We start from the raw sequence: 57405 nt of genomic DNA on the forward strand, positions 1-57405 counted from the left end.
TGGCAGTCGTTCGTCGCCGACCTCAAGCGCAGCGCCTGAGGCGCCTGCCGGGCCCGGGGCTTGAGCCCCGGGCCCGGACCGTATCCGGCCACCGCCTGGCCGACCCGGGTGAACGTCCACTCGGATGCGCCCTCGGCAGCGAGCGTCGTTACTGCGTGCCCCCGCGTCCTGGCCGCACCCGGACCGCCATCAGCCCGGAAGCGAACACCACTGCCGCGGCGACCGCCGCACCGACGTGGTCGGCGGGCATGAGAATGACCGTCCAGGCCCTGTCCCGGCCCGGTCCGCCTCCGCCGATGAGCGTCATCGTGATCACCCAGGCGGCCGGTACCAGCGCGGCCGCGTGATCACCCGCGGTGCGGCGGGCGCAGAGCATCAGCCCGATCAGGAACGCGGCGTTGCGGCCCGCCGTGTCGGCGTTCGGCGCGTCCACGACGAGGGCGACCAAGTGGGCGGAGGCGATCGCGGCCACCCCGGCAGCGACGACCAGCCAACGGTCGAAGCGAGCGACCGGGCGACCGGCGGCCGCCTCCGCCCCGGGCATGCGACTGCTCAGGCTGTACGCGAGACCGGCGCAGACGAGCAGCGGCGCGAAGACGATCAGCGGCCTCCCGGCACCGCCGTCGAGCGAGGGCAGACTGACGAGCATGTCGCCCGCTGCCAGAGCCAGGCAGACGTACAGGGCCAGCCCGGCCAGGAGTACGGGGAGCCGGCGGGTCTTCAGCCAGAGGTCCATCGTCAGCCGCCCGTACCTGCGTAGTCCACCGCGGTCTGCGGTGTCGGCTTGCAGGCGTCGAGCAGCTTCATGTTGCGGGTGAACCAGGCCCGTTGGTCGCTCTCGGGCAGTTTGAGGACCCGGGCTTCGAGGGTGCCGAAAACCGCGTTTCCGAGCAGCTGCTCGACATCGTCGGCCTTGATTCCCGCCTTCAGCATGAGCCAGGCGGCAAGCGTGCCGGTGTCGCCCGAGCCCGGTGGGCACGACGGCAGAGCGGTCAGCGGCGACACCGCGAGCGTGGCCTTGACCTGCACCTCGGCCATGTCGGGTTCGGCGTACACACGCCAGGTGCCCTGTTCCAGGTGAACCGCCTCGGACACGGCTGCGAGCCGTTCCGGCCGGCCCGCACCCGCGGCGGCGAGGCGCGGCAGGACCGAATGCGCGGTGCGGGCCAGGCGGTCCAGTTCGCCTCCGGCCTCTTCCGGTACGCAGATCCGGGGAGCCGCTCCGGTGCACACCGGAGGGTCCGTACGCGGCCACGGCGGCGGGTCACCCTCCCAGGCCCGCACCGGGGAAACCGCCGCCACCGTGAACACCGCGAGGCAGGAGACGCAGGCACCGGTGGAGACGAGGGCTCCCAGGAGGCGGCTGCCCCGCACTCGGGTGAGCTCCGCGGCGATCAGGACAGCGAGCGCGAACCCGACCGCCACCAGGGCGGGCGCCACCAGAGCGGACGGGTTCACCGTGGTCGTCAGGTCCCCGTGCGGCGGGTCGAGCATTCCGGTGAGCTCACGCAGCCACATCGGATCGGTCACCGTCTTGGGCAGCACCAGGGCCAGGTAGTCGGCGATGAGCACGAGCGGGGGCGCGAGCAGCCGGGGCAGCACGTTGCCCGCGGCGTAGCCGAACATGGCGTGCACCACGACGAGCAGAGCGCACATGCCCAGCACCCCGAGGTGGGGCCAGTCGTGGGCGGGCCCGCTCTTGATCCGCATGGCGAGCAGCGATGCGGCGATCGCCGCCACCCCGAGCGCCAGCACAGGTACCAGCGCGCGCAGCGCGATGGCGTACCGGTTGCGTACCGGCCCGAGCCGGCTCACCCCTGCGCGTCGCAGCCGTCCCGCCTCCCAGGCGGCACAGGCGGCAACTGCCGGGGCGTAGAAGGGAAGGCAGTAGGCGACGATGGGAGTGTTGCGTCCCCAGTACGCAAGATGCCCCGACCCGGAGGCGGAGGAGACGTACCAGACGAGGACGAGGACGAGAGGCGCCGCCCACAGGGCGCTGCTCGTGCGCCAGCCGGCCGCATACCTGCTCATTCGCCGCCGCCGGTCACGCGGTAGTAGGCGGCCTCGGCCCGGCGTCCGTACGCGGTGTCCGCCGGGGCGAGGGCGGTGAACTCCGCCACGGTTCCGGAGAACCGGATGGCTCCGGCATTGAGGACGACGACGTGGTCGTAGGAGTCCTCCAGGTCGGCCACATCATGCGTGGACAGCAGGACATGGCGGTCGAGGGTGGCCAGGATGTCGTGGAAGACGCGGCGCTGGCGGGGGTCCATACCGGCGGTGGGTTCGTCCAGCAGAAGCGCTTCGGCGTCGTGCACCAGGCACTGGGCGACACCGACACGGCGCTGCTGTCCGCCGGAGAGTTCGCCCACTTTGCGGTCGAGCTTCTCGCTGAGCTCGACCTGCCGCACAGCGCCGGGCGCGGCGTCCCAGGCGGCGCTGCGGCTCATGCCCTTCAGCCAGCCGACGTAGGCGACTTGCTCGCGCACGGTCAGACCGGGAACGGCCTCGGTGCGCTGCGGTAGCCAGGCGATACGTCTGCGGTAGGCACTCAGGTCTCCGCGCCGTGCCGTCGTACGGCGACCGTAACCGACGGTTCCTGACTGGGGCCTCAACACCGATGCGGCGAGCGACAGAACGGTCGTCTTGCCCGCGCCGTTCGGGCCGAGGAAGACGGTTCGGCCGGACGGGAAGTCGAATGTGAGGTCTCTGATCACGGGGCGGCGGCGACGGTATCCGTAGGCTGCCGCACTGAAGCTGAGAGGCATGGAGTGGGGTCCCTGTGCGGTCGTAAGCGGACGGGCCCGGCAACGTCGTTCGGCCCGTCGTGCAGCGCGGGTCCCGTTGCATGGGTGAGTGACGGGGCGTGACGCCTCAGCGCCCCTCCGGGCCGTACTCCAGGCGGGGCGCACTGATGTTGACAGACGGTGAACGGATCCTGCGGCTCTCCTCAGCCATTTTCATGATCATGTGACGAAAACGTGACGGTCACTCATGCGGCAGACCACCAAAAGGTCACATCTTCAGGGACTGACCTGCTTGTTCCGCACATCGGGCGCATCGCACGCGATGCCCCTCATCTCGACCGGCCCCGGCGGCGGACCCCGTCCCCGCCTAATCGCCCGGCAGCCACCCGGGGCTCAAGCGTCGAGATCCGAGCGCTCTTTCAGCGGAACGGTTGGCGGGATTGAATACCCACCCACCCTCCCTGCCTGGCGGGTTGACTTTTCGCGACCGACTTGCCACGGACCGTAGCCACGCTCTAGCGTCAGCCAAGACACGACGGCCCCCGCCGGTGCGCAAACACCGAACAGGGGCCTGACCACTTCGATCGTTAGGCCCGATCTCATGGCTGTCAGCCAGCTTAGTGCTGCCTCTTTTCCTGCGCGCGACCCCCTGCCCACGCTCGACCACCCGATGGCCAACCCCGGCTACGGCAAGCGTTCGGCACCGGACCAACGCCCGCGCAACGGACGCGATTTCGTCCACCTCCACCCCCGTGACGCGGCCATCGCCGCCTACATCGACGGGCTGTGCGACGGCGCCGACATCTCCGTGAAGACCCTGGCCAAGGCGCTCCCGTACGGGCAGTGCGCCCTGCGGACCACGCTGAACCGGCTCCAGGCTGCGGGGCACCTGCGCCGGGGCAGCGAGTGCGTCGCGACCGAGGAGGCGCTCCTCTGGGTGACCCGGACGTTCTTCTCCCGCACCGCGCGCGACGACGCGTGGTGGGCGGCGTTCACGCGTGGCGACGTACCGCAGGAGCCCCAACGGCCGTCCCGGTCACGCTCCTTCATCCTGCTCGCCGCCCTCGGCCGTACCGCGCCCGCACTGACGCTGTCCCAGGCGGACTGCGTCGCACTGGAGCCACAGGTCAGCGAGTGGTTCGCGCGCGGCGCCACCGAGGCGGAGGTACTGCGCGCGCTGACCGACGGGCTGCCGACGCCCGTCCATCACGCCGCCGCCCTCATCCGCAGGCGACTGCGGGACAAGCTGCCGCCCGTGCGGGTCGCTCCCCCGGCCCGCCAGGTCGTCCTGCGGACCCTGGAGTGCGGCGAGTGCCGGGCGCCCGGCAACGCGGAGGCGATGCCGGGCGGGGTGTGCGCCGGGTGCCGGGGCGACGCCGCATCCGAACCCACCGGACCCGTGGGCGCCGTGCCCGTACAGGGGGTGCGGGCGCGGATGAGCGCGGTGCGGGCGGGGCTGGTGCCACGGGCGGAGCGGGCTCCGGAAAGGCGGCGGACCCCCAGGCCGCGGTAATGGAACTGCCCCGGTGCGGGACACCCGGACCCGGTCCCCTCACTCGACGGACCGGTCGGCAAGGCCAGGCGTGAGCGGGTCGACGCTCCGAGGCGTCGACCCGCTCACCATGGGGCCCTGGTCGTGCTCGACGGATCGATCAGCCGAGCGGGATCTCCAGGACTGCCTCGTTTCCTTCGGATGAGCTGAGGGTGGTGGTACTGCCGTCGGTGCCGGTGAAGGCGTAGAGGCGGTCGCGGCTGTTGACGACCAGGGCCAGGCGGTTGCCGTCCGGCAGGTCGTAGGCGGCGGGCTGCAGAAGCCAGTTGACGGCGACGTCCGACTGCGCGGTCAGGCCGGTTGCGGTGTACGGCTCGTGGGTGATGATCTGCGCGGTGCCGTCCGGGGCGACGTCGAAGAGGTAGGCCACGAGGGTGGCGGCGTCGGCCGTGCTGCGTAAGGTCAGCCGCACCGTTGCCGTACCGCGGATTCGTCGGCCGCCGTCCAGGGGGTCGGTGGACCATACGAGCAGCTGGGGTCGCTCGAACTTGGCCAGGTCGTACGTCTTGGGGTTGCCGAACCACTCCTTCTGCCCGGTCTGCATGAGTTTGTCGTCGGCCGCGGTGGCGGCGGTGAGGCTGCCGGCGGTGAAGCTCCGGGTCCAGCCGGCGGTGGGCCTCTCGGTCAGCGAGCCGTCGCCGTTGCCGCCGGTGCCGGTGAGGTGCCAGTTCTCGGCGCCGGTGGTGACGTCCTCCCACGACGGCCTGGGTTCGCGCCGGGCGGGGCTGGTGATCCGGTGGGTGCCGTCGGGAAGAGTCTTGGTCTGGTAGGTGAACATGACCTGGTTGTTCACCGCCGCCCATCCCGGCACGTCGTTGGCGGCGCCGAGCAAGTGGTGGTCGAGCCAGGCGTACACCTCCTGGAGCGGGTCCCGCAGCCCGGGGAACGGCACACCGCCCAGCAGGCCGGACAGGCCCGGACCTTCGGGCGCGCCGTGGTCGCCGATCCACATGTTCAGGTGCTTCGGCACGTCGAGCTTGGCGAAGCTGTCGATCGTCTGGCCGGCGGGGAACAGGCTCTCGTGCCAGGTGTTCGAGAGGAAGGTCGGGATTCCCCGGCTGTTGGTGATGTCTGCGTACGTCTCCGGCGACCGCTCGGTGCCCCAGGCCACCACGTCGCCGAGGTTCCTGCCGTCGAGGAAGTCCCGCAGGATCTGCTGGGATTCCGCGTCGAACTTCTCCTCCAACGAGCCGCCGGTGAACGCGATCAGCGCCTTCACCGCCTCGACATGCCGGGTGCCGTTCGCGTACAGGCTGGTGGCCAGGTTGCCCCAGGTGCTCAGCGCGACCACGGCGGCCACCCGGTTGCCGGGGTCGTGCGCGGCGACCAGCTGGCTGATTCCCGAACCGTAGGACTCACCGAGGAATCCGACGGCGCTCGGAGCGAACTCCGCCTGCGCGTGGTCGATCACCGACTGCCCGTCGGCCCAGTCCTGAGGTCCGGCGACGTCGATGAAGCCCTCGGAGGTGGAGAGCAGCCCCGGCGTGCCGAGACCGCGCGGGGTGTACGCGAGGACGTGGTAGCCGCGCTGCGCCAGCGAGAGGTACGCGAACAGGAAGGGCAGCCAGCCGTACGGGTTCCAGCCGGCGGGCACGATCACGACCGGGTGCTCGCCCCCGTCGTTCAGTTTGATCGAGAGCGCCGACAGGTGCACGCCGTCCGACGCGGCGATGCGCGGCAGACCGATGGTGGCACGCTGCCGGACCGCGGCCACCAGGTCCGCCAGCTCTGCGGGCAGGTCAACGCTGCCCGCGCTGTCCTGGACGGCGGCGAGCAGAGCCCCGGACACGTCCAGGGCCGCCGGGCTGGGGGTGAGACCGCCCACCGCCCAGGCGCCGTTGGTGGCGATGTCGGTGAGCGTCGCCTCGTTGATCGACGGGATCGGATCCCCACTTGCAGAGGTCACATGAACCACCTTCTCCATGACGGCAAAGGCCCACCTTGAGGGGGCCATCACCCAACATCATGATCAACGAAGATGGGGCAAAACTGATGAGTTGACGGTTTCACCAGAAATGCTGATCTGTCACCGATTTCGCGCCCGGCCGACGCGGTTGTGCCTGCGTACATGAAGCCGCTCAGGCCGTGCTTCTTCTCCGCCGGCCTACAGGCGCGCAGGTCACCCCTGAGGTGGGGAAGCCGACGCACAGGCCCCCGGGGCGGTGAACCCCGGGGGCCTGCGACAGCCGTGTCTGTGGGTCAGGACGGGTCGATCGTCGCCGTGACCGTACGGCGCATCACGGAGAACGAGGCGGAGAAGCCGCCGCCTTCGAGTGCGGTCAGGCGGTCCGTGCCGTACTCGTCGAAGTTGAGCGAGACGAGCTATCGACGCCGTCGGCGTTCGGTCGGCGACGAAGATCTCCTTGCCACCCATGGCGTTGAGGGCACCGGAGGGGCGCGGCCAGGATGGTGCGAAAACCTACGAGGAGCCCGTTACTGAGCCATTACTGGCCTCTGCGGGGGAACGGCCGGCGGCACCCGGCAGGTGCTCGATACCGGGTGCCGCCGTTCAGGTGCGGGAGCGCTGCCTGCGCGTCACCACGCTCCGGGTGCGGGTGGCGGGACGACGTCGGGGCGGTCGTTGCAGGTGATCGTGTTGGGCAGCAGCCAGGGGGCGAGCCAGCCGCCGTCGTTGCTGCCCAGGTCCGTGAGGGAGAACTCCGAACCGGTTGCCGGGAAGTTGAACGAGCCGCAGTTGTTGACGCCCACGGCGCCGACGTTGCGGGCGTCCACGTTCTCGAAGGTGGCGCCGCCCGCCGCGCGGGCGCTGACGACCGAGGTGCCGGTGCCGTCGACCTTGATGTCCTTGAAGTGGACACCCTTGATGTCGTACCGGTCCTTCACGGCCCAGTCGGAGACCAGCATGATCGCGTTGTAGGTGCTGTCGAGAAAGTCGTTCCCGGTGACCCGGATGTCGGCGTCGATGCTCTTGTCGAGAGCGAAGATCCACAGGGCGCCGAGGCCGATCTTCCAGTTCAGCTCGTACGTGCCGGAGCGGACGGTGGTGTTGTCGTCAAGGTTCAGTTTCCCGGCGAACGGCTCGGCGCCGAAGCGGGAGCCGATGTGCAGGGCGCTGCCTTCCCGGATCGGGTCGGCGACCAGGTTGTTCGAGACGGTGTTGTCGGTGCCGCCGTAGATCGCGATCCCGTTGGCCAGGACCGGGGTCTGGACGGTGTTGTGGTCGAAGGTGTTCCGCGCGTTCGCGGTCTTCTCGGACCACATGGCGAGGCCGTCGTCGCCGGAGTTGCGCACGAAGGTGTGGGCCACGCGTGAGTCGGTCACGCCGGTGTGGAAGTTGATGGCGTCGGCGATCTGGTCGACGACGGTGTTGCCGGTGATCCGCAGGTTCGACATCGGGCCGTCGAACCACATGCCGACCTTGGTGTGGCTGATGTGCAGGCCCTCGATGGTCGAGTCGCTCATCGCACCGCCGATGCCGTTCACCTGGTCGGTGTCGACGCGTTCGCGTACGTCGCCCTCGATGGCGAAGCCGGACAGGTGGACGTTGCGGCTCCCGCCGTCCGCCGCGTCCTTGCCGTAGAAGCCGACCCCGGTGTGGACCGAGCCGTCGGGGGCCGGGGCGGCGAGGTCGACCTCGTGACCCTTGATCTTCGTGTACCAGTTCCCGGCGCCGGTGATCGTGACGTCGTCGACGACGATGTGCCGGCTGACCTGGTACGTGCCCGGCGGGATGTACACCTTGAGGTGGGTGCGGCGGGCGAAGGCGATGGCCTTGTCGATGGCGCCCGCCGAGTCGCGGCGGCCGGTCGGATCGGCCCCGAACGCCAGGACGTTCGCCGCGAGAAGCTCGACGTGCGGCCGGCCGACGAGCTCCGAGTCCAGCAGGTCGACCGCCGTCCACGCGGCCCGGCTCCCGGTCGGGACGGTGAGGCGCACGGTGTCGCCGGCCCGGTAGGTCCGGCCCAGCAGGAGGCGCTGCTCGTCGTAGAAGTGGCTGGGCCGGAACGGCTTGTCGATGACCGGGGCCGGGGTCGTCCCGCTGGGCACGCAGGAGCACTCAGTGATCCACCAGTCGGGGTGGAGCAGCCCGGCGCCCGGGTCGTTGGAGAACGGGTACTGGTTGTACAGCCAGGAGTACTGCGAGGTGAGCGTCATCGTGGAGCGCTTCTTGCCGTTCACCGCGACGTCGAGCGGTGCGGTGATCCCGCCGCCGCCCGGGGCGTCCGGAATGCTGTAGCGCACGGTGATCGCGTTGGCGGCGCTCGGCAGGGTGAACTCGACGTGCTCGCCGGGGGTGAGCTTGACCGCCTTACGGCCGGACGCCTCGGCGGGCAGCGTGTACGCGGTGCGGTCCGGGCCGATGACCGTGCCGTCGGTCGCGGCGTTCTCGGCCTCCTGCTCGGCGAAGGCCACCTTTGCGCCCCGGCCCGCGACGAGCGCCGGGTCGAGGGCGGCCCGGGTCACGACGGGGGCCGGGGCCGTGCCGCGCGGCTGGGCGAGCGCGGGCGCGCCGGCCAGTACGCCGAGGCCGACGGCGGCCGCGGTCATCGCGGCGACCGCGGCCGCCGGCACGGCTCTGCGCCGCGGTCTTCGCGACATCGCTTCAGCACCGGTGATGTTCCGTGACATCGCATGCCCGTTTCTCTGAGGAGGAGTGAACGACAGGGACGATCGGGGTGGAGCGGCCGCCATGGAGGTGAGCCGACAGTAGGACCCGTACGTACCGGCCCACAAGACTCCTGCGAGAAGGTTTCGCTGATTTGCTGCCCAACTGCGTGCGCTCGTTGGGTTTTTGCGTTGGGCAGGCAGTTGATTGCGATGCCGGGCAGGCTGTCAGGCCTGTGCCGCGTCCCCGGTCTCCTGCGGGAGCAGCAGCGCCGAATCGGCGTGCACGGTCAGCCGCACCGGCACGAACTCCTCGGCCTCCGTGCGGGATTCACCCGTGCCGGGGTTGCGGGCGTAGCGCGGGTGGGCGCCGCCGCTGAGCTGCCAGCGGATCCGGTGGCCGACGCCGAAGCGGTGGGCGGCGGCTCCCATGGGGACGGTGAGGTGTGCGGGTTCGCCTGCCGTGGCGCGGAGTTGGGCGAGACCGTCGCAGACGTTGGTGGAGCGCCCCTGCGGGTCCACGTCGCACAGGCGGGTGAAGACGTCGCCGTATCCGGTGTCCGTGGCCACGCTGATCCGCGCGGAGACCGGGCCGAGGACGGTGACGGGTTCGGTCAGGACCGGGCCGGTGAACGTCAGCACGTCCTCGCGCGCCTCCAGGGCGCTGTTGTCGCGGGCGCCTGCGGTGCGGGAGAGGAGGGGGCCGCCGAGGGACGGGGTGGGGGCGGCCGGGTCGTGGCGGACGGACGCGAGGGGGGCGTCGTCCGTGGGGGGCTGCCTGGCGAGATGGCCGTCGGGGGTGGGGAACCAGGAGGTGACGGCCGGGTCGAGGGGCCACTCGTCGAGGTCCCGCCATCCCGCGTCCGCACCGCCCGTGTGAACGCGTACGGGGGTGGGGCGCAGCGCGGAGGGCTCGTCACACAGGTGGGCGCGGAGCCAGGCGAGGCTCTCGGCGAAGACCTCGGGCCAGCCCTTCTGCAGGGCGGAGGTGTGGGTCCAGGGGCCGACGAGCAGGGAGGTGTCGCACCCCGCGCGGCGCAGCCTGCCGTACTGGTCGAAGGTCTGGCCGGCCAGGGCGTCGTGCCAGCCCGTGACGAGGGCGGTGGGGATGGCCGGCCGCTGCGCCGACGCGCCCGGGTGAGCGCCCTGCCAGTACGGGTCGTCCGCGTCCGGATGCGCCATCACGTCCGCCAGCCAGGGCACTTCCTGCCCGAGTCCTGAGGTGTACGCGCCCCGCAGCGGCTGCGCGGTGACGATCCGGCGCATCCGGCGCTGCAGGCGCAGCGTCGCCCTGACGAAGGCCGCCATGCCGCGGTGCTGGTAGGTCATGCCGAGGCCGACGGCGAGCGCGGTCTCCAGGTGGAGCACGCCGTCCGTGTGGAAGAGGGAGTACACATCCTGCAGGCCCACCTGGAGGACCATGGCCTTCAGCTCCGGCGGCGGGTCGAGGGCGAGCGCCTCCTGCACGTAGCCGAGGTAACTGGGGCCGACCGTGCCGAGCGTGCCGTTGAACCAGGGCTGTTCACGCAGCCAGGACACCGTGGCCAGGCCGTCGGCGGCCTCGTTGCGCCAGAGGTCGAAGCTGCCGCCCGAGCCGCCGGTGCCGCGGCAGCTCTGCACGAGTACGTGGAAGCCCTGTTCGGCGAAGAGGATGCCGTACTGGGGCGACCACGGCACCCCCCGGCCGTACGGCGAGCGCACCAGGAGGGTGGGGAAGTCGCCCTGCGCGCGCGGGAAGTAGTGGTCCGTGACCAGCGGGCTGCCGTCGGCGGCCGGCACCACCAGCCCCGGCTCCCAGCCCGCCCTGTGGCGCCGGGCCGGGAGGTTGCGCCAGCCGGCCCGCATCAACCGGGCGGACAGCGGCGGCTTCGCGGACGACGGCGTCCTGGCGGGGCGCGGCAGGGCTTGGTGCGTGGGTGTGGTCATCGTTCGCCTCCATCGTTCCCGAGCATTCTCGTACTGTGTACGAGAATAGTGGATGCTTGGATGACTTCCACAAGTCCGCAGCAGCGAGGAAGGGAGAATCGCGATCGTGACCCGTGCCGACGAGCCCGGCGCCACCGGCGTCGACCCCCGAGAACTCTGGCTGAGCCCGGACCGCCCCGCAGGGGCCGCAGACCTGCCTTCAGCCGCGAGGCGATCACCGCGGCGGCCGTCGCCCTGGCGGACACCGAAGGGATCGACGCCGTCACCATGCGGCGGGTCGCCGCGGAGGTGGGCGCGGGGGTCATGTCGCTCTACAGCTACGCCCCCGACAAGGAGACGCTGCTGGACCTGATGATCGACCACGTCACCGGCGAACTGCCCGCCTCCGCCCCCTCACCGGTGACTGGCGCACCGACCTGAAGGCCGTCGGGCACCTCCAGCGCGACCACATGCTCCGCCACCCCTGGCTGCCCGCGGCCGTCCACTCCCGCCGCACCCTGGGCCCCAACTCCCTGGCCTTCCTGGAACACGCCCTGGCCGCCCTGCGCCCCATCGGGCTGGACGGTGCCGCCCGGCTGGAGGTCTTCGCCCAGCTCACCGCGTTCGTGGCGGGGCACGTCAGCTACGAGGTCGCCCAGGCCCAGGCCGCGCAGTCGCCCGACCGGGCCGCCGCCGAGGGGCGCTACCTCGCGGCCGTCGCCGCGGACGGCCACCACCCCGAACTGGCCGAGGCGCTCTCCGCCGCCGGGCGCCCGGTCACCCCCGACGCCACGTTCACCCGCTTCCTCAACCGGCTGGTCGACGGCCTCGACGCCGCCTGACCAGGCACGAAGCGGGGGCTGCGGGGACGCCGCCGGTGGCACAGTGCCGCTCCCTGAAGACAGCCTCCTGATCACCCCGATCGCCGAGCGGCCCGCGCTGATCGCCCGGGTCCACGCGGAGCCCAACGGGTGGATCCGGCACGGCACCGGGCACCGGCCGGCCTGAGGACGGCGCCGGATCTCATACCTGGGTGCCAGGTGCCACGCCGCCGAATGAGCACCGGGGTATCACGCGCCGGGCGGGTCGCGGCAGGCATCGTGGGGGCGTCCGCACACGTCCCGCCGCACCCGCCCGCAGCGCTCCCCGCAGCGGGCCCGCGGCCGCGTGCCGTGCCGCCCGAACGGGGAGTTCCAGGTGACCGCAGTCCCGCGCACTCGTACCCACAACCGCCGGCAGGTGCTCGTCACCGCTCTCGCCGCGTCGGCCCTGCTGGCCACCACCGCCGTGCCGTCCGTCGCGGCCGGCGACCGTCGGTCGCCCGGCGCCCGGCCGGCCGCCCGACTGCCCCGGCCCACCGGCCCGTTCGAGGTCGGTTCCACCGTCCTGCGCCTCGTCGACCGTGCGCGGCCCGAACCCTGGGCGCCGGACGCCGCTCCCTGCCGCCAGCTCATGATCGGCGTCCGCTACCCGGCCGCGCCCGGCCGGTCCGGGCAGCGGGTCCCGCAGATGACGGCTGCGGCGGCCGCCCACTTCGGGGGCGCGCAGGGCGCCGCCGCCCTGAACCTGGCAATGGCCCCGGGGACGGTCGACTGGGGCGCCACGCTCAGCCACGCCCGCCGCGACGCACCCGTCGACCCCCGGGCCGGGCGGCTGCCGGTCGTGCTGTACTCCGCCGGGCTGGGCGACCCGCGCACCTGGAACACGGCCCTGGCGGACGACCTGGCGAGCCGGGGCTACGCCGTCGTCACGATCGACCACACCTACGAGGCGACCGAGGTGGAGTTCCCCGGCGAGCGCCTCGCCACGATGCGGATCTTCGACGGGGCACCGCCCACCGACCCGGACGCGATCAGCGCCCTGCTGCGGAAGGTCGTGGCGGTACGGGTCGCCGACACCCGGTCCGTGCTCGACCGGCTCCCGGAACTGAACCGGACGCGCTTCGCAGGCGTACTCGATCTGCGCCGGATCGGGATGTTCGGCCACTCCGCGGGCGGCTTCACCGCGGCGCAGACGATGCACGAGGACCCGCGCGTCCGGGCGGGCATCAACATGGACGGACAGCTGGACTACGTCGGCGGCGGGCTGCCGGACGGCAGCAGGCTGAGCACCGTGGCGCTGGAGGGGCTCGACCGTCCACTGCTGCTGATGGGCACGGCGGGTGAGGGCTCCGGCGACTACCGGCAGCAGCCGTCGTGGGCCGCGTTCTGGCGGAACACCCGCGGCTGGAAGGCGAACGTCACACTGGCCGGCTCCCGCCACGCCTCTTACACGGACGCGCAGGTACTGCTGCCGCAGCTGGCCCGGCAGGGCGCGGAGCCGGACGGCGGCCTGTCGGCGGCGCTGGGGACGGTGCGGCCGGACCGGGCGGCGGCCGCGAGCCGGGCGTACGTGGCGTCGTTCTTCGGCCGTTGGCTGCGCGGACACGACGACCACCTGCTGGACGGCCCGTCGGACCACTTCCCGGAGATGGTGTTCACGCCCTGAACAGGCTGTCCCGGAGGGGTCAGGCCAACTGCTTGTGCATGACGATGCAGGGCCGGCTGTGCTTTCGGTCGGCCCGGCGGTCGATCTCCTGCCAGCCCAGGGAGCTCCAGAAGGTCAGGGCGCCCGGGTTGTTCTCCAGGACGGCGAGACGGATGCCGTCCCGGCCCTCCTCGCGAAACCGCTCCTCGGCCCAGGAGGCCAGCAGCCGGCCGATGCCTTCGCGCCGGAGGCTGCCGTGCACCATCAGCAGTCCGATCCAGGGGTGGCCGTCCGTCGGGTGGCGATCGAGCAGGCACAGGATCCCGGCAAGCCGTTCCCGCCCGTCGCGGGCGAGCAGCACCTCGCAGCCCGGGGTGCCGGCTTCCTCGCGCAGGTCGGCCTCGACCCGCTCGGCCGGGATGTTCTCCGGATCGTACTCGCCGGCGGCACGGCAGTACTCCGGGTTGCTCGCGTAGAGGCCGGCCACCTCGGCCACCTCCTGCCGGGAGAAGCGGAGCGGCGAAACGGAGAGCGTGGGCATGCGGGCCACAGTAGCCAGCCCGCCCGGCCGGCCACTGCCGGACAGCGGTGGCGGGCAGTTCGAGCGGCGTGCCCGCGCCGCGTACGTACGACGCCGGCCCCGGGGAGCGATCCCCGGGGGCCGGCGTACGTACAGCTGTGCAGGAGCTGCTGATCCGTCAGGATCAGAAGTCCATGTCACCGCCCGGCATGCCGCCCGGAGCGGCCGCAGAGGCCTTCTCCGGCTTGTCGGCGATGACGGCCTCGGTGGTGAGGAAGAGCGCGGCGATGGACGCGGCGTTCTGCAGGGCGGAGCGCGTGACCTTCGCCGGGTCGATGATGCCCTCGGCGATCATGTCGACGTACTCGCCGGTCGCGGCGTTGAGGCCGTGACCGATCGGCAGGTTGCGCACCTTCTCGACGACGACGCCACCCTCGAGACCACCGTTGACGGCGATCTGCTTGAGCGGGGCCTCCAGCGCCAGCTTGACGGCGTTGGCGCCGGTCGCCTCGTCACCCGAGAGCTCGAGCTTCTCGAAGACGGCCGAGGCCTGGAGCAGAGCCACGCCACCACCGGCGACGATGCCCTCCTCGACGGCGGCCTTGGCGTTGCGCACCGCGTCCTCGATGCGGTGCTTGCGCTCCTTGAGCTCGACCTCGGTCGCGGCACCGGCCTTGATGACGGCCACGCCGCCGGCCAGCTTCGCGAGGCGCTCCTGGAGCTTCTCGCGGTCGTAGTCCGAGTCGGAGTTCTCGATCTCGGCACGGATCTGGTTGACGCGGCCCTGAACCTGGTCGCTGTCACCGGAGCCGTCGACGATCGTCGTCTCGTCCTTGGTGATGACGACCTTGCGGGCGCGGCCGAGCAGGTCGAGACCGGCGTTCTCCAGCTTGAGGCCGACCTCCTCGGAGATGACGGTGCCACCGGTGAGGATGGCGATGTCGCCGAGCATGGCCTTGCGGCGGTCACCGAAGCCGGGGGCCTTGACGGCCACGGACTTGAAGGTGCCACGGATCTTGTTGACGACCAGGGTCGACAGGGCCTCGCCCTCGACGTCCTCGGCGATGATCAGCAGCGGCTTGCCGGACTGCATGACCTTCTCCAGCAGCGGAAGGAGGTCCTTCACGTTGCTGATCTTCGAGTTCACGATCAGGATGTACGGGTCGTCCAGGGACGACTCCATGCGCTCCATGTCCGTGGCGAAGTACGCCGAGATGTAGCCCTTGTCGAAGCGCATACCCTCGGTGAGCTCGAGCTCCAGACCGAAGGTCTGGGACTCCTCGACGGTGATGACGCCTTCCTTGCCGACCTTGTCCATGGCCTCGGCGATGAGCTCGCCGATCTGGGTGTCGGCGGCGGAGATGGAGGCGGTCGAAGCGATCTGCTCCTTCGTCTCCACGTCCTTGGCCTGCTCCAGGAGGGCGGCGGAGACGGCCTCGACGGCCTTCTCGATGCCCCGCTTGAGAGCCATCGGGTTGGCACCCGCGGCCACGTTGCGAAGGCCCTCGCGGACGAGCGCCTGAGCGAGAACGGTGGCGGTGGTCGTACCGTCGCCGGCGACGTCGTCCGTCTTCTTGGCGACCTCCTTGACCAGCTCCGCACCGATCTTCTCGTACGGGTCCTCCAGCTCGATCTCCTTGGCGATGGAAACACCATCGTTGGTGATCGTGGGGGCGCCCCACTTCTTCTCAAGGACGACGTTGCGACCCTTGGGGCCAAGGGTGACCTTGACGGCGTCGGCGAGCTGGTTCATGCCGCGCTCGAGACCGCGCCGGGCCTCCTCGTCGAACGCGATGATCTTGGCCATATGAAGTGGTCCTCCCGGACAGGGGTGGATTCTCCGGACCGAGAGGCGCCCGCGACGGACGGCCTGCCTGCCTGTCGGTTCCTTGCCCCGTCAGGCCTGCGGGCCTCACCGGCCCGGTCCAAGTTTCTGTCACTCTCACCCGGAGAGTGCTAAGCCCAATGATTAGCACTCGACCCCCGAGAGTGCAAGCGTCCCCCTCCGGAGTGTGGACAACCGGAGGGGGCGCCCGGAGCGTGGCCAGGACGCACGGAGGGCCCGTACCCCAGGGGTACGGGCCCTCCGTGCGTGAGTAGTGTCGTTGGCCGACCGCGCCGAGCTCAGCCGACGGCGAGCTTGACCATGTCCGCCTGCGGCCCCTTCTGGCCCTGCGAGATTTCGAATTCAACTCGCTGACCCTCTTCGAGGGTGCGGTATCCGTCCATCTGGATCGCGCTGTAGTGGACGAAAACATCCGCACCACCGTCGACCGCGATGAAGCCGTACCCCTTCTCCGCGTTGAACCACTTGACGGTGCCCTGAGCCATGCCTAACTCCCCTATTACTGGCCCTTGCACAGGACCGCACTTCGCGGGCCCGGGTCAGAACTCACCCTCCGACAGGAGAGGGTGCGTAGCGCCGGAACGCGTCGACCGCGGCCGAATGTATCTGCCCAACTGCCCTCTGCAACAGGTCAATCGGACGAGAATTCTGGGCAGCACCGATCGCCCGAATATGGGGATGTCGTGAGGATTTTGGGCAAGTCGGGCCAGGCAAAGGCGACTTATGGCGCAAGGGATCAGGCACTTTGGCTGCTTCTTGTCGTGGCCGGGCGCATTCTCATATGCGGGCGGCACGGGCAGCGGAGGGGACTGCCCACACTCTACCGCGCTCAACCATGCAGAATTGCCCCCTCCGCTTCTCTCGCAGAGGGGGCAATTCCGGTGACGCGGTGGAGTCGGGCCGGGGGGCCCGGGGGCTCAGCAGCCGCCGGCGACGGCCGGGATGATCGAGATGCCGGCGCCGTCCGGAGTGACCGCTTCCAGGCCGCCCTCGAAGCGCACGTCGTCGTCGTTGACGTACACGTTCACGAAGCGGCGGAGCTTGCCCTGGTCGTCCAGGACGCGGGCGGCGATGCCCGGGTGGTCCTTCTCCAGGGACTCGATGACCTGGGAGAGGGTCGCGCCCTCGGCCGGGACCTCGGCCTGGCCGCCCGTGTAGGTGCGGAGGATGGTGGGGATACGGACCTTGACGCTCATGGTGGGTGCCCTTCCTGGAGTCTCGGGGTGGTCAGCTGGTGCCGAGGCCGGCGGCGCGGAAGGCGTCCAGGCTCGGGCGGATCGTCGCGGTCGCCTGCGAGGTGGCTGCCACGGCGTCCAGGGTCTTGAGGCCGTCACCGGTGTTCAGCACGACGGTGGTGAGCGTCGGGTCGAGCAGGCCGGCCTCGATCAGCTTCTTCGTCACGCCGACCGTGACCCCGCCCGCCGTCTCGGCGAAGATGCCCTCGGTGCGCGCGAGGAGCTTGATCGCGTCGACGACCTGCTCGTCGTTGACGTCCTCGACGGCGCCGCCGGTGCGGCGGGCGATGTCCAGGACGTACGGGCCGTCGGCCGGGTTGCCGATCGCGAGGGACTTGGCGATCGTGTTCGGCTTCTGCGGCCGTACGACGTCGTGCCCGGCCTTGAAGGCGGCGGAGACCGGGGAGCAGCCCTCGGCCTGGGCGCCGAAGATCTTGTACGGCTTGTCCTCGACCAGGCCGAGCTTGATCAGCTCCTGCAGCCCCTTGTCGATCTTCGTGAGCTGCGAGCCGGACGCGATCGGGATGACGATCTGGTCGGGCAGCTGCCAGCCGAGCTGCTCGCAGATCTCGTAGGCGAGCGTCTTGGAGCCCTCGCCGTAGTACGGACGCAGGTTGACGTTGACGAAGCCCCAGCCCTCGCCGAGCGGGTCACCGATGAGCTCCGAGCAGAAGCGGTTGACGTCGTCGTAGTTGCCCTCGATGCCGACCAGCTCACCGCCGTACACCGCGGCCATGACGACCTTGCCCTGCTCCAGGTCGTGCGGGATGAACACGCAGGACCGCAGGCCGGCGCGGGCGGCGGCGGCGCCCACCGCACCGGCGAGGTTGCCGGTGGAGGAGCAGGAGAGGGTGGTGAATCCGAAGGCGCGGGCGGCCTCGACGGCGATCGCGACGACGCGGTCCTTGAAGGAGTGCGTCGGGTTGCCGGAGTCGTCCTTGACGTACAGGCCGCCGGTGACGCCCAGCTCGCGGGCGAGGTTGTCGGCCTTGACCAGCTTGGTGAAGCCGGGGTTGATGTTGGGCTTGTCCGCGACATCGGAGGGGACCGGCAGCAGCGGCGCGTAACGCCAGATGTTGTCGGGGCCGGCCTCGATGCGCTTCTTCAGCTCGTCCGGGGAGCCGCTCGGCAGGTCGTACGCCACTTCGAGCGGCCCGAAACAGGTCGCGCAGGCGAACAGGGGACCGAGCTCGAATCGCTCTCCGCACTCGCGGCAGGAAAGTGCCGCGGCGGGACCGAGGTCCACGGAGGAACCGGTGTGTGCTTCAACAGTCTGAACAGCCATGATGGCGAGGCCCTTTCTCCTCATCTTCCTCGTGGCGCATTTCGCCACAAGACGGAATTGGCACCTTCCCCACCTGACCTCGCGGTCGGTGGCATGGTTGCCGGGACTTCAACGGGCCGTTCCCTCTGTCCCTCTGGATGAGCGCTATGGCACTGGACCATCGATCCAGGCGTTTATCGGCGGACGGACCCCGGCATGCGACGGCCATCTGCGTTGTTCAAGACTGTAACCGAAGCACCGGACTGTTGAGATAGCCGTCCGAACCGCGAGATGGATCACATACAGGGAGTATCGACCGTGCTGGAAGAGGTCGAACGCTGGCTGACCAGGCGTTCCTGGTCGGCCGCCGACCGCCCGCTGGAGCGGCTCCTGGCCGCACGGGGCCCCGGCGAGGGCGATCCGCGCCGCGGGAGCGTGAGTGTCGTGCTGCCCGCGCTGAACGAGGCGGCGACGGTCGGGGACATCGTCACGACGATCCGGCGCGAGCTCATGGAGAAGGTCCGGCTGGTCGACGAACTCGTGGTGATCGATTCCGGCTCCACGGACGCCACCGCCGAGGTCGCCGGCCGCGCGGGCGCCCGGGTGATCCACCGGGACGCGATCCTGCCCCGCATCCCTGCCGTCCCTGGCAAGGGCGAGGTGCTCTGGCGCTCACTCCTGGCCACCAGCGGTGACATCGTGTGCTTCGTCGACGCGGACCTGAAGGACTTCTCGGCCGACTTCGTCTCCGGCGTCGTCGGCCCGCTGCTGACGGACCCCTCGGTGCAGTTCGTCAAGGCGATGTACGACCGGCCGCTCGGCGACACCGCAGGTCAGGGCGGGCGGGTCACGGAACTGGTGGCGCGGCCGCTGCTCAATCTGCACTGGCCGCAGCTGGCCGGCTTCGTGCAGCCGCTGGGCGGCGAGTACGCCGTGCGCCGCTCCCTGCTCGAACGGCTGCCGTTCCCGGTCGGTTACGGAGTGGAGCTGGGCCTGCTCGTCGACGCCCTGCACACGGTCGGCCTGGACGCGCTCGGACAGGTCGACGTCGGCGTCCGCAAGCACCGCCACCAGGACGGCCAGGCGCTCGGCCGGATGGCGGCGGCCATCTACCGGACCGCCCAGCTGCGGCTCTCCCGGGGCCACCTGGTCCGCCCCTCGCTGACCCAGTTCGAACGCGGTGAGCGCGGCTTCGTCCCGCACACGTACCCGGTGGACACCGAGGAGCGGCCGCCGATGTGCGAGATCGAGGAGTACGTGTCACGCCGCGCGGCGTGACCGGTTGGGGAGTAAATATTCTTTAAGTTCCTTTCATGGCCTTCCCCTCACTGCTGACCGCACTGCGCCGGAACCACAGCCTGCCGGTCGCCCTCGCCGCCCTGACCCTGCTGAGCACCGCCGTCTCGGGCCCCGCCCAGGCCGCCCCCGCGGCGGCCGTCGCCCCCTTCACCGTGCGGTACGACGAGGGCGGGCAGGGCGGCTTCGGGACCCTCGGCAACACCGTCGCTCTCGACGACACACCCACCCGTCAGGACGGCCCCGCACTCCCGGCTCACCCGGCCGGGCAGGGAACCGGCTCGATGGCCGAGACCGGCGGGAACCGTGAGCGGCTGTGGCTGCTGGGAGGTCTCGCGCTGGCTCTCGTCGCGGCCGGGTCCATCGCCTTCGCGGTGGCGCGCGGACGCGGCCGCGACGACTGACCCGGCAGCGCCGACCGCCCGTGCGCGGCCGTACTCCTGCGGGAGGGCGGCCGCACGCACGTTTGGACCGTTCGTGATCGGGCTAGATTCCGCAACATGGTCTCCGAGCACGTCCCTCAGCCCGCCGCCGCCCAGGTACTCGTCGCGTCCAACCGCGGCCCGGTCACGTACGCACTGCGTGCGGACGGCTCGCTCGACGCGAAGAGGGGCGGCGGCGGACTCGTCTCCGGGCTGAGCGCCGTGGACGACAAGATGTGGGTCTGTGCCGCCCTCGGCGACGGCGACCGCGAGGCGGTGCGCCGCGGAGTCGGTGAGCCGGGCGTGCGGATGCTCGACATCGACGCGGACGTGCACGCCGACGCGTACAACGGCATCGCGAACTCGGTGCTCTGGTTCGTCCACCACCTGCTCTACCAGACCCCCGTCGAGCCCGTCTTCGACGCGGAGTTCCGCCGGCAGTGGGCGTCCTTCGAGACCTACAACCGGGCCTTCGCCACGGCCCTCGCGGAGGAGGCCGGGGAGGGCGCGGCGGTCCTCGTGCAGGACTACCACCTGTCCCTGGTGCCCGGCATGCTCCGCGAGCTCCGCCCCGACCTGCGGATCGGTCACTTCTCGCACACCCCGTGGGCGCCCGTCGACTACTTCCGGATGCTGCCCGACGACATCGCCGAGCAGCTGCTGAAGGGCATCCTCGGCGCCGACCGGGCGGCCTTCCTGACCCGCCGCTGGGCGGACGCATTCATCGGCTGCTGCACGGAGATCCTGGGCGGCACCGGCCACACCCGTATCGGCGTGCACGGGCTCGGCGCGGACGCCGACTTCCTGCGCCGGCGCGCGCACGAGGCGGACGTGGACGAGCGGATGGCGGCGCTGCGGGAGCAGGTGGGCCCGGGCCGGAAGACGATCGTGCGGGTGGACCGTACGGAACTGTCCAAGAACATCGTCCGCGGGATGCACGCCTACCGCGCCCTGCTCGACGAGCGGCCCGAGTGGCGCGGGCGCGTCGTCCACGTCGCGTTCGCCTACCCCTCGCGGCAGGACCTCGCGGTGTACCGGGAGTACACGGCCGAGGTGCAGCGCGTCGCCGACGACATCAACGCCGTGCACGGGACGGCGGACTGGACGCCGGTCGTGCTCCACGTGAAGGACGACTTCGCCCGCTCGCTGGCGGCGTACCGGCTGGCCGACGTGGCGCTGGTCAACCCGATCCGGGACGGCATGAACCTGGTCGCCAAGGAGGTCCCGGTCGTCTCGGACGACGGATGTGCGCTGGTGCTGTCGCGGGAGGCGGGGGCGTACGAGGAGCTGGGCGCCGACGCGATCACGGTGAACCCGTACGACGTGTCCGCCACCGCCGACGCCCTCCACGAGGCGCTGACGATGGCGGACGACGAGCGGACGGCACGCACGAAGCGGCTGGCCGCGGCGGCCACCGCGCTGCCGCCGCAGCAGTGGTTCCTGGACCAGCTAGAGGCGCTGCGCCAGGGCTGACAGGAAACCGACCACGGCTCCCGGCCCGGGCAGCAGCACATCGGCGCGTTCGGCCAGTTCGGGCACCTCCGCATGGCCGCTGCAGATCAGCAGGCCGGGGATGCCGTCGGGGCCCTCGGTGCGGAGCTTCTCCACGGCGGCGTAGGCGGCGAGGTCGCCGAGGTCGTCGCCCGCGTACAGCACGGACTCGGCGCCCGTCTCGTGCACGTACTGCGTGAGCGCGACGCCCTTGTCCATGCCCGAGGGGCGCAACTCCAGCACCAGGCGGCCCGGTTCGACGATCAGGCCGTGCCGGGCGGCGAGCTCGCCGAGGGGGCCGCGCAGCGCCTCGAAGGCGGCCTGCGGGTCCTGGGCGCGGCGGGTGTGGACGGCGAGCGCCTGCCCCTTCTCCTCTATCCAGGTGCCCTGCCAGGAGTCGAACCTGTCGAGCACGCCCGGCAGTTCGGCCCGCACTGCGGCGACACCGGGGTGCGGGGCGGGGGCGTGAACGGTGCCGGAGACGGCGTCCCAGCGTTCGGCGCCGTAGTGGCCGAGGACGACGAGGTGGTCCAGTCCCGGGACCCCGCGAAGCCGCCGTAGCGGACGGCGACACCGGCCGGTCGCCCGGTGATCACGGCGATCGACGCGACCTTGGGGGCGAGTGCGGCCAGCGCCTCGACGGTGCCGGGGTGGGCACGGGCCTGTTCGGGGTCCGGGACGATGTCGGCGAGGGTGCCGTCGAAGTCGAGCGCGATGACGGCGCGGTCGGGGCGGGCGAGGAGCGCGGCGAGGCCCTCCTGGCCGGCGGGGGTGGTCGGGGTCGGCAGGGGTGCGGTGTGCGGGTGGCTGCCCATGCGCCGAGCCTATAGGCGGTGGCCTGTGCGTGGGGGGCGGCCGGGTGTCGGGCGGGTGGCGGTGGCGGCCGGGTGCGGTGCGGGTGCGGTGCCGGGCGGTCGGCGGGCCCGACCGGGGGCTCCGCCCCCGCGCCCCCGCTCCTCAATCGCCGGAGGGGCTTGATAGGGCGGCGGAAGCGCCTGAGGAGGCGGTGGCGGCGTTGCGGGAGGGGCTTGAAGTGGCGGCGGAAGCCCCGAGGCGGTGGCCGGGTCAGCGGCGGTTTCTTCTTGCCTCGCGGACGCGTCGTAGGCGGTTCACCGTCACCGGGTCCGCCTCCAGTGCCCGCCGGTCGTCCAGCAGCGCGTTCAGCAGCTGGTAGTAGCGGGTGGGCGAGATGCCGAGCTGTTCCCTGATCGCCCGCTCCTTCGCCCCCGGCCCCGCCCACGACTGCCGCTCGACCGCCAGGACCGCGCGGTCGCGGTCGGAGAGGGGAGCGGAGTCGTCGGGGGCGTTCGGGGGGAGGGCGGTCATATCAGCCAATATATTGCGCGGGCGGGCGGTCGCTACTCCGCGTTCTCCGCCGTCGTGGACTCCCGCGCTATGCGCTCCAGCACGCTCTCGGGGTTGGCGCCGGGCTCGACCGCCTTGCCGATGTTCTGCTTGATCGACTCGCTGGCCTGGGCCCAGGACGTCTTGCCGACCGGGTAGAACTCCGCGTTCGGCAGCGCGGCCAGGAACTTGTGCAGCGGCTTGAACTCGGGATCGTCCTCCATGGAGGCCGAGGCGCTGTCGGTGACCGGCAGCATGTCGTACGTGTCGGCGAAGTCGATCACGTTCTTGTCGTTGAACATGTAGTCGAAGAACTTGCCCATCTCGATGCGATGGCCGTTCTGCTTGAACCCCATGATCCAGTCCGCGACGCCCATCGAGCTCTTGCTCGGACCCTCGGCGCCGGGCAGCGGCACCATGCCGACGTCCACGCCCTTCTCCTCGGCCTCCTGCATCAGCGTCGGATGGCCGTTGAGCATGCCGACCTGGCCGCTGGTGAACGCCGCGAAGGCCTTCGCCCGGTCGAGCTTGCCGGGGGCCACGGGGCCGACGAGCCCCTTGTCGACGAGTCTCGACTTCAGCCAGTCGAACGTCTTCACGTTCTCGGCCGAGTCGATGTTGTACGCACCGACTTCGTCGGTGTAGCCGCCCCCGCCGCTCAGCAGCCACATCATGGTCTCGGCCTGGGACTCCTCCTGGCCGAGCGGCAGCGCGAACGGGTACTTCACCCCGCGCTGCTTGAGGCGGGCGGCGTCGCCCGCGATGTCGCTCCAGGTCTGCGGGGCGTGCAGACCCGCCTGGCTGAACAGCGTCTTGTTGTAGAAGAGCAGCCGGGTGCTGGCCACGAACGGCAGCCCGTACTGGACGCGGCTGACCCGGCCCGCGTCCGCGAGGACGGGCAGGAAGTTCGCCTGGGTGGGGATGCTGAGCATCTGGTCGGCGGAGTAGAGCTTCCCGGCCTTGGCGTAGTCCGCGTACGCGCCGATCTGCGCGATGTCGGGGGCCTTTCCGGCCTTCACCATCTCGGCGACCTTGCGGTCGACGTCCGTCCACGAATAGACCGAGACGTCGACCTTGATGCCGGGGTGGGAGGCCTCGAAGCCCCGGGCGACCCCGTCCCAGTACTTGTCGGAGCTGTTCGCCTCGCCGGTGCCGTAGTCGGCCGCGACCAGCTTGAGCGTGACCTCGCCCGATCCGCTGTCGCCGCCGCAGCCCGACAGTGCGGCCGTCATCCCCAGTGCGGCGACAGCCGCCGTCAGTCCCAAGTAACGCCGCTGCACAACCCAGTCCGTCCTCGTCGATTTGCGCCACCCGCGGCGTCCACGTCGTCGCGGGGCACTCCGGATGAGCTGCGATCTTCCCCTGGGTCCCCTAGGAGGTCTACACCACACGGGTATCGCTTCCGCAACACAGCAGCATTGCACGGGACGCGGAGTGACTGCTAAGTAGGTCTCGGTCAACCAGGGCCCGGCACAAGGCCCTTAATGGTCCAGACCTTTACACCCCGCACGCATACGGTGCCGTCGTGCCGCCCCGCTACCGCCCATGTCGCAAGGAGCCGTTCAGCATGTCCCGTACCGCATCAGAAATTGCCACCCAGCCCAGCTGCTGGCGGCGTGCCGCCGAGGCGGGCGCGGTGGCCGAGGGGCTGCCGCGTCCGGGCGAGCGGGTCGCCGTCACCGGGTGCGGCACCTCCTGGTTCATGGCCATCGCCTACGCGGCGCTGCGCGAGGCGGCGGGGCAGGGTGAGACCGACGCGTACGCCTCATCGGAGTTCCCGGCCGGGCGGTCCTACGACCGGGTCGTGGCGATCACCCGCTCCGGCACGACGAGCGAGGTACTGGCGCTGCTGGGCGAGTTGCGCGGCAGGACCGCCACCGTCGCGCTGACCGCCGACCCGAAGACGCCGGTCATGGACGCCGCGGACACGGTGGTCGTACTGGACTGGGCCGACGAGGAGTCGGTCGTGCAGACCCGGTTCGCCACCACCGCGCTCGCCTTCCTGCGGGCCGGTCTGGAGGCGGCCGGTCCGCTCCCGGCCGGGGTGAAGACGGTCGCCGAGGCGGCCGTCGACGCGGAGCTCGCGGTGACCGAGCCGCTGGACGAGGCAGTGGTCTCGGCCGAGCAGTGGACGTTCCTGGGGCGCGGCTGGACCTACGGACTGGCGCAGGAGGCCGGGCTGAAGATGCGCGAGGCGGCGGGCGCCTGGACGGAGTCGTACCCCGCGATGGAGTACCGCCACGGCCCGATCGCGATCACCGGTCCGGGCCGGGTGGCGTGGGTGTTCGGCGCACTGCCCGAGGGCCTGGCGGGCGAGGTCGCGGGGGTCGGCGGAACGCTGGTGTCCCATGCCGCCGCGGACCCCATGGCAGACCTGATCCGGGCGCAGCGGCTCGCGGTGGCGCTCGCGGAGTCGAAGGGGTACGACCCGGACCGTCCCCGCAATCTGTCCCGCAGCGTGATCCTGCCCGGCTGACCGGCAGAGCAGAGGGGCCGCACCCGCCGCCGGCGACCACCGCCGGCGGGTTGCGTCCGGATGCCGGCACATTGCCGCCGGGTTGCGGCCGATTTTGTATGGGTGCGCAACAAACAGCGATAGTGGACTAGACCTTTTGGGGTCCGTCGGGCGAAACTGTTTCCCGTGAAACACGTCATCGCCCTCGATGTGGGCGGCACCGGAATGAAGGCCGCACTGGTCGGGGCCGACGGCACCCTGCTCCACGAGGCACGGCGCGCGACCGGCAGAGAGCGCGGCCCCGAGGCCGTCGTGGAGTCGATCCTCGCCTTCGCCGCGGATCTGCGCGCCTACGGCGAGGAGCACTTCGGCGAGAGCGCCGTCGCAGCCGGCGTCGCCGTGCCCGGCATCGTCGACGCCGCGAACGGGATCGCCGTCTACGCCTCGAACCTGGGCTGGCGCGACGTCCCCATGCGGCAACTGCTCGGCGAACGGCTCGGCGGCGTCCCGGTGGCCCTCGGCCACGACGTCAGGACCGGCGGACTCGCCGAGGGCCGGATCGGTGCGGGCAGGAGTGCGGACCGCTTCCTGTTCCTGCCGCTGGGCACCGGGATCGCCGGCGCCATCGGCATCGGGGGCGTCATCGAGGAGGGCGCCCACGGCTACGCGGGCGAGATCGGCCACATCGTGATCCGGCCGGACGGCCCGGAGTGCGGCTGCGGCCAGCGCGGCTGCCTGGAGACCCTGGCCTCCGCCTCCGCCGTCAGCCGCGCCTGGGCCGCCGCGTCCGGCGACCCCGAGGCCGACGCCGCCGACTGCGCCAAGGCCGTCGAGTCGGGTGACCCGAAGGCGGTGGCGGTATGGCTCGACGCCGTCGACGCGCTCGCCGCCGGGCTGGTCACCGCGCTCACCCTGCTGGACCCCCGCATAATCATCATCGGTGGCGGTCTCGCCGAGGCGGGGGAAACCTTGTTCACACCACTGCGTGCGGCCGTCGAGGAACGCGTCACGTTCCAGAAGCTGCCCCAGATCGTCCCGGCGGCCCTCGGGGACACCGCCGGATGCCTGGGCGCAGGGCTGCTCGCCTGGGATCTACTCTCCACGGAGGTATCCGCCTGATGGCCGGACGCGCAGACAGCACCGTTCTCGCCGGGGCCCGGGTGGTACTCCCCACCGGCACCGTCGAGGACGGCCGGGTGATCGTCGAGGGCACCCGCATCGCCGGCAGTCCGGCACCGGGCGCCCGGACCGTCGACCTGTCCGGCCACTGGCTCGTGCCCGGCTTCGTGGACATGCACAACCACGGCGGCGGCGGGGCGTCCTTCACCTCCGGCACCGTGGACGAGGTCCTCACCGGCATCCGGACCCACCGCGAGCACGGCACCACCACCCTGGTCGCCTCCACCGTCACCGGCGAGATGGACTTCCTCGCCGAACGCGCCGGCATCCTCTCCGAGCTGGTCGAACAGGGCGACCTGGCCGGCATCCACTTCGAGGGCCCCTTCATCTCCCCGTGCCGCAAGGGCGCGCACAGCGAGGCACTGCTGCGCCACCCGGACCCGGCCGAGGTCCGCAAGCTGATGGACGCCGCCCGCGGCACCGCGAAGATGTTCACGCTCGCCACCGAACTGCCGGGCGGCATCGAGTCCGTACGGCTGCTCGCCGAACACGGCGTCATCGCCGCGATCGGGCACACCGACGCCACGTACGAGCAGACCGTCGAGGCGATCGACGCGGGCGCCACCGTCGCCACGCACCTCTACAACGCGATGCCGGCCCTCGGCCACCGCGCGCCCGGCCCGATCGCCGCCCTCCTGGAGGACGAGCGGATCACGGTCGAGCTGATCAACGACGGCACGCACCTGCACCCCGCCGCCCTGGAGCTGGCCTACCACCACGCGGGCGCCCACCGCGTCGCGCTGATCACCGACGCCATGGACGCGGCCGGGTTCGGTGACGGCCGATACCAGCTGGGCCCGCTTGCCGTCGACGTCCAGGACGGTGTCGCCCGGCTCGTCGAGGGCGGCTCCATCGCCGGCTCCACGCTCACCCAGGACACCGCCTTCCACCGGGCCGTCACCATCGACCGGATCCCGGTCGCCGACGTGGTGCAGTCCATCTCCGCCAACCCGGCCCGGCTGCTCGGCGTCTACGACAGGGTCGGCTCGCTGGAACCGGGCAAGGACGCCGACCTCGTCGTCCTGGACGCCGACTTCGCGCTCAAGGGCGTCATGCGCAAGGGCGAGTGGATCATTCGGCCGGAAAACGTCCGATAACCACCGCCGCCGGCCAGGCGCCGCGTACGTAACGAAGAGACAGCGGTTGGCCCGGAGGTCTGGGCCGACCGCTCTCTCTTTGGCATGATCGTCCGGGAAACAGGCAGGGAACCAGGCAGAAAGCGCGTTCCGGCGACGGACCCGCGCTCAGTTCACGTACGGATCGAAGGGCGGCCGCGGTGATCCTCACGGTCACGCTGAACACGGCGCTCGACCTGACGTACGGCGTTCCGGCCCTCGTCCCGCACTCCAGCCACCGGGTCACCGACCTGTCCGAGCGCCCCGGCGGCAAGGGCATCAACGTCGCCCGGGTCCTCGCCTCCCTCGGCCACCGCACAGTCGTCACCGGCTTCGCCGGCGGCGCCACCGGAGCCGTACTGCGCGAACTCCTCGCCGCCCTGCCCACGCGCCGGGCCGCCGGCGGCACCGAAACCGCTGCCGTGACCGACGCGCTCGTCCCCGTGGCCGGCGACACCCGCCGCACCCTGGCCGTCGTCGACCGGACCACCGGGGACACCACCCAGTTCAACGAGCCCGGCCCCCACATCACCGCCGCCGAGTGGACCGCGTTCCTGCGCTCCTACCAGGAACTGCTCACCGGAGCAGACGCGGTCGCCCTGTGCGGCAGCCTGCCGCCCGGCATCCACGTCGGCGCCTACGCCGAACTGATCCGGCCGGCCCGCGCCGCGGGAGTCCCCGTGCTCCTGGACACCAGCGGCGAACCGCTGCGCCGCGGCATCGCCGCCCGCCCCGACCTCATCAAGCCGAACGCCGACGAGCTCGCCCAGCTCACCGGCTCCCGCGAACCCCTGCGTGCCACCCGCGACGCGCGCCGCCGCGGGGCGCACACGGTGATCGCGTCACTCGGCCCGGACGGCATGCTGGCGGTCACTCCCGACGGCAGCTGGCAGGCGTCCCCGCCCGCCCCCGTGAAGGGCAACCCGACCGGAGCGGGCGACTCCGCGGTGGCCGGACTGCTGTCCGGCCTCGTCGAGGGCCTGAGCTGGCCGGACCGGCTGCGACGGGCGGTGGCACTGTCGACGGCGACCGTGCTCTCCCCCACCGCCGGTGACTTCGACCGCGCGGCGTACGAGGAGCTGCTGCCGCGCGTCGCCATCGAGGAACACGCAACAGCGGCCTGACGCCGCGCCCCCACCGGGCCCGTCCGACGACGGGCCCGAGGAAACAACAGAGGTCAGCATGCCGCTCGTCAGCACCGGTGAACTCGTCTCCGCCGCCCAGGCCCAGGGACGCGGGATCGCCGCCTTCAACGTCATCACGCTGGAACACGCGGAGGCCATCGCCACCGGGGCGGAGCGCGCCGGCGCCCCCGCCATCCTGCAGATCTCCGAGAACGCCGTGAAGTTCCACGGCGGGCGGCTCGCGCCCGTCGCGGCCGCGGCCGCCGCCGTCGCCCGCACCTCGGGCGCACCGCTCGCCCTCCACCTGGACCACGTCGAGTCCGTCGAGCTGCTGCACCAGGCGCACGACGAGGGCTTCGGCTCGGTGATGTTCGACGCCTCCAAGCTCTCCTACGAGGAGAACGTGCGGGTCACCGCCGAAGCGGTCGCCTGGGGCCACGCGCGCGGCATCTGGATCGAGGCGGAGCTCGGCAAGGTCGGCGGCAAGGAGGGCGAGGCCCCGCTCGACGCCCACGCCCCCGGCGTCCGCACCGACCCGGCCGAGGCCGCCGCCTACGTCCGCGCCACCGGGGTGGACGCGCTGGCCGTCGCGGTCGGCTCCTCGCACGCCATGACCGAGCGCACCGCCGCCCTGGACCACGCCCTGATCGGCCGGCTGCGCGACGCCGTCCCCGTCCCGCTGGTGCTGCACGGCTCCAGCGGCGTCCCGGACGACGAGATCCGCCAGGCCGTCGCGGCCTCCGGCATGGTCAAGATCAACGTGGGCACGGCGCTGAACACCGCGTTCACCGGAGCGGTCCGGGCCCACCTGGCGCAGAACACCACGGGAGTGGACCCGCGCAAGTACCTCGCCCCCGGCCGCGAGGCCATGGCCGCGACGGTGGCCGGCTTCCTGGCCCTGATGGGCTGAGCCCGCAGCACCGGGAAACGGCCCGGCCCCCTCGCCCGGAGGCGAGGGGGCCGGAATGCTCGGGGCCGGGCGGTTCAGTGCTCCTGGTGACCGGCCTTCAGCGACAGCTGGTCCAGGTTGGCGTCACACTGGTCGCCCTCGTTGCAGGAGATCGTCAGGGTGTTCGCGCCCTTGGCGAGGTTGACGTAGGCGAAGGTCCGCGTCCACCCCTTCTCCAGATCGCCCTCGGGGGCGTTGGCGAAGTTCTTCATGTTGATGGACCGCGGGTCCTCGGAGTTGACCGTGAGGGACGTCTTGGCGTCCTTGCCCGGCACGCCGTACGTCACGTAGAGGGTGTACTCGCCGGCCTTCGGCACCTCGACGGACCAGCTCGCGGACCTGCCGACCTCGTTGAGGTTGATGTACTGGCCGTTGTTGCTCTTGGCACCCTTGACGGTGTTGTCCAGCGCGGCCGTGCCACCGAGCTTCAGCGACGCCGCGTCCTGCTTCGGGAGCCGGACGGGGGCTGCCGCGCTCTCGGACTGCTGCGGCTTCGGCGACTCCTCGACCTGGCCCGCCGCGCCGGAGGAGGACGTGGCGTCGTCCGTCTTCTTGCCCTTGTCGCCGTCGCCCGTCATCAGCGCGGCACCGATGCCGATGAGCACGACCGCGACCACCGCGACCGCGCCGATCAGCAGACCCTTGGTGTTGGGGCCGCCCCTGCCGGGGCCGCCGCCACTGCCGCGGCCGCCCTGGTGCGGCACCTGCGCGGTGGTGGCACCGCCGGGATACGTCTCGGGGGCCGCGTACTGCGCCTGGGGCTGACCGTACTGCGCCTGCTGCGGCGGGTAGCCGTAGGAACCCTGCTGCGGCACCTGCTGCCCGTACTGACGCTCACCGACGGTCCGGACCTGGTTGTACGAGGTCCTGGGCACACCCGGCTGCGCCGCGGGGCCCGGGTAGCCGTAGCCGCCCTGACCACCTGGCGGCTGTGCGCCGGCCGCCCGCCCGTCCTCGTAGAGGTAGCCGAACGGATCGTCGTCCTCGGGCGTGCTCGCGCCGTTGTTCCCGGCCATCCCTGGGTCACTCCTCACCATGTCGCCAGCCGTCGCCGTATGCGGTCAGCAGTCGCCGACCGGCCGAGCCTACCCCGAACGGAGCACGCCAAGAATTGAGGAAGGGGCGCCGGGAACCGGGGTGGGGTAAGCGGCGGACAGGCCGGCAAACGTCAGCCGGCCCTGCGGTGAACCTTCGACCGGGACCGCTTCTCCACGTACATCCGCTGGTCGGCGGAGCGCAGCACCTCTTCCGCCGTCATGCCGCAGGCGGCCCATCCGATGCCGAAGCTCGCCCCGACGCGGACCGCCCGGCCGTCGACCCGAATGGGCGGAATGATGGCGTTACGCAGGCGTACGGCCAGGTCCGCGGCGTCTGCGGACCCCAGACCGTCCGCGAGAACGACGAATTCGTCACCCCCGAGCCGGGCGACGGTGTCCCCGTCGCGGACACAGGTGGTGAGCCGGCGGGCGACCTCGATGAGGACCGCGTCACCGGTGTGGTGGCCGAAGCGGTCGTTGATCGACTTGAAGCCGTCGAGGTCGCAGAAGAGGACCGCGAGGCCCTTGGACCCGTCGTCGTTCACCGTGTCGGGTGCGACGGAATGCACATGGTGGTCGTACGGGGCGACGGCCGGTCCGGCGTCGAAACCGTCGGACGGGAAGCCGTGCACCCGGCCGTCGTCGACGTCGCCGTACGCCGCGTCCAGCGCCTGGACGTCCGTGGACGCCACCGAGTGCGGGCGCTCGCACAGCCGGGCACCGAGGCGGGACCGCAGCTCCGCGCTGTTGGGGAGGCCGGTCAGCGCGTCGTGCGAGGCGCGGTGCGCGAGGTTCAGCTCGTGCCGCTTGCGCTCCTCTATGTCCTCGACATGGGTGAGCAGGAAGCGCGGCCCGTCCGCGGTGTCCGCGACGACGGAGTTGCGCAGCGAGACCCAGAGGTAGGTGCCGTCCCGGCGGCCCAGCCGCAACTCGGCGCGGCCGCCCTCGGCGGACGTACGGAGCAGGGTGCCGATGTCCTCGGGGTGCACCAGGTCGGCGAAGGCGTAGCGGCGCAGCACCGAGGCGGGGCGGCCCAGCAGCCGGCACAGGGCGTCGTTGGTGCGCAGCAGCCGGCCGTGCTGGTCGCCGCCCATCTCCGCGATGGCCATGCCGCTGGGGGCGTACTCGAAGGCCTGGCGGAAGGATTCCTCACTGGCCCGCAGCGCCTGCTGTTCGCGCTCCAGGCGGACCAGGGCGCGCTGCATGTTGGCCCGGAGCCTGGCGTTACTGATCGCAATGGCCGACTGGGAGGCGTACATCTGGAGCGCCTCGCGGCCCCAGGCGCCGGGGCGCCGGCCGTTGCGGGGGCGGTCGACGGATATGACGCCGAGGAGGTCCTGACCGCCGCCCGACGCGTACATCGGGGCGTAGAGCCGGTCCTGGGGGTGCCACTCGTCCTCGAAGCGGGGTTCGGGCCCCTCGGTGTGCCACTGCGGGACGTCGTCGTCGAGGAGGACCCAGCCGTCGGTGTGCGGTATGAAGCGGAGCCCGTCCCAGGTCTCGCCCATGGCCAGCCGGCGCTCCCAGGAGTTGCGGGAGCCGACGCGGCCGGTGATCAGGGCCTCGGCGGCACTGTTGCCCGCGAAGGCGGCGACGACGAGGTCACCGTCGGGACGGACGAGATTGACGCAGGCCAGCTCGTAGCCAAGACCGGCGACGATTCCGTCGGCCACGGTCTGCAGGGTGTCGGCCAGGCTCCGCGCCGTATTGAGATCGCCCACGGCCTGGTGCAGCTGCCGCATCGTCGCAAGACGGACGTACGGCTCCGACTCGGCCTCCATCGCTCGCACTCCCCGAGACCTCGACAGCACTCCAGGTTTCATATCGGCGCACTTAACGTACTAACTGCAGTGTCACGGCCACTGAATCACAGTGAGCTGTGCACCCGGTACTCAGGGTCAACAAATATTGCACTCTGTGACTCAAGTCACAACAGATGGTGAAGCGTCCCAAGTGTCACCGGAAAGTGGCCCGTCCTCCTCCCGCGCGCGCGGCGCGATGTTCCTGAAAGCAAAAGAGCATACGACCACCCGCCGGGGTCCGGCAGGTCCTAGGACCTGACTGGTCCCCTGGCCCGATGCGGCGGCGCATCCCACGCGGCTAGCGTTCCCGGTGTGTTGCACACGAAGCCCCCTGCCCCGCGTTCCGAGCCCATCCCCCATGCTGAGGGGGTGAGCAACGACGAGTTCCGCGGCGCCCTCGCCCGACTGGCCGCCGGCGTGGTGCTGGTGACCGCCCAGGAGCCGCCACTGGACGAGGACGGTCGCGGCGAGGACGTCGGCATGACCGCGACCGCCTTCATGTCGGTGTCGCTGGATCCGCCGCTGGTCATGGTGAGCCTGCGCAACGACTCACGGATGGACGACCTGCTGGCGGAACAGCCCCTGTGGGCCGTCTCGGTGCTGTCGGAGAGCCAGCGGCACATCGCCGGGCGGTTCGCCATGAAGGGCCGGATCAGTGACCGGCTGCTGTTCGCGGACATCCCCTACGTACGCGGGGAGATCACCGGCGCACCGCTGGCCGGGGGCGCGCTCGCCACGCTGGAGTGCCGTACGGAGCAGCGGATCGTGGCGGGTGACCACACGCTGGTGATCGGACGGGTGCTCACCGCGCAGCTGCCGAGCGGGGACGGCGGGCCGCTGACGTACTTCCGTGGGCGCTACCGGCAGCTGGGCTGACGGCGCCGGAGTTCACCAGTCGCGGCCCGAGCGGCCGCGCTTGGTGTCGCCGCGCTGCTTCTTCTCGCGCAGCCGCCGCTCGTTGATCCCGCGCGGGATCTTGCGCTTCACGCGCGGCTTGGGGGGCGGCGCCGTCGCCTCGGCCAGCAGGGCGGTGAGCCGTACGGCAGCGGTTTCGCGGTTGCGCCACTGCGAGCGGTGCTCCGAGGACCGCACCGACACCACGCCGTTGACCAGCCGGCTCGCCAGCCGTTCCAGCGCGCGCGCCTTCCACACCTCGGGCAGCGACTCGGTCGCCGCGAGGTCGAAGCGGAGTTCCACCTGGGAGTCGCTGGTGTTGACGTGCTGCCCGCCGGGCCCGGAGGACCGCGAGAAACGCCACATGAGCTCGGCCTCCGGCAGGGAGACCGCACCGCGGATGACATAGGGCCCGGACATGACACCCATGTTCCCCGCCCCACCGGCCGTTCGTCACCTTCTTTTGCCGCACCCCGTCATCAGTTCGGTAAAGAAAGTAAAGGCGGAAGGAACCTCACGGTCCCCTGCCTGCGTTATGAACTGTGACGGTAGCTTCGTGATGACACGAAGCCCGCACCCGACAGATGAAAGGGACTTCCCATGGCAGTAAGCCTGTCCAAGGGCGGCAACGTCTCCCTCACCAAGGAGGCCCCCGGCCTCACCGCCGTCACGGTCGGCCTCGGCTGGGACGTCCGGACCACCACCGGCACCGACTTCGACCTCGACGCCTCCGCCATCGCGGTCAACGCCGCCGGCAAGGTCTTCTCCGACGGTCACTTCGTCTTCTTCAACAACAAGGCGACGCCGGACCAGACCATCGTGCACACCGGTGACAACGTCACGGGTGAGGGCGAGGGCGACGACGAGCAGATCAACGTCAACCTGGCGGGCCTGCCGGCCGACATCGACAAGATCGTCTTCCCGGTGTCGATCTACGACGCCGAGACCCGCAGCCAGAACTTCGGCCAGGTGCGCAACGCGTACATCCGCATCCTCAACCAGGCCGGCGGCGCCGAGATCGCCCGCTACGACCTGAGCGAGGACGCCGCCACCGAGACCGCCATGGTCTTCGGCGAGCTGTACCGCAACGGCGCCGAGTGGAAGTTCCGCGCCGTCGGCCAGGGCTACGCCTCCGGCCTGCGCGGCATCGCCCAGGACTTCGGCGTCACTCTCTGACGCTCCGTCCGTCCGCTTCACCGGAGCCCCCGGCCGCGTCCTGCGGCCGGGGGCTCCCGCGTGTCCGCATACCACTGGACGCGCCCCGACACGGGGAACGCCACGCGGTGTTGTCCAACTGCCGGAAGTCCGCCGGATAGCGGACACAGACGTACCTCAGTCGGACAAGAACTGGTCAAAGAATTGTGAGGTAATTGTTGGTACACCGTCAATGTCGGTCATTCAGTGGCACGCTCTCGGCTCGTAACCCCCCACGGAACGAGCAACGGAGAGCCCATGACCCCCCACATGAACACCCGTCGCGCCGCAGCCCTGGCCGCCGTGGCCGCGATGGTCGTCGTCGGAGTGCAGACCGGAGCGGCGAACGCCGCCCCGGGCACTCCGAACGACGGTTCCTCCGCCTCTCGCACCACCTCGCCCGCCCTGACGAGCGCCTCCCTGCGCTCGGCCGCCATCAAGTCGGCCCAGACGGACGCCTCCTCGACCGCCGGCACGCTCGGGCTCGGCAGCAAGGAGAAGCTGGTTGCCCGTGACGTGATCAAGGACGCCAAGGGCACCGTCCACACCCGCTACGAGCGCACCTACGACGGACTGCCCGTCCGCGGCGGCGACCTCGTGACCCACGTCGCGAGCAACGGCAAGCTCAAGAGCGTCACCAAGGCGACGAACGCCAAGATATCCGTGCCGTCGACCACGCCGAAGATCAAGACGGCGGCCAGCGCCCGCAAGGTGATCTGGGCGGGCAGCGGCAAGGCCGTCCTCGCGCTGGAGACCGTGAAGACCGGGGTGCAGAAGGACGGCACCCCGAGCCGCAAGCGCGTCATCACCGACGCCACCACCGGCAAGGTCCTGCGCAGCTACGAGGAGATCGAGACCGCCGGCGTCGGCAACAGCCAGTACAGCGGCAAGGTCGACCTCTCCACCACCGCCGCCGGCTCCGGCTTCGAGCTGACCGACGGCGACCGCGGCGGCCACAAGACGTACGACCTGAACCAGGGCGAGAGCGGCACCGGTGACCTGGTCACCGACGACGACGACACGTGGGGCGACGGCACCGGCAACGACCGCCAGACCGCCGCGGTCGACGCCCACTACGGCGCCGCGAAGACCTGGGACTTCTACAAGTCGGCGCTCGGCCGCAACGGCATCGCGGGCGACGGCAAGGCCGCGTACTCCCGGGTCCACTACGGCGACGCGTACGTCAACGCGTTCTGGGACGACAGCTGCTTCTGCATGACGTACGGCGACGGCGCCGACAACAAGAGCGCCCTCACCGGCCTCGACGTCGCCGGCCACGAGATGAGCCACGGGCTGACCGCGTCGACCGCCGCCCTCGAGTACGCCGGTGAGTCCGGCGGCCTCAACGAGGCCACCAGTGACATCTTCGGCACCTCGGTGGAGTTCTTCGCCGACAACGCCACGGACGTCGGCGACTACCTCATCGGCGAGAAGATCGACATCAACGGCGACGGCACCCCGCTGCGCTACATGGACAAGCCCAGCAAGGACGGCGGCTCGGCCGACGCCTGGTCCGCCGGCGTCGGCGACCTCGACGTCCACTACTCGTCCGGTGTCGCCAACCACTTCTTCTACCTGCTGTCCGAGGGCAGCGGCGCGAAGACCATCAACGGCGTCGACTACGACTCCCCGACCTCCGACGGCTCCACGGTCACCGGCATCGGCCGGGACAAGGCCGTCCAGATCTGGTACAAGGCCCTCTCCGAGTACATGACCTCGACCACCGACTACGCGGCCGCCCGCACGGCGACCGAGAAGGCGGCGACCGACCTCTACGGCGCGGACAGCGCCGAGCTGACCGCAGTCGACGCCGCCTGGAGCGGCGTCAACGTGAAGTAACCAGCACTCCGTTGCTCCCGGGAGCCGGTCAGCCGTCCGCGGCCGGCCGGCTCCTGCCGTACAGCCAGTTCTTCCACAGCTCGGTCAGGTCCTTGCCGGTCGCCTTCTCCACGTACGCGGTGAAGTCGGCCGTCGAGGCGTTGCCGTGCCGGTGCGCCTTCGTCCAGCCCGCGAGCAGCGCGAAGAACCGCTTGTCGTCGTCCACCACCTCGCGGATCTTGTGGATCACCATGGCCCCCGCCCGTACACCGGCGGCTGCGAGATGTCCGCCGCGCTCGGCGGGTCGGCCGGCGGGAAGGCCCAGTTGGCGTCCTCCTCGTAGGCGTCGTCGAAGGAGTCCTGGGCCGGGGTGTCCTCCTTCTCCTCCTCCCACAGCCACTCCGCATAGGTCGCCAGGCCCTCGTTGAGCCACATGTCCTGCCAGCTCGCGGGCGTGACCGAGTCGCCGAACCACTGGTGCGCCATCTCGTGGACGAGCAGACCGGTGCTCGGCGGCCCGGGGAAGAAGGGCCGGTTCTGGGTCTCCAGCGCGTACCCCGCGTCCCCCTTGCGCTCGACGATCGCGCCCGTGGCGGTGAACGGGTACGGGCCGAAGTGCGCGGCCTCCCACTTCACGACCTCGGGGACCCGGGCCACGGTCCGGGCACTCGCCTTCGCCACCGCCGGGTCCACCGCGGTGAACACCGTGATGCCGCCCGCCATGGTCGACGTCTTCGTAGTGAAGCGGCCGACGGCCAGCGTCGCGAGATAGCTCGCCATCGGTTCCGGGGTGTGCCAGCGATAGGTGGTGCGGCCCCCGGCCGTCGTGGGCGGACCGGCCGGCTCGCCGTTGGAGACCGCCGTCAGCCCCTCGGGGACGGTGACCTTCATGTCGTACGAGGCCTTGTCGCTCGGGTGGTTGTTGCCCGGGAACCAGGCCATCGAACCGGTCGGTTCGCCCAGCGCCACCGCTCCGTCGGCGGTCGGCAGCCAGCCCTCCTCGGAGTCGTCCGGGTCGGTGATGGTCTGCGGGGAGCCGGAGTAGTGGACGACGGTACGGAAGGTCCGGCCCCGGCGCAGCTTGCTCCCGACCTCGATGTCCGGACGCAGCGTCAGCTCGTCGCCCGCCCGGTTGACGGCGGCGGGACGCCCCTCCACGGTGGCCGAGTCCACCTTCAGCCCCACGAGATCCAGGTTGAACGAGCTGAGGTCCTGGGTGGCGCGCGCGGTGATCGCGGCGGTGCCGCGCAGCCGGTGGGCGGCCGGGTCCACGTCGAGCGTGAGGTCGTAGTGCGTGACGTCGTAGCCGCCGTTGCCGAGCTTCGGGAAGTACGGATCGCGCAGCCCGGAGGCGCCCGGGGTACCCGCCACACCACCGGCCCCCGCGGTGCAGGCGGGGGCGAGGAAGGCGAGGGCCAGGAGCAGGACGGTGGTCCTGGCCGCGCGGGGGGTGCGTGCCGTGCCGCGTACCGGGGGTCGCTGATCCACACCGTTGATCCTATGTGCGGATTGTCGGATTACGGGGATGCGGGCGGCCCCGACGGCGCCGGCCGTCGGAGCACCGCGATGCCCAGCGACCGTTCACCCGCCGTCAGCCGGACCGGTGGCGGCCTGCTTCGAGGTCCACGACCGCGATCCCGTTCCCGTACCCGTCCCGGGTGAAGCCCCCGGTGACGTAGGCCGTGCTGCCGTGCCGGTGGCATCCGCCGCGCAGCCGGCGAGCACGGCCGCCGCTGCCGGCACCGGCACCGCCCGGCGGACGGTCACCGGGTGTCCCGCAACAGCGCCGCGATCTCCGCGAACCCGCGGCGCTCCGCGTGCGCCAGCGCCGTGACGCCGTCGCCGTCCGGCAGCCCGGGTGTCGCGCCCGCGGCCAGCAGCAGTTCGACGATCTCCCGGTGCGCCCGGCCCCCGTCGCCGAGGATCACCGCTTCCAGCAGGGCCGTCCAGCCCAGCCGGTTGACGTGGTCGACGTCGATGTCCGTGACCCGGAGCAGCTCCCGTACGTAGCCGACATGGCCCCGCTCGCTCGCCGGGATCAGCGCGATGCCGCCGAACCGGTTGCGGAGCTTCAGATCCGGCCCGGCCGGCAGCAGCACGTGCAGCATCGGGACGCTGCCGGTGACGCCCGTGGCCAGCCACGGACTCTCCTCACGGCGGTCCTGCGCATCGGGGTCGGCACCCGCGTCGACGAGCAGCCGCGCCACCTCCACATGGTCCCGTGCACGGCCAGCAGCAGCGGGGTGCGCAGCTCCTCGTCGCGGACGTCCACCCGGGCGCCGCCCTCGATCGCGGTCCGCACCGCATCGGTGTCGCCGGTCCGTGCGGCGTCGAGCAGCTGGTGATCGAGGGCGTTCATGTCCGTCTCCCGGGGTTGTCGCGACTACTTGGCGAGGGCGGCGACGCCGGCCTGGGCGAACTTCTCGTCGAGGTCGCCGGACGGGGCCCCGCGACGCCGACACCGGCGACCGGGGCGCCCTTGACCGCGACCGGGGCGCCACCCGCGAGGAACAGCGTGCCAGGGATGTCCTTCAGGTTCGGGGTCTGGGCGAGCCGCTTGACCAGCTCGGAGGTCGGGGCGTTCCAGGACACGGCGGTGTACGCCTTCTTCTCGGCCGACTCGTACGCCTGCGGGCCGGCGCCGTCGCCGCGCAGGGTGACGACGGTGTTGCCGTTGCGGTCGACGACGGAGACCGCGACGCGCTGGTTCTCCTTCTCGGCCGCGTCCAGGGCCGCCTTCGCGGCCTTCGTGGCGGCGTCCACGGTCAGGTGCGTGGACTGCTGCAGGTTCCGGTCCGAGGTGTCGGCCTTGACGGTGGAGGCGGGCGCGGCGGCCGGGGCGGCGGCGTTCGCGGACACGGCGCCGAGGGTGCCGGCACCGAGGGCGGCGGCGGCGACGGTACCGGTCAGGACACGGGTGCGCAGCGACATCTTCTTCATGGGGGGCTCCTCAGCGGCGGCAATAGGTGGTTGCGGTGTTCCGAGATCAATCCTCCGGCCGGTTCCGGGGCCGGAGGGTCGGCGTACCGGCTGGACGCCGCACGCGGGACGGCTGACGGCCCCATCGGCCGATCGGTTGATGCGGGGGCGGCCGATCAGGGTGACGATGGAATGTCCGCGCAGGTCAGCACCGGTCCCCACGACCGGGGCCCGCGGTGAGGAGCAGGGATACGAGTGGAGCAGCGAAACCGGCCGGTACGCGCCGCGGCGCCCGCCGCCGAGCTCGGCACCCGCGGGCTGGCCCTGCTCATGCACGCCGCGTTCTTCCTGCTGCTCGGCGCCTCACTGACCCGCTTCCTGCTGCGCCACCCCGGCGAGGCCCGCACCCCGTGGATCATCGGGCTGTCCGTAGCCCTGGCCGCCCTGTACGTGCTCGGCCCGGTCCTCGGCTCCCGGCCGACACCACGCAGCCTGCTCTGGCTCGGGGTGCTCGTCGCCGTGTGGATGGTGCTGGTCGTCCTCGCGCCGAGCTTCGCCTGGTGCGCGGTGCCGCTCTTCTACACCGGGCTGCGCATCCTGCCGCCGCGCGCCGCACTCGCCCTGGTCGCGCTGCTGACCCTGTTCGTCGTCGCCGCGCAACTGCGGCTGGCCGACGGCTTCGACCCGAACCTGGTCCTCGCCCCGCCCGCCGTCGCGGCCGTCGCGACCGCCGTCTTCGTCCACATGCAGCGCCAGGCCGTGCGCCAGGGCGAACTCATCGACGACCTGCTGCGCACCCGCCGCGAGCTGGCCGCCACCGAACGGCGCGAGGGCACCCTGGCTGAGCGGCAGCGGCTGTCCATGGAGATCCACGACAGCCTCGCCCAGGGCCTGTCCAGCCAGCAGATGCTGCTCCAGGCCGCCGACCGCACCTGGGACACCGACCCCGCCACCGCCCGCCGCCACGTCCGCACCGCCACCGGCATCGCGGAACGCAACCTCGCCGAGGCCCGCCGCTTCGTCCACGACCTCGCCCCCGCCGACCTCGCCGAAGGCGGCGGCCTCGAAGCGGCACTGCACGCCCTCGCCGCCCGCGAGAGCGCACAGGCCCAGGGCCGCCTCACCGTCCGCTGCCACGTCGAGGGCGCATCCCCCACCGCACTGCCCGACCGCGTGCAGTCCGCACTGCTGCGGATCGCGCAGGGCGCACTGGCCAACGTGACCGAGCACGCCGGAGCCACCGAGGCCGCCCTGACGCTCACCCACCTCGACGACCGGGTCGTCCTCGACATCGCCGACAACGGCCACGGCTTCGCCCCCGCCGCGCACACCGGGGCGCCGGGTGGCGTACGCGGCCACGGACTGCCCGCGATGCGGGCCCGGCTGCGGCAGCTCGGCGGCACCCTGACCATCGAGTCCGCCCCCGGCGAAGGCACCGTGGTGACCGCCGCCGTCCCCTCACCCTCGCGCCCGCAGCCCCCTCCGACCCCAGGACTCCGCATGACCGCGCACCCGCCCGTCCGGATCCTGCTCTGCGACGACCACGCCGTCGTACGCGCCGGACTCCTCGCCCTCCTCGGCAGCGAACCCGACATCGAGGTCGTCGGCGAAGCCGGCAGCGGCGAGGAGGCCGTCGCCCTGACGGCCAAGCTCACCCCGGACGTCGTCCTGATGGACCTCCAGCTCGGCGAGGGCATCGACGGCGTCGAGGCCACCCGCCGCATCGCGGCCACCACCGGCGGCGCCCACGTCCTGGTCCTCACCACCTACGACACGGACGCCGACATCACCCGCGCCATCGAGGCGGGCGCCACCGGCTACCTGCTCAAGGCCGAACGGCCGGAGGAACTCTTCGCCGCTATCCGCTCGGCCGCCCAGGGCCGCACCACCCTCTCCCCGCCGGTCGCCAGCCGGGTCATGGCTCGCATGCGCAAGCCGCTGCCCACCCTCACCGACCGGGAACTCGACATCCTGGGCCAGCTCTCCCAGGGCCTGGGCAACCGCGACATCGCCCGCGCGCTGTTCATCAGCGAGGCCACGGTCAAGACCCACCTCGGCCGGATCTACGACAAACTCGGCGTCGACACCCGCGCCGGCGCGGTCTCCGTGGCGAAGGAGCAACGCCTGCTGCCGTGACGGTCCCGCCGCGGAACCGAAGAGACAACGCCCCGGCCGCGGTGCCGGACGCCCGGGAGAAGGCTGCCGTGACGACCCCGCTGCGGAACCGGGCGAGGATCCACTGGTGCAGGAGCGACACGCCGGGCATGACACCATCGAACCGTGCTCGACATCGGCTACTCCCTCTCCCGACGCTTCCCCGATCCCCCGCAGACCGACTACCGCCGAGCGGACGTCCATGCCCTGCGCCACGATCTGTTCTCCGGGGACGTCTACCTCGCGGACACCAAGGAGGACCGCGAAGTATCCACAGCCTGGGGATGGGTGCCGGTGCTCGACTTCGCCTGGGCCCTGTGCGACATCGTCGAACAGGTCGACCGCGACCCCCGCGGCAACCGCTCGCACCGCCGCCAGTTCGCCGAACTCGACTTCACCGAGTCGTCCGACCGCATGCTCTTCGAGCGCCGCTTCGGCTGGGTCGACGTCGAGGCCGACTGGATGCCCGCGGAGGAAGCACCGCTCACCTTCAGCCACTCCGTGCTGCGCCGCGAGGCCCGCGACTTCCTGCACGACCTGATCGCCGACCTCGCCGACATGCACGAGGGCCTCGCCGACAACCCCGCGATCTGGGACCTCCAGGCCCGCTTCCCCCGGCTCTGAGGGGCGCCCCACCCCGCAGGACACACCCCGGCCCGACGGGCCCCGGCCTTCGAAGGACACCCCCCGCGCGCCTCCCGGTGCCCGGCCGGCCCCCGGGAGGCGCGCCGCCTCAGGCCTCCACCCGCACCCCGATCTGCGCCGCGAACGCCGGAGCCAGCTCCATCAGCTGCGACGGGCTGATCACCGCACCGGCCAGCCGCTCCACCCCGCGCGCGATGTCCAGCTCCGCGACCGTCCGCAGGTCCACCGACTCCATCCGCGCCGCACTGAAATCGGCCCGCTTCAGCACGCAGTCCCGGAACTCCACCCGGTCCAGCTGCGCACCCCCGAAATCCGGCTCGGACAGCACACAGCCCTCGAAGATCACATCCTTCAGCCGGGCCTTCCGCAGATTCAGGTAGTCGATCTTCCCGCCCCGCACCAGCACCCGCTCCAGCACCGCACCGTGCAGCTGCACCCCGCCCAGGCGCGCGTCCACGATCTCCACGTCCCGCAGCGACGCCCCCGCGAGATCGGTGCCCACCCCGCGCACCCCGGTCAGCACCGAATCGATGAACCGGGCCCTGACCAGCTCGGTACGGTCCAGCGCGCAGCCCTCCAGCGCACAGTCCATGAACCGGGCCCCCGGCGCCGACTCGTCCGCCAGGTCCACGGCCTCGAACCGCACGCTGTCGTAATCCCCGTCCGGCTCCAGCCCCGCGCCGTCGTACGCATCGAGCGTCGGCAGCCGCACCTCCGCCCGCCGCGCCACCGCGACAGCTCCCTTACCGCCACCGCTGCTCCCACGACCACTACCGCTACCGCTGCTGCGCACCATCCCCCATCGTGACGCACGCCACCGACAACGCCCCGCCCCCGATGTCACATCCGGCCCCCGCCGTCCGTCCCCTCTGCAGGAGCACCTCCAGCGAAGGAGACCGGGACCATGCAGCGCATCCACATCATCGGCGGCGGCCTCGCCGGATTCACCGCAGCCATCACCGCAGCCGAGTCCGGCGCCCTGGTGACCGTCCACGAGGCCCACCACACCCTCGGCGGACGCGCCAGGACCGCCGACGGCCCGTACCGCACCAACGAAGGACCGCACGCCCTCTACCGCCGCGGCCCGCACTGGACCTGGCTCGAACAGCGCAACCTCCTCGGCCCCACCACCCCCGTGCCTCCCCTCGAAGCCACCCGGCTCCGCTTCCGCCACCGGGGCACGCTGCGCCGCACCCCGCCCTGGCCCTCCTCCGGCTCAGCCGCCGCAACGCCGCGCAGGCCCCCGTCGCCACCGACTTCCGCACCTGGGCCACCGCACGGATCGGCGAGGAAGGCGCCCGCGCCGCCGCGCACTACGCCGCCGTCGCCCTCTTCCACCACGACCCGGGCAGCCTCTCCGCCGCCTTCGTCCAGGAACGGCTGCACCGCGCCGGCGCCCTGCCACCCGAAGCCCGTTACCCGATCGGCGGCTGGGCCCAGCTCATCGACAGGATGGCCGCCCGCGCCTGGAACCTCAGCGTCCGCATCGAGACCGCGACCCGCATCGACCGGGCCGCCCTCCACGCCCTCGCCCGCACCGGCCCGGTCGTCGTCGCCACCTCCCTCGACTCCGCCCGCACCCTCCTGGACGACCCCGCACTCAGCTGGGCCTCCGGCCGCACGGCCCTCATCGACCTCGCCCTGCGCACCCGGCGCGGCGACGCGTTCGCCGTCTCCGACCTCGACGCCCCCGGCTGGATCGAACGCTTCAGCGCCCAGGACGGCACCCTGGCCCCGACGGACGACAGCTCCTCCAGGGACAGTTCCCGCTCGCCCCCGACGCCTCCCGGGCCACCGGCATCGCCCGCGCCGAAGAACTCCTCGACCTCGGCTTCCCCGGCTGGCGCGAACGCACCGTGTGGCGCCGCGAATCCCTCGCCGCCGGCCGCACCGGCGCCGTCGACCACCCCGGCACCACCTGGCGCGACCGGCCGGCCATCGACCGCGGCAACGGCGTCTACCTCGCCGGCGACCAGGTCGCCGCCCCCGGCGTGCTCAGCGAGGTCTCCTTCAACAGCGGCATGGAAGCGGCCCTCCTCGCCGTCACGGCCACCGAACACCGCACCACACCCGGCCACGGTGCGCCCGCCACCGAGCACCGCACCTCGCCCGGCTCACCGCTTGACCTCAAGCGCACCTGAGGTCGGAGGGTGGGGGCACCGAGACCCACAGCCCGGGGAGCCCGCCATGCACGCCGTCCGCCTCCACACCTTCGGCCCGGCCGAGAACCTCACCTACGAACGCACCGATGACCCCGTCCCCGCACCCGGCCAGGTCCGGATCGCCGTCCGCGCCGCCGGCGTACACCTCCTCGACACCGCCCTGCGCCAGGGCATGACCGGGCCGTTCCCCGCACCCGCCGAACTGCCCACCGTCCCCGGCCGCGAGATCGCCGGCACCGTCGAATCACTCGGCGAGGGCACCGACCCCGACTGGCTCGGCCGGCGCGTTGTCGCCCACCTCGGCACCGCCCCCGGCGGCTACGCCGAACTCACCGTCACCGAAGCCGACCGGCTCCACCCCGTACCCGACGGCCTCTCCGACGCCGAAGCCGTCGCCATGATCGGCACCGGCCGCACCACCCTGGGCATCCTCGGATTCACGCCGCTCGGGCCCGACTCCGTCGCGCTGGTCACCGCTGCCGCCGGCGGCATCGGCACCCTGCTCGTCCAGTACGCCAAGAACGCCGGAGCCACCGTCATCGGCCTCGCCGGCGGGCCCGCCAAGACCTCCCTCGTCCGCGCGAACGGCGCCGACCTCGCCGTCGACTACACCCTCCCCGACTGGCCCCGCCACGTCCGGACCTACCTCGACGACCGCGGCCGCCGCGCCACCGTCGTCTACGACTCCGTCGGCTCCACCACCGCACGCGCCGCCGTCGACCTCCTCGGCAAGGGCGGGCAGCACGTCGTCTACGGCTGGTCCGGCCAGGGGCTCCACGACGGCCGCCCGCTCACCTTCACCGAGGACGAACTCGCCGCGCTTGCCATCACCTCGCAGAACGTCCTCGGGCCCGCGATGATCCAACGCGGCGGCGGCCTGCGCGCCCTGGAGACCCGGGCCCTCGCCGAGGCAGCCGCCGGCCGCCTGCGACCCGCCGTCCGGCGCTACCCGCTCGCCGAGGCAGCCGCCGCCCATCGCGCCCTCGAAACCCGCGGCACCACCGGCAAGGTCGTGCTCATCCCCTGAACCCGGAGGGGGCAGCGGCCCGGCGGGCGGGAACGGGAACCCCGCCCGCGCCCGGCCTCTAGCGCACCCCGCCCAGCCCCGCCAACGCCTCGTCCGTCAGCCGGTACACCGTCCACTCGTCCTGCGGGCGCGCACCCAGCGACTCGTAGAACGCGATCGACGGAGCGTTCCAGTTCAGCACCGACCACTCCAGGCGCTCATAGCCCCGCGCCACACAGATCCGCGCCAACTCCCGCAACAGCGCCTTCCCGTGCCCGCCGCCACGCCGGTCCGGGCGCACGTACAGGTCCTCCAGATAGATGCCGTGCACCCCGCGCCACGTGGAGAAGTTCAGGAACCACAACGCGAAGCCCACCACCTCGCCGTCCTCGTCGGACTCGGCGATGTGCGCATACGCGGCAGGCCGCTCGCCGAACAGCGCCTCGTGCAACTGCTCCTCGGTGGCGTTCGCCTCGTGCAGCGCCTTCTCGTAATCGGCGAGCTCACGCACCATCGCGTGAAGGGCAGGGACATCGGCAGCCGTAGCGGTACGAATCATGGAGGCAGCGTAAGCAGCAGCGCCCGGCCCGCTACGCCCGACCCAGCAGCCGCCGCGCGATCTCGGCCTGCTCCGGCGCCAGCCGCCGCTCGCCGCCCTCGACAGCCCAGCACGCGTTCTGCAGCACCCGTCCCAGCGTCCACGCCCGTGCCCGCCCCCGGTCCAGCCCCAGCACCTCCGTCAGCAGATCGAACCGCCACGCCACCCCGGCCGCGTCGAACCGGTTGACCAGCGCCGGGAACAGCTCGAACCCGGGATCACCGGTCAACGGCTTCGGATCGATCGCCACCCACTGCCCGCCCCGCCCGGCCAGCACATTGCCGTAGTGCAGATCCCAGTGCAGCAGCCGGTCCCCGGGCTCCGCCACCACCTCCCGCACCGCCGCCGCGCAGTCCGCCAGCAGCCGCCGCTCCGCCTCGTCGACCAGCAGCTCCGCCACCCCCGGCGCCGCCGCCAGCATCCGCGCCGACGCCTCCCCCAGGCCCCGCAGCCCGCACCCGGCAGGAGCCCGCACCGACGTCAGCCGCGCCAGCAGCTCCGCGATGATCCGCACCGCTTCGCGGACATCCGCCATCCCCGACAGCGCACGATGCCCGTCCAGCCGCTCCAGCAGCATCGTCCCCGTCACCGCGTCATGGTTCAGCAGCCGCACCGCGCCGACCGAGGCCTCACCCCACAACCGCAGCGCGACCGGCTCCCCCACCGTCTCCGCGTCCACCGGCTGCAGCTTCAGGGCGGCCCTGGACCCGTCCGCCACCCGCACCACCGGAAGCACCAGCGCACACACCCCGGACCACGGGTCGCCGTCCCGGCGCAGCCCCCAACGCTCCATGAACTCCGCGGCCATACCCGGCAACGCGGCGACAAAGGCCCGCCCGGCCGCACCGTTGTACTTGGACTGAGTGGCGACGAGGGCATCCGGAATGTCAATCACGCCCCCGATCGTAGGAGCGTGCGTCAATCGGTTATGACCCCGAGCCACCCCGCCCCGCCCACGCGGCCCCGCTCCGCGCCCGCCACGTGGATCCGCGGCGCCGGCTCATGGATCCGCAGCGCCCCCGGCACGTACATCTGGCTGACGGCCCTCTTCGTCACCACCGTCATCGTCCACCAGATGTCACCCGCCTTCGAAGCGGACTTCCTCCGCCAGCGCTCCACGAACATCCACGAGCTGTCGCAGAACCCCGTACGCGTCCTGATCAGCAGCGCCTTCTGGATCGACAGCGGCGAATGGCTCCCCTACGCCATCCTCTACACCGTCTTCCACGCCCCCGCCGAACGCCGCCTCGGCACCCTGCGCTGGCTCACCGTCGCCGCCGCCGCCCACGTCCTCGCCACCCTCGTCAGCGAAGGCGTCCTGGCCTGGGCCATCCAGCACGGCCACGCACCCGAGTCCGCCGTCAACACCCTCGACGTAGGCGTCAGTTACGCACTCGCCGGTGTCGTCGCCGTACTCACCTACTACGTCCCGCGCCCCTGGCGGTACGTCTACCTCTTCGCCGTCCTCGTCATCTACGCCGTCCCCCTCGTCACCGGCGCCACCTTCACCGACGTCGGCCACTTCACCTCCGTGCTCATCGGCCTCGCCTGCTACCCGCTGACCCGCAGCCGGAACGAGACGAAACCCGCCCCCGCCCAGTAACGTCCCGCCACACAGGCGCACAGGCAGACAGCCACAGGACAAGCAGGGGCAACATGAGCACCGTCAACGGCGGCATATCCTTCTGGTACGCGGACCAGGGCACCCCCACACCCCGCGAACCCCTGCCCGGCGACGCCACCGCCGACATCTGCATCGTCGGCGGCGGATACACCGGACTGTGGACGGCGTACTACCTCAAGAAGGCCGTCCCCTTCCTCAACATCACCGTGCTGGAAGCCAAGTTCTGCGGCTACGGCGCCTCCGGACGCAACGGCGGCTGGCTCTACAACGGCATTGCGGGACGCGACCGCTACGCGAAACTGCACGGCCACGACGCCGCGGTCCGCCTCCAGCAGGCAATGAACGACACCGTCACCGAGGTCATCCGCGTCGCCGCCGACGAGAAGATCGACGCCGACATCCACCGGGGTGGCGTCCTCGAAGTCGCCTGCACGCCCGCCCAGCTCGCCCGCCTCAAGGAATTCCACGCCGCCGAGATCGCCTTCGGCGAGACTGACCGCACCCTGCACGGCGCCCGCGAGACGGCCGAGCGCGTCCGCGTCACCGGTGCCGTCGGCTCCACCTGGACCCCCCACGGCGCCCGCCTGCACCCCGCCAAACTCGTCACGGGCCTCGCCGACACCGTCGAAGCGCTCGGCGTCACGATCCACGAGTCCACCCCGTCACTGAGATCAAGCCCAAACACGCCGTCACCCCGTACGGCACGGTCCGCGCCCCGTACATCCTGCGCTGCACCGAGGGCTTCACCGCGAGCATCAAGGGCCAGAAGCGCACCTGGCTCCCGATGAACTCCTCCATGATCGTCACCGAGCCCCTCCCCACCCGGGTCTGGGACACCATCGGCTGGAACGGCCGCGAGACCCTCGGCGACATGGCTCACGCCTACCTGTACGCCCAGCGCACCGCCGACGACCGCATCGCACTCGGCGGCCGCGGCTTCCCCTACCGCTACGGCTCCGCCACCGACAACGACGGCCGCACCCAGCCCGCCACCATCGAGGCCCTGCGCGACCTGCTGGTCCGCCTCTTCCCCACCACCGCCGGCACCCGCGTCGCCCACGCCTGGTCCGGCGTCCTCGGCGTCCCCCGCGACTGGTGCGCCACCGTCACCCTCGACCGCTCCACCGGCCTCGGCTGGGCGGGCGGCTACGTCGGCTCCGGCGTCGCCACCACCAACCTCGCGGCCCGCACCCTGCGTGACCTGATCCAGCAGGACTCCGGCCAGTCCGGCCCCACCGAACTGACCGCCCTGCCCTGGGTCAACCACCGCGTCCGCCGCTGGGAACCCGAACCCTTCCGCTGGCTCGGCGTCCACGGCATGTACGCCGCCTACCGCGCCGCCGACCGCCGCGAACGCACCTCCCCGCGCCCCGGCACCGACCCGATCGCGAAGATCGCGGACCGGGTGGCGGGGCGGGGCTGAGTGTGGCGCGAAATGAAAAAATCCCAGGTCAGCAAGGTGCTGACCTGGGTCTTTGAGCCGCCTGTCGGAATCGAACCGACGACCTGAATATTACAAGTATCCCGCTCTTCCAACTGAGCTAAGGCGGCAGCGCGCACGCCGAAAGCTCGCGCGCGAGCCCTCACTCTACACAGCGCCCCTCCCGCCGATCCACGAAGTTCCGCCGCCCCGTGACCATCCGAGCACCCGTGCGTCAAGAACACTGACGTACTGATCCGGATATCGGACAGTCGGGGGAGAGTGCCATGACGGACACGGCGGACCAACCGATACGCATGACGGGCGACGAGGCCAAACGCCTCAAACGCGAGGCACTGGGCATTGCCGACCGCCAGAAGCACCATGGCCGGACGGCGGCTGCCATGAAGAGTCGGGCCAAGGAGCCCGGTACGCATCAGCGCGTGTACCGGTACCGCTTCTACCCGACTCCGTCACAGGCCGAGCAGCTGGAGAAGACCTTCGGAGCCTGCCGCTGGGTCTACAACGAGGGGCTGGCGCTCCGGATGGGAGCCTGGGAACGCCACCGGGTGTCGGTGGGGTTCGCCGAGTCCTGCCGTGCCTTGACGGGGTGGCGGCAGGCCGCGGAGACATCCTGGCTGCGTGAGGTGTCCTCGACTGTGCTGCAGCAGTCACTACGGCATCTGGACGCGGCGTTCACGCGCTTCTTCAAACAGCTGGCGAAGTATCCGCAGCGCAAGAGAAAGCACCGGTCGCAGGATTCGGCGACGTACGTACGGAGCGGCTTCCGATGGGCGCAGGATCCGGAGCGGCCCGGCACGGGGCTGGTGACTCTGGCGAAGCAGACGGTGCCGTTGGATGTGCGGTGGTCTCGGCCTCTGCCGGCCGGGGTGGACCCGGTCAAGTTGTCGGTGACGCGGGATCGGGCGGGCCGCTATTTCGTCGCGGTGCTGGTGGAGGAGCGGATCGAGCCCTTGCCCGCCGTGTTCGTGTCAGGCGGGCGTGAGCCGAAGGCGGTGGGGATCGATCTGGGTCTGGCTGCGTTGGTGACGTTGGACGACGGAGCGAAGGTGGATCATCCGCGGCTGCTGCGGAAGTACGAAAAGGAGCTGGCCCGGCTGCAACGAAGGCTGCACCGCAAAGAGCAGGGTTCGAAGAACCGGGAGAAGGCCCGGGCGCGCATCGCCCGGCTGTACGCCCTGATCAGCGATGTGCGCAGAGACATGCTTGACCAGTTGACCACCCGCCTCGTGCGCGAGAACCAAGTGCTCGTCGTGGAGGATCTGGCCATCATGAATCTGCTGCGTCCGGCAGTCGGGAAGGGGCGTCGGCGGAAGGCCCGGCTGGGCCAGTCGATCATCGACGCGGCCTGGGGCGAGCTGATCCGGCAGCTGCGGTACAAATGCGCCTGGTACGGGCGGACACTGGTGATCGTGGACCGGTTCTTCCCGTCGACGCGTCGGTGTTCGGGCTGCCTCGCGAGGGGGCCTTCGCTCGACGTGTCCGTGCGGGAGTGGACGTGCGCGGAATGCGGTGCGGTACATGACCGGGATGTGAATGCGGCACGCAACCTCCGGGAGGAGGGCATGCGGCTGTACTGGCTCGTGGCCTCGGCGCTCCCGCCCGGGCGGACTCCGCCGTCAGTGATCAAGGCATCGGAGCTGGCAGACGTGCTGCTGACTGCGTGAGGACCGAAGGACTGCGATACGGACCGACGGGCCGTCGGCCGAAAAGCCTGTGGAGCCGATGTAAGACCGGTCCGGTGTGCCCTTCAGGGGTGTTTCGGGGCGGCGGGGGTGTCGAAGCAGGAAGTGTGGCAAGTGGTAGACGGTCAGAAATCAATTGCCGTGCCACTTGACTGCACAGGGTCAAAAGTGCGGCGCTCTGGCCGAGCGCACCCCTCCCCGCCTGGCCCCCGGAGAATTCCTCCCCTTCGAACTACTGACAGATTCGAAACCGCCAGGTAGCGTCACCGAAGGTTCACTCGACTGGACCAGACCACTCCCTTACAACGGATCGTCCGGCACGTTCCTGCCGGTGGAGGAGAAGATTCAGCATGGCCAGTGTCACGTTCGACAAGGCGTCCCGCGTATACCCCGGCTCCACGAAGCCCGCGGTTGACCAGCTCGAGATCGACATCGAGGACGGCGAGTTCCTCGTCCTCGTCGGTCCCTCCGGTTGTGGCAAGTCGACCTCCCTGCGCATGCTCGCGGGTCTTGAGGACGTCAACGGCGGTTCGATCCGCATCGGTGACCGCGACGTCACCCACCTGCCGCCGAAGGACCGGGACATCGCCATGGTGTTCCAGAACTACGCGCTCTACCCGCACATGTCCGTCGCGGACAACATGGGCTTCGCGCTGAAGATCGCCGGTATCAACAAGACCGAGATCCGGGCGAAGGTCGAAGAGGCCGCCAAGATGCTGGACCTCACCGACTACCTGGACCGCAAGCCGAAGGCGCTCTCCGGTGGTCAGCGTCAGCGTGTCGCGATGGGCCGCGCCATCGTGCGTGAGCCGCAGGTCTTCCTCATGGACGAGCCGCTGTCGAACCTCGACGCCAAGCTCCGTGTCTCCACCCGTACGCAGATCGCCTCGCTCCAGCGCCGCCTGGGCATCACGACCGTGTACGTCACGCACGACCAGGTCGAGGCCCTGACCATGGGTGACCGTGTCGCGGTCCTCAAGGACGGTCTGCTGCAGCAGGTCGACTCGCCGCGCAACATGTACGACCGCCCGGCGAACCTCTTCGTCGCCGGCTTCATCGGCTCCCCGGCCATGAACCTGGTCGAGGTCCCGATCACCGACGGTGGCGTGAAGTTCGGCAACAGCGTCGTCCCGGTCTCCCGTGAGGCGCTCACCGCCGCCGCGGACCGCGGCGACACGACCGTCACGGTCGGCATCCGCCCCGAGCACTTCGACATCGTCGAGCACGGCGGCGCCGCCGCGAAGTCCCTCACCAAGGACTCCGCCGACGCCCCGGCCGGTCTGGCCGTCTCGGTCAACGTCGTCGAGGAGCTCGGCGCCGACGGCTTCGTCTACGGCTCCGCGCAGGTCGGCTCCCAGGAGAAGGACCTCGTCGTCCGCGTCGGCGGCCGTGCTGTCCCGGAGAAGGGCACCAAGCTGCACGTCGTGCCGCGCCCGGAGGAGCTGCACGTCTTCGCGACGTCGACGGGTGAGCGTCTCACCGACTGATCCCGCACACGCTGCACGACGGCGGCCCCGCACGTTCTCCGTGCGGGGCCGCCGCGCGTTCCGGGGTTTGGACGGGCCACGGCAAATTCCCTGGCACAACGGTCATTTCACTCCGGTTCGTCAACACGCTATTCGAAAAACACTCTCGAACCGTCCCCCGCGAGAGTGACGTAATGTCGCCAAATCATCACTGCCCGCTACGCTCGCTGCGTGACCCACACCGCGCGCCGTATCGGCCGAACTCTCGCATTCGTACTGCCTGTCGTCATGGTCCTGTCCGGTACCCTCGCGGTCACCGCCGTGCCGTGGGCAGCTACCGACTCCGACACGACCATGCTCACCGCGTCCACACAGACCGTCTCCAAGCGCGCCAAGCCGCGCACCCAGCAGGACATCCTGCGCGACAAGCTTCTCCTGGAGCTCCAGGAGAAGGACCCCGGTGCCGCGTTGACGGACCTGCAGCGTGCCGTCGAGGGGCGTCCGTCCCTCGCGAGGCACTGCATGTCGATCGCGAAGGCGCTGGGCAAGGCCGCGGTCGAGCAGTACGGCCCGACGCGGGCGCACCGCTTCTCACGGCCCGTCTGTGACACGTCGTTCGCCTCGGGTGTCGCGCAGTTCAGCTGACAGGTCCCTCGCGGGCACGGCATATCGTGCCTGGCATGCATACGTTTCCGACGCAGGCCGTGATCCTGGCGGGTGGCCAGGGGTCGCGGCTGCGCCCGTATACCGATGACCGCCCCAAGCCGATGGTCGAGATCCCGGGTACCGGGACTCCGATCATCGGCCATCAGCTTTCCTGGCTGGCCGCGGAGGGCGTGACCGATGCCGTGGTGTCGTGCGGTCATCTGGCCGAGGTGCTGCAGGAGTGGCTGGCCGAGGCGGTGCTGCCCTTGCGGGTGACGACGGTGGTGGAGTCGGAGCCGTTGGGACGCGGTGGCGGGCTGAAGTACGCGGCGGCCCGGCTGCCCGCACCGCAGGAGCCCTGGTACGCGACCAACGGCGACATCTGGACGCGCTTCTCACTGCGCGAGATGGCCGCCTTCCACGCGGAGCGTGACGCGACCGCGACGCTGGCGCTGGCCCGCCCACGGATTCCGTGGGGTGCGGTCGAGACGGACGCGTTCGGGCACATCACCGACTTCATCGAGTCGCCGCCCTCGCCGTATCTGATCAATGCCGGGGTGTACGTGTTCTCGCCGGCGTTCACGGGGATGCTGCCCGACCGGGGTGACCACGAGCGGACGACGTTCCCCCGGCTGGCGCGGGAGCGCCGGCTGGCCGGCTACCCGTTGCCGCACGGGGCGTACTGGCGGGCCATCGACACGGCGAAGGACCTGACGGAGGCGGCGAAGGAGCTGGACGGGAAGTAGCCGGCCCGGCTCCCGGACGCAACGAGGGGCACAACGAGAGGGGCGGGCACGGGAGATGGTTCCCGTGCCCGCCCCTCTCGGCGTGTGTGCGGTGGGGCGGTGTCAGCCGAGGAGGCCGCCGATGGGGTTGCGGCCGCCGCCGCTGCCGCCGCCTCCGGTGGTGCCGCCCGTGGAGCCGGTACCGGGGTCCGAGCCGCCTGTGGTGGCGCCGCCGCCGGCCGGGCCGGAGGAGCTCGGGCCGGAGCTGGTGGCCGGGGGCTGCTGGGGGGTGGTCTGCTGCGGGGGCTGCTGGCTGGTGCCCTGGGTCTGGCTGGGCTGTCCGGTACCGGCTGCCGCCCGGCCGGATTCGCGGGCGGGGTCCGTGGCGGGTGTGGAGGCCTTGGCGGACGGGGTGTGGGGGCGGTGCTGCGGGACGGGGTGGGCTGCTGTCCCGCGGGGGTGCGGGAGGCCTTGCCGCTGCGGGACTTGTCCGGGAGCGGGGAGCCGGGGAGCTGGTTGGTAGGTACGCCGTCGGGCCCGGGACGGTGACGACCTCGGAGGAGCGGACGGCGCCGCCGAGCATGGAGCCGATGAGCAGCGTGAGGCCGACGACGACGGTGGCGACGACGGCGCCGCGGCGCAGCACGCGGCGGCGGAGGTCCCAGATCTCGGAGCGGGGGCCGAGCTTGCGCCAGGCCTCTCCGGCGAGGCGTCCGTCGACGGAGTAGACGGGGGCGCCCGCGATGACCAGGGGGCTCCAGGCGGCGAGGTAGATGATGTCCGGCGCGTCGTAGGCGGCGACGGTGCGCCAGCTGACGGTGACCAGGAGGGCGGCGGACAGGAGGGCGCCGACGGAGGCGGCGACGCGCTGCCAGAGCCCGAGGACGGTGAGGACGCCGACGACGACCTGGAGGAAGGCGATGGTGAGTCCGGCGCCGACGGGGTGGGAGAGCGCGAAGTCGCGCAGGGGTTCGGCGAGCGCCCACGGGTGCAGGGACGTCAGCCACTTGACCATGGAGCCGCGGTCGCCGCCGTCGAAGTAGACGGGGTCGCAGAGCTTGCCCATGCCGGCGTAGATGGAGATGAAGCCGAGGAAGACGCGCATGGGCAGCAGGACGACGCCGAGGTTCATGCGGCGGCCGGGGTAGTACGCGTGCCGGACCGAGTCGGCGCTCTGGCGGCGGCTGCGGCCGTCGGCGCCGTCGAGGTCGTCGTCGTCCGTGTCCCGCGGGTATCCGTCCGCGTCGAACCCGTCGGCGTCGTACCGTCCGGGCCCGGTGTCGACGGCGTCGTAGGCGCCGACGGCCTGCCGCATCGGGGGCAGCAGCGGCCCGCCGTGCCGGGGCCCGCCGATGACGGGGTTGGGCTGGGTCTCTTCGAGCCGGGGGATGACCTGGGTGCCGGCTCCGCCACGTCCGCCGTCGAGCTCGTACGAGGCGTAGGGCTCGTACGGGTCGTAGCCGGTGTCCGGGCGCCCCACGGTGTCCGTGCCGCCCGCGGTACCGGGGCGGCCCGCGGTGGAGTTCCGTACGGCTTGGAGGAGTCCGGTGGCGCCGGGGTCGCCGGGGCGGATCTGCCGCTCCACACGACGGGGGCGCGCCGGCCGCGTCCTGCTCCGGGGGCGCTCATGGCGGGGATCCTGGGCGCACCGGCGGGGGTCACACCGCGCAGCCGTGCGCGCTGGCCGGGTGCGAGCTGCACCCGGAAGCTGGCGTGGTTGACGATGACCTGCGCAGGGTCGCAGTCCACCTTGGTCATGCTCAGGGCGGGTTGTTCGTCGAACCGAGGCGTTCTGGTGTCCACACTCATCTAACCGAGTGATGTGTGTTTAGGACACTGCCTTGACGGTGTCGAAGTGTCCGAGGCCCGTCAACAGGTGGTGGTGGGGCGCGGCGGGGCGTACGCGGGGCCGGATGCGCCCCCGGGAAGGACCGGCCGGGGCGGCGGACGGCGGAGGTTTCCTCCGTCGGCCGCCGCCCGTGCGGGTGGTCCTGCCGGGCCGGTCAGGCGCGGCGGCGGGCGACCTCGTACATCACGATGCCGGCCGCGACGCCGGCGTTCAGGGACTCGGCGCCGCCGGGCATCGAGATGCGGACCCGGTAGTCGCAGGTCTCGCCGACGAGGCGGCCCAGGCCCTTGCCCTCACTGCCGATGACGATGACGACGGGGCCGCCGAGGGCCTCCAGGTCCTCGACCGTGTGCTCGCCGTCGGCGGCCAGGCCGACGATCGCGATGCCTTCCTTCTTGTACGCCTCCAGCGCCCGGGTCAGGTTCGTGACCCGGGAGACCGGGGTGCGGGCCGCGGTGCCGGCCGAGGACTTCCAGGCTCCGGCCGTCATTCCGGCGGCGCGGCGCTCGGGGACGACCACGCCGTGACCGCCGAACGCGGAGACGGAGCGGACGATGGCGCCGAGGTTGCGCGGGTCGGTGACGCCGTCGAGGGCCACGATCAGCGGGTCCTCGCCGTTGTCGTACGCGGCGGCGGTGAGGTCCTGCGGGTCCGCGTACTCGTACGGCGGGACCTGGAGGACGAGGCCCTGGTGGTTCAGGCCGTTCGTCATCCGGTCGAGCTCGGGGCGGGGGCCTCCATCAGGTTGATGTTGCCGCGCTCGCCGGCGAGCTGGAGGGCCTCGCGGACCCGCTCGTCGTTGTCGATGTACTGCTGGACGTACAGGGTGGTGGCGGGGACGCCGTCGCGCAGGGCCTCGAAGACCGGGTTGCGGCCGACGACCATCTCGGAGGTGCCCTTGACGCCGCCGCGCCGGGGGCGGGGCGGCGGTTGGCGGCCTGCTTGGCCTTGGCGGTCGCGATGCGGTTCTTCTTGTGCTTCTTACGGGCCTCGGCGGGCGGCGTCGGGCCCCTGCCTTCGAGAGCACGGCGTCGGTTACCGCCGCTGCCGACCTGCATGCCCTTCTTGTTGGATGTGCGGCGGTTCCTGCGCTGGCTGTTCCCGGCCATGACCTACCTGTTTCGTTGCTTCAGACATGCGTACGTATAAGTGAAGTGTGCCGCCCGGCGGGCCGGGCGGCACTTGGGAGGACTACTGGCGCGGGCCGAGTGTCCACCGTGGTCCGGTGGGGCTGTCCTCGATGACGAGCCCGGACTGGTTGAGCTGGTCGCGGATGGCGTCGGCCGCGGTCCAGTCCTTGCGCTCGCGTGCGGACTGGCGCTGGTCGAGGACGAGCCGTACGAGGGTGTCGACGACGCCGTGGAGGTCGTCGCCGCGGTCGCTCTCGCCGGCCCAGTGGTCGTCGAGGGGGTCGAGGCCGAGTACCCCGAGCATGGCACGGACCTCGGCGAGGCGTGCGACGGCCGCTTCCTTGTCGTCGGCGGCGAGGGCGGAGTTGCCCTGGCGGACGGTGGTGTGCACGATCGCGAGCGCCTGCGGGACACCCAGGTCGTCGTCCATCGCCTCGGCGAAGGCGGGCGGCACCTCGGTGGCGGCGGGGACGGTCTCGCCGGCCTTCTCGGTGACGCGCTGGACGAAGCCCTCGATCCGCGCGAACGCGGACTCGGCTTCGCGCAGGGCCTCCTCGCTGTACTCGATCATGGACCGGTAGTGCGGGGTGCCGAGGTAGTAGCGCAGCACGATCGGGCGCCAGGTCTTGACCATGTCGCTGACGAGCACGGAGTTGCCGAGCGACTTCGACATCTTCTCGCCGGACATGGTGACCCAGCCGTTGTGCACCCAGTACTTCGCGAACTCGTCGCCGAACCCCTTGGCCTGGGCGATCTCGTTCTCGTGGTGCGGGAAGATCAGGTCGATGCCGCCGCCGTGGATGTCGAAGGCGGTGCCGAGGTACTTGTGCGCCATGGCGGAGCACTCCAGGTGCCAGCCGGGACGGCCGCGGCCCCAGGGGGTCTCCCAGCTGGGCTCGCCGGGCTTGGACGCCTTCCACATGGCGAAGTCACGCTTGTCGCGCTTGCCGGTCTCGTTGTCGCCGGAGGGCTGGCGCAGGTCGTCCAGGTCCTGGTTGGAGAGCTCCAGGTAGCCGGGGAACGAGCGCACGTCGAAGTAGACGTTGCCGTCGGCGGCGTAGGCGTGGCCGCGCTCGATGAGGCCCCGCATCATCTCGATCATCTCGGTGATGTGGCCGGTGGCGCGCGGCTCGTAGGT

Annotated in this window: 43 protein-coding genes, 1 tRNA gene, 11 pseudogenes and 1 riboswitch (2 of these 56 only partly in view); of the genes and pseudogenes, 28 read left to right on the plus strand and 27 right to left on the minus strand. The window is 71.4% G+C overall.

What is annotated here, in order from left to right:
* On the plus strand, nt 1-39 hold the 3' end of the coding sequence (locus LNW71_RS13095; RefSeq protein WP_250968399.1) for a DUF397 domain-containing protein. The gene continues 231 nt to the left of window position 1, outside the view; the window shows 39 of its 270 coding nt (coding positions 232-270); the start codon falls outside the window, past its left edge; it ends in the stop codon at nt 37-39.
* Between the two features lie 109 nt (nt 40-148).
* Here the strand turns inward: LNW71_RS13095 and LNW71_RS13100 are convergent, their stop codons facing one another.
* Genes LNW71_RS13100 through LNW71_RS13110 form a run of 3 tightly spaced genes read right to left on the minus strand, consistent with a single transcriptional unit; the run spans nt 149 to nt 2714 of the window.
* Nucleotides 149-736, minus strand: a complete 588-nt coding sequence (locus tag LNW71_RS13100) for a hypothetical protein (protein ID WP_250968400.1) — start codon at nt 734-736, stop codon at nt 149-151.
* A 2-nt stretch (nt 737-738) separates the two neighbouring features.
* Complete coding sequence (locus LNW71_RS13105; protein WP_250968401.1) at nt 739-2031, minus strand: hypothetical protein; 1293 nt, start codon at nt 2029-2031, stop codon at nt 739-741.
* Nucleotides 2028-2714: an ATP-binding cassette domain-containing protein gene (locus LNW71_RS13110; RefSeq protein ID WP_308294480.1), complete on the minus strand. Its 687-nt coding sequence runs from the start codon at nt 2712-2714 to the stop codon at nt 2028-2030. Before LNW71_RS13110 ends, LNW71_RS13105 begins: the two co-directional genes overlap by 4 nt.
* A 631-nt stretch (nt 2715-3345) precedes the next feature.
* Between LNW71_RS13110 and LNW71_RS13115 the strand changes: the two genes are divergently transcribed.
* Entirely contained in the window at nt 3346-4257 is a 912-nt protein-coding gene (locus LNW71_RS13115; protein ID WP_250968403.1) for a hypothetical protein, read from the plus strand.
* A gap of 139 nt (nt 4258-4396) precedes the next feature.
* Here the strand turns inward: LNW71_RS13115 and LNW71_RS13120 are convergent, their stop codons facing one another.
* The 3 genes from LNW71_RS13120 to LNW71_RS13130 form a co-directional block, all read right to left on the minus strand.
* Complete coding sequence (locus LNW71_RS13120; protein WP_250968404.1) at nt 4397-6202, minus strand: CocE/NonD family hydrolase; 1806 nt, start codon at nt 6200-6202, stop codon at nt 4397-4399.
* 629 nt (nt 6203-6831) lie between these two features.
* Nucleotides 6832-8856 (minus strand): glycosyl hydrolase family 28-related protein, encoded by a 2025-nt coding sequence (locus LNW71_RS13125; RefSeq protein WP_250968405.1) that lies wholly within the window; start codon nt 8854-8856, stop codon nt 6832-6834.
* A gap of 234 nt (nt 8857-9090) precedes the next feature.
* A complete protein-coding gene (locus LNW71_RS13130; protein WP_250968406.1) occupies nt 9091-10788 on the minus strand; it encodes a CocE/NonD family hydrolase in 1698 nt (565 codons plus the stop codon).
* A 106-nt stretch (nt 10789-10894) separates the two neighbouring features.
* Between LNW71_RS13130 and LNW71_RS13135 the strand changes: the two are divergent.
* The 3 genes and pseudogenes from LNW71_RS13135 (at nt 10895) to LNW71_RS13140 (ending at nt 13254) form a co-directional block, all read left to right on the plus strand.
* Nucleotides 10895-11609, plus strand: a pseudogene (locus tag LNW71_RS13135) (TetR/AcrR family transcriptional regulator).
* 43 nt (nt 11610-11652) lie between these two features.
* Complete coding sequence (locus LNW71_RS36135; RefSeq protein WP_285802110.1) at nt 11653-11775, plus strand: hypothetical protein; 123 nt, start codon at nt 11653-11655, stop codon at nt 11773-11775.
* A gap of 189 nt (nt 11776-11964) precedes the next feature.
* Nucleotides 11965-13254, plus strand: coding sequence for an esterase (locus LNW71_RS13140; protein ID WP_250968407.1), 1290 nt, complete (start codon nt 11965-11967; stop codon nt 13252-13254).
* Nucleotides 13255-13273: 19 nt separating this feature from the next.
* Here the strand turns inward: LNW71_RS13140 and LNW71_RS13145 are convergent, their stop codons facing one another.
* From LNW71_RS13145 to thrC, 5 genes are all read right to left on the minus strand, one after another.
* On the minus strand, nt 13274-13774 hold the full coding sequence (locus LNW71_RS13145; RefSeq protein WP_250968408.1) for a GNAT family N-acetyltransferase: 501 nt from the start codon (nt 13772-13774) through the stop codon (nt 13274-13276).
* Between the two features lie 163 nt (nt 13775-13937).
* Nucleotides 13938-15560, minus strand: coding sequence for a chaperonin GroEL (gene groL / locus LNW71_RS13150; protein ID WP_250968409.1), 1623 nt, complete (start codon nt 15558-15560; stop codon nt 13938-13940).
* A gap of 317 nt (nt 15561-15877) precedes the next feature.
* Nucleotides 15878-16084, minus strand: a complete 207-nt coding sequence (locus LNW71_RS13155) for a cold-shock protein (RefSeq protein ID WP_003967346.1) — start codon at nt 16082-16084, stop codon at nt 15878-15880.
* Nucleotides 16085-16516: 432 nt separating this feature from the next.
* Nucleotides 16517-16795: a MoaD/ThiS family protein gene (locus tag LNW71_RS13160; RefSeq protein WP_123524517.1), complete on the minus strand. Its 279-nt coding sequence runs from the start codon at nt 16793-16795 to the stop codon at nt 16517-16519.
* 31 nt (nt 16796-16826) lie between these two features.
* Nucleotides 16827-18119, minus strand: coding sequence for a threonine synthase (gene thrC / locus LNW71_RS13165; protein ID WP_250968410.1), 1293 nt, complete (start codon nt 18117-18119; stop codon nt 16827-16829).
* A gap of 17 nt (nt 18120-18136) precedes the next feature.
* Nucleotides 18137-18263, minus strand: a riboswitch (SAM riboswitch).
* A 153-nt stretch (nt 18264-18416) separates the two neighbouring features.
* On the opposite strand from thrC, the gene LNW71_RS13170 reads away from it, so the two are divergent.
* The 3 genes from LNW71_RS13170 (at nt 18417) to LNW71_RS13180 (ending at nt 21289) form a co-directional block, all read left to right on the plus strand.
* On the plus strand, nt 18417-19376 hold the full coding sequence (locus LNW71_RS13170; protein ID WP_250968411.1) for a glucosyl-3-phosphoglycerate synthase: 960 nt from the start codon (nt 18417-18419) through the stop codon (nt 19374-19376).
* 35 nt (nt 19377-19411) lie between these two features.
* The gene (locus LNW71_RS13175; protein WP_250968412.1) at nt 19412-19798 is read left to right on the plus strand and encodes a hypothetical protein; all 387 of its coding nucleotides are present in this window, start codon (nt 19412-19414) and stop codon (nt 19796-19798) included.
* Nucleotides 19799-19894: 96 nt separating this feature from the next.
* Complete coding sequence (locus LNW71_RS13180) at nt 19895-21289, plus strand: trehalose-6-phosphate synthase (RefSeq protein WP_250968413.1); 1395 nt, start codon at nt 19895-19897, stop codon at nt 21287-21289.
* On the opposite strand, the pseudogene otsB reads toward LNW71_RS13180, so the two are convergent.
* The 3 genes and pseudogenes from otsB to LNW71_RS13195 all read right to left on the minus strand — a co-directional run bounded on the left by otsB (nt 21266) and on the right by LNW71_RS13195 (nt 23883).
* Nucleotides 21266-22122, minus strand: a pseudogene (gene otsB, locus LNW71_RS13185) (trehalose-phosphatase). The gene LNW71_RS13180 and the pseudogene otsB overlap by 24 nt on opposite strands.
* 250 nt (nt 22123-22372) lie before the next feature.
* Nucleotides 22373-22633: a DUF3263 domain-containing protein gene (locus LNW71_RS13190; protein WP_250968414.1), complete on the minus strand. Its 261-nt coding sequence runs from the start codon at nt 22631-22633 to the stop codon at nt 22373-22375.
* 32 nt (nt 22634-22665) lie between these two features.
* Nucleotides 22666-23883: an extracellular solute-binding protein gene (locus LNW71_RS13195; RefSeq protein WP_250971988.1), complete on the minus strand. Its 1218-nt coding sequence runs from the start codon at nt 23881-23883 to the stop codon at nt 22666-22668.
* Nucleotides 23884-24218: 335 nt separating this feature from the next.
* Between LNW71_RS13195 and LNW71_RS13200 the strand changes: the two genes are divergently transcribed.
* From LNW71_RS13200 to LNW71_RS13220, 5 genes are all read left to right on the plus strand, one after another.
* Nucleotides 24219-25127, plus strand: a complete 909-nt coding sequence (locus tag LNW71_RS13200) for a sugar isomerase (RefSeq protein ID WP_250968415.1) — start codon at nt 24219-24221, stop codon at nt 25125-25127.
* 204 nt (nt 25128-25331) lie between these two features.
* Nucleotides 25332-26225: an ROK family protein gene (locus LNW71_RS13205; protein ID WP_250971989.1), complete on the plus strand. Its 894-nt coding sequence runs from the start codon at nt 25332-25334 to the stop codon at nt 26223-26225.
* Nucleotides 26225-27382 carry an N-acetylglucosamine-6-phosphate deacetylase gene (gene nagA / locus LNW71_RS13210; protein ID WP_250968416.1) on the plus strand — a complete coding sequence of 386 codons (1158 nt, stop codon included), beginning with the start codon at nt 26225-26227 and terminating at the stop codon, nt 27380-27382. Before LNW71_RS13205 ends, nagA begins: the two co-directional genes overlap by 1 nt.
* 179 nt (nt 27383-27561) lie before the next feature.
* The gene (locus LNW71_RS13215; RefSeq protein WP_250968417.1) at nt 27562-28524 is read left to right on the plus strand and encodes a 1-phosphofructokinase family hexose kinase; all 963 of its coding nucleotides are present in this window, start codon (nt 27562-27564) and stop codon (nt 28522-28524) included.
* Nucleotides 28525-28582: 58 nt separating this feature from the next.
* On the plus strand, nt 28583-29434 hold the full coding sequence (locus LNW71_RS13220) for a class II fructose-bisphosphate aldolase (RefSeq protein ID WP_250968418.1): 852 nt from the start codon (nt 28583-28585) through the stop codon (nt 29432-29434).
* Between the two features lie 74 nt (nt 29435-29508).
* Here the strand turns inward: LNW71_RS13220 and LNW71_RS13225 are convergent, their stop codons facing one another.
* Complete coding sequence (locus LNW71_RS13225) at nt 29509-30489, minus strand: carbohydrate-binding protein (RefSeq protein ID WP_250968419.1); 981 nt, start codon at nt 30487-30489, stop codon at nt 29509-29511.
* A 152-nt stretch (nt 30490-30641) separates the two neighbouring features.
* Complete coding sequence (gene cdgB, locus LNW71_RS13230) at nt 30642-32291, minus strand: diguanylate cyclase CdgB (protein WP_250968420.1); 1650 nt, start codon at nt 32289-32291, stop codon at nt 30642-30644.
* 390 nt (nt 32292-32681) lie between these two features.
* On the opposite strand from cdgB, the gene LNW71_RS13235 reads away from it, so the two are divergent.
* Entirely contained in the window at nt 32682-33188 is a 507-nt protein-coding gene (locus LNW71_RS13235) for a flavin reductase family protein (RefSeq protein WP_308294482.1), read from the plus strand.
* A 12-nt stretch (nt 33189-33200) separates the two neighbouring features.
* Here LNW71_RS13235 and arfB read toward each other — a convergent pair whose 3' ends face one another.
* Nucleotides 33201-33635, minus strand: a complete 435-nt coding sequence (gene arfB, locus LNW71_RS13240; RefSeq protein WP_250968422.1) for an alternative ribosome rescue aminoacyl-tRNA hydrolase ArfB — start codon at nt 33633-33635, stop codon at nt 33201-33203.
* 171 nt (nt 33636-33806) lie between these two features.
* On the opposite strand from arfB, the gene LNW71_RS13245 reads away from it, so the two are divergent.
* The gene (locus LNW71_RS13245; protein WP_123460746.1) at nt 33807-34382 is read left to right on the plus strand and encodes a TerD family protein; all 576 of its coding nucleotides are present in this window, start codon (nt 33807-33809) and stop codon (nt 34380-34382) included.
* A 276-nt stretch (nt 34383-34658) separates the two neighbouring features.
* Nucleotides 34659-36239 (plus strand): M4 family metallopeptidase, encoded by a 1581-nt coding sequence (locus LNW71_RS13250; protein ID WP_250968423.1) that lies wholly within the window; start codon nt 34659-34661, stop codon nt 36237-36239.
* 28 nt (nt 36240-36267) lie between these two features.
* Here the strand turns inward: LNW71_RS13250 and LNW71_RS13255 are convergent.
* The 3 pseudogenes from LNW71_RS13255 to LNW71_RS13265 all read right to left on the minus strand — a co-directional run bounded on the left by LNW71_RS13255 (nt 36268) and on the right by LNW71_RS13265 (nt 39158).
* Nucleotides 36268-37706, minus strand: a pseudogene (locus LNW71_RS13255) (M1 family metallopeptidase).
* A 275-nt stretch (nt 37707-37981) separates the two neighbouring features.
* Nucleotides 37982-38577 (minus strand): annotated as a pseudogene (locus LNW71_RS13260) (ankyrin repeat domain-containing protein).
* A gap of 24 nt (nt 38578-38601) precedes the next feature.
* Nucleotides 38602-39158: pseudogene (locus tag LNW71_RS13265) on the minus strand (heme-binding protein).
* Nucleotides 39159-39392: 234 nt separating this feature from the next.
* Here LNW71_RS13265 and LNW71_RS13270 point away from each other — a divergent pair.
* From LNW71_RS13270 to LNW71_RS13280, 4 genes and pseudogenes are all read left to right on the plus strand, one after another.
* Nucleotides 39393-40619: pseudogene (locus LNW71_RS13270) on the plus strand (sensor histidine kinase); the annotation flags it as partial.
* Between the two features lie 54 nt (nt 40620-40673).
* Nucleotides 40674-40991, plus strand: a pseudogene (locus LNW71_RS36905) (response regulator transcription factor); the annotation flags it as partial.
* Between the two features lie 72 nt (nt 40992-41063).
* The gene (locus tag LNW71_RS36910) at nt 41064-41273 is read left to right on the plus strand and encodes a response regulator transcription factor (RefSeq protein WP_374119523.1); all 210 of its coding nucleotides are present in this window, start codon (nt 41064-41066) and stop codon (nt 41271-41273) included.
* Between the two features lie 144 nt (nt 41274-41417).
* Nucleotides 41418-41915, plus strand: coding sequence for a hypothetical protein (locus LNW71_RS13280; RefSeq protein WP_250968424.1), 498 nt, complete (start codon nt 41418-41420; stop codon nt 41913-41915).
* Nucleotides 41916-42024: 109 nt separating this feature from the next.
* Here LNW71_RS13280 and LNW71_RS13285 read toward each other — a convergent pair whose 3' ends face one another.
* A complete protein-coding gene (locus tag LNW71_RS13285) occupies nt 42025-42732 on the minus strand; it encodes a pentapeptide repeat-containing protein (RefSeq protein ID WP_250968425.1) in 708 nt (235 codons plus the stop codon).
* Between the two features lie 108 nt (nt 42733-42840).
* Here LNW71_RS13285 and LNW71_RS13290 point away from each other — a divergent pair.
* Together LNW71_RS13290 and LNW71_RS13295 are read left to right on the plus strand one after the other, a co-directional pair.
* A pseudogene (locus LNW71_RS13290) lies at nt 42841-44077 on the plus strand (NAD(P)-binding protein).
* 46 nt (nt 44078-44123) lie between these two features.
* The gene (locus LNW71_RS13295; protein WP_250968426.1) at nt 44124-45125 is read left to right on the plus strand and encodes a zinc-binding dehydrogenase; all 1002 of its coding nucleotides are present in this window, start codon (nt 44124-44126) and stop codon (nt 45123-45125) included.
* 58 nt (nt 45126-45183) lie between these two features.
* Here the strand turns inward: LNW71_RS13295 and LNW71_RS13300 are convergent, their stop codons facing one another.
* Entirely contained in the window at nt 45184-45663 is a 480-nt protein-coding gene (locus tag LNW71_RS13300; protein WP_250968427.1) for a GNAT family N-acetyltransferase, read from the minus strand.
* 31 nt (nt 45664-45694) lie between these two features.
* A complete protein-coding gene (locus tag LNW71_RS13305) occupies nt 45695-46597 on the minus strand; it encodes an aminoglycoside phosphotransferase family protein (protein ID WP_250968428.1) in 903 nt (300 codons plus the stop codon).
* 33 nt (nt 46598-46630) lie between these two features.
* Between LNW71_RS13305 and LNW71_RS13310 the strand changes: the two genes are divergently transcribed.
* Together LNW71_RS13310 and LNW71_RS13315 are read left to right on the plus strand one after the other, a co-directional pair.
* Nucleotides 46631-47305 carry a rhomboid-like protein gene (locus LNW71_RS13310; protein WP_250971991.1) on the plus strand — a complete coding sequence of 225 codons (675 nt, stop codon included), beginning with the start codon at nt 46631-46633 and terminating at the stop codon, nt 47303-47305.
* Between the two features lie 53 nt (nt 47306-47358).
* A pseudogene (locus LNW71_RS13315) lies at nt 47359-48749 on the plus strand (NAD(P)/FAD-dependent oxidoreductase).
* A 55-nt stretch (nt 48750-48804) separates the two neighbouring features.
* On the opposite strand, the gene LNW71_RS13320 reads toward LNW71_RS13315, so the two are convergent.
* Nucleotides 48805-48877: transfer RNA gene (locus tag LNW71_RS13320), tRNA-Thr, on the minus strand.
* A gap of 156 nt (nt 48878-49033) precedes the next feature.
* On the opposite strand from LNW71_RS13320, the gene LNW71_RS13325 reads away from it, so the two are divergent.
* From LNW71_RS13325 to LNW71_RS13340, 4 genes are all read left to right on the plus strand, one after another.
* Entirely contained in the window at nt 49034-50434 is a 1401-nt protein-coding gene (locus tag LNW71_RS13325; protein WP_250968429.1) for a transposase, read from the plus strand.
* Nucleotides 50435-50802: 368 nt separating this feature from the next.
* A complete protein-coding gene (locus LNW71_RS13330) occupies nt 50803-51939 on the plus strand; it encodes a sn-glycerol-3-phosphate ABC transporter ATP-binding protein UgpC (protein ID WP_250968430.1) in 1137 nt (378 codons plus the stop codon).
* A gap of 210 nt (nt 51940-52149) precedes the next feature.
* On the plus strand, nt 52150-52563 hold the full coding sequence (locus LNW71_RS13335; RefSeq protein ID WP_250968431.1) for a hypothetical protein: 414 nt from the start codon (nt 52150-52152) through the stop codon (nt 52561-52563).
* Between the two features lie 35 nt (nt 52564-52598).
* On the plus strand, nt 52599-53309 hold the full coding sequence (locus LNW71_RS13340; protein ID WP_250968432.1) for a nucleotidyltransferase family protein: 711 nt from the start codon (nt 52599-52601) through the stop codon (nt 53307-53309).
* A 102-nt stretch (nt 53310-53411) separates the two neighbouring features.
* On the opposite strand, the pseudogene LNW71_RS13345 reads toward LNW71_RS13340, so the two are convergent.
* From LNW71_RS13345 to cysS, 3 genes and pseudogenes are all read right to left on the minus strand, one after another.
* Nucleotides 53412-55046, minus strand: a pseudogene (locus LNW71_RS13345) (DoxX family membrane protein).
* Between the two features lie 245 nt (nt 55047-55291).
* Nucleotides 55292-56246, minus strand: a pseudogene (gene rlmB, locus LNW71_RS13350) (23S rRNA (guanosine(2251)-2'-O)-methyltransferase RlmB).
* Nucleotides 56247-56328: 82 nt separating this feature from the next.
* Nucleotides 56329-57405 carry the 3' portion of a cysteine--tRNA ligase gene (gene cysS, locus LNW71_RS13355; RefSeq protein WP_250968433.1) on the minus strand. Its footprint extends 327 nt past the window's final position, so only the last 1077 of its 1404 coding nucleotides appear in the window; the start codon falls outside the window, past its right edge; its stop codon occupies nt 56329-56331.

The sequence above is a fragment of the Streptomyces sp. RKAG290 genome (assembly GCF_023701695.1).
GTDB lineage: Bacteria > Actinomycetota > Actinomycetes > Streptomycetales > Streptomycetaceae > Streptomyces.

Excerpts from the sequence above, each read along its gene's own strand:
- LNW71_RS13340 (WP_250968432.1), top strand. The coding sequence starts at position 52,599 with ATGCATACGTTTCCGACGCAGGCCGTGATCCTGGCGGGTGGCCAGGGG.
- LNW71_RS13115 (WP_250968403.1), top strand. The coding sequence starts at position 3,346 with ATGGCTGTCAGCCAGCTTAGTGCTGCCTCTTTTCCTGCGCGCGACCCC.
- LNW71_RS13250 (WP_250968423.1), top strand. The coding sequence starts at position 34,659 with ATGACCCCCCACATGAACACCCGTCGCGCCGCAGCCCTGGCCGCCGTG.
- LNW71_RS13105 (WP_250968401.1), bottom strand. The coding sequence starts at position 2,031 with ATGAGCAGGTATGCGGCCGGCTGGCGCACGAGCAGCGCCCTGTGGGCG.
- LNW71_RS36910 (WP_374119523.1), top strand. The coding sequence starts at position 41,064 with ATGCGCAAGCCGCTGCCCACCCTCACCGACCGGGAACTCGACATCCTG.
- cdgB (WP_250968420.1), bottom strand. The coding sequence starts at position 32,291 with ATGGAGGCCGAGTCGGAGCCGTACGTCCGTCTTGCGACGATGCGGCAG.
- LNW71_RS13145 (WP_250968408.1), bottom strand. The coding sequence starts at position 13,774 with ATGCCCACGCTCTCCGTTTCGCCGCTCCGCTTCTCCCGGCAGGAGGTG.
- LNW71_RS13295 (WP_250968426.1), top strand. The coding sequence starts at position 44,124 with ATGCACGCCGTCCGCCTCCACACCTTCGGCCCGGCCGAGAACCTCACC.
- LNW71_RS13160 (WP_123524517.1), bottom strand. The coding sequence starts at position 16,795 with ATGAGCGTCAAGGTCCGTATCCCCACCATCCTCCGCACCTACACGGGC.
- thrC (WP_250968410.1), bottom strand. The coding sequence starts at position 18,119 with ATGGCTGTTCAGACTGTTGAAGCACACACCGGTTCCTCCGTGGACCTC.
- arfB (WP_250968422.1), bottom strand. The coding sequence starts at position 33,635 with ATGGGTGTCATGTCCGGGCCCTATGTCATCCGCGGTGCGGTCTCCCTG.
- LNW71_RS13130 (WP_250968406.1), bottom strand. The coding sequence starts at position 10,788 with ATGACCACACCCACGCACCAAGCCCTGCCGCGCCCCGCCAGGACGCCG.
- LNW71_RS13325 (WP_250968429.1), top strand. The coding sequence starts at position 49,034 with ATGACGGACACGGCGGACCAACCGATACGCATGACGGGCGACGAGGCC.
- LNW71_RS13225 (WP_250968419.1), bottom strand. The coding sequence starts at position 30,489 with ATGGCCGGGAACAACGGCGCGAGCACGCCCGAGGACGACGATCCGTTC.
- LNW71_RS13175 (WP_250968412.1), top strand. The coding sequence starts at position 19,412 with ATGGCCTTCCCCTCACTGCTGACCGCACTGCGCCGGAACCACAGCCTG.
- nagA (WP_250968416.1), top strand. The coding sequence starts at position 26,225 with ATGGCCGGACGCGCAGACAGCACCGTTCTCGCCGGGGCCCGGGTGGTA.
- LNW71_RS13220 (WP_250968418.1), top strand. The coding sequence starts at position 28,583 with ATGCCGCTCGTCAGCACCGGTGAACTCGTCTCCGCCGCCCAGGCCCAG.
- LNW71_RS13205 (WP_250971989.1), top strand. The coding sequence starts at position 25,332 with ATGAAGGCCGCACTGGTCGGGGCCGACGGCACCCTGCTCCACGAGGCA.
- LNW71_RS13285 (WP_250968425.1), bottom strand. The coding sequence starts at position 42,732 with ATGGTGCGCAGCAGCGGTAGCGGTAGTGGTCGTGGGAGCAGCGGTGGC.
- LNW71_RS13245 (WP_123460746.1), top strand. The coding sequence starts at position 33,807 with ATGGCAGTAAGCCTGTCCAAGGGCGGCAACGTCTCCCTCACCAAGGAG.
- LNW71_RS13155 (WP_003967346.1), bottom strand. The coding sequence starts at position 16,084 with ATGGCTCAGGGCACCGTCAAGTGGTTCAACGCGGAGAAGGGGTACGGC.
- LNW71_RS13100 (WP_250968400.1), bottom strand. The coding sequence starts at position 736 with ATGGACCTCTGGCTGAAGACCCGCCGGCTCCCCGTACTCCTGGCCGGG.
- groL (WP_250968409.1), bottom strand. The coding sequence starts at position 15,560 with ATGGCCAAGATCATCGCGTTCGACGAGGAGGCCCGGCGCGGTCTCGAG.
- LNW71_RS13300 (WP_250968427.1), bottom strand. The coding sequence starts at position 45,663 with ATGATTCGTACCGCTACGGCTGCCGATGTCCCTGCCCTTCACGCGATG.
- LNW71_RS13195 (WP_250971988.1), bottom strand. The coding sequence starts at position 23,883 with ATGACGGCCGCACTGTCGGGCTGCGGCGGCGACAGCGGATCGGGCGAG.
- LNW71_RS13190 (WP_250968414.1), bottom strand. The coding sequence starts at position 22,633 with ATGACCGCCCTCCCCCCGAACGCCCCCGACGACTCCGCTCCCCTCTCC.
- LNW71_RS13310 (WP_250971991.1), top strand. The coding sequence starts at position 46,631 with ATGACCCCGAGCCACCCCGCCCCGCCCACGCGGCCCCGCTCCGCGCCC.
- LNW71_RS13200 (WP_250968415.1), top strand. The coding sequence starts at position 24,219 with ATGTCCCGTACCGCATCAGAAATTGCCACCCAGCCCAGCTGCTGGCGG.
- LNW71_RS13330 (WP_250968430.1), top strand. The coding sequence starts at position 50,803 with ATGGCCAGTGTCACGTTCGACAAGGCGTCCCGCGTATACCCCGGCTCC.
- LNW71_RS13125 (WP_250968405.1), bottom strand. The coding sequence starts at position 8,856 with ATGTCGCGAAGACCGCGGCGCAGAGCCGTGCCGGCGGCCGCGGTCGCC.
- LNW71_RS13180 (WP_250968413.1), top strand. The coding sequence starts at position 19,895 with ATGGTCTCCGAGCACGTCCCTCAGCCCGCCGCCGCCCAGGTACTCGTC.